This is a genomic window from Gordonia sp. UCD-TK1 (genome assembly GCF_001691435.1).
Taxonomy (GTDB): domain Bacteria; phylum Actinomycetota; class Actinomycetes; order Mycobacteriales; family Mycobacteriaceae; genus Gordonia; species Gordonia hongkongensis.
The window spans coordinates 1-57,671 of sequence record NZ_LZMP01000024.1 but is presented as its reverse complement, the minus strand read 5'-3'; the positions used below and the strand labels follow the sequence as shown (position 1 = coordinate 57,671).

The window sequence follows — 57,671 nt, the reverse complement described above, 5'->3', positions numbered from 1 at the left end:
ACTCCGTCGCGTCGAGATCCGGGGTGGCGCCGGAAGCGGCAAGACGTTCCTCGCCATCGAACAAGCTCGGCGTCTGGCGCGTGACGGACAACGTGTTGCGCTGGTTTGCTATTCACACGGACTCGCTTCGTATCTCGAGCGGCTCACCGCAACCTGGAGTCGCAAGGAACGACCCGCCTATGTGGGCGAGTTCCATGAACTGGGAATCACGTGGGGAGCCGCAAGCGGACCCGACGAGCAGGAGCGCACCAAGGCCGCGTCGGACTTCTGGGAGTACACGCTGCCGCAGCAGATGTACGAACTGGCCCAGGCGCTTTCGCCGGGCAGGCGATTCGACGCGATCGTGGTCGACGAAGCGCAGGACTTCGCCGACGAATGGTGGAAGCCGATGCTCGCCTGCCTGCGTGACGAGGACACCAGCGGGATCTTCGTGTTCAGCGACGAGGCCCAGCGTGTGTTCGCTCGGCAGGGGTCGCCGCCCGTCGACCTGGTGCCACTCGTCCTCGACCACAATCTGCGCAACACCAAACAGATCGCAGAGGCGTTCAAACCGCTCGTCGGACAACGGCTGAGGCTCAACGGTGGCGACGGGCCGTCGGTCCGGTTCATCGCCTGCACGGCTGAGGAAGCACTCGGTGTGGCCGACGATCAGATCGACCCGCTGCTCGAGGACGGATGGCGCCCGGAAGACATCGCGCTGCTGACGACCGGCAGCCGACACGAGGAACAGAAGGCGCGCCAGTCGCAGGGAAACCGGGAGTACTGGTCGTCGTTCTGGGATGCCGAACAGGTCTTCTACGGTCACGTGCTGGGTTTCAAAGGTCTGGAACGGCGCGTCATCGTGCTTGCGCTCAACGAGGAGAAGTCGTGGGAGCGGTCACGCGAGCGGCTCTACGTCGGGCTGTCTCGGGCGCGTGATCAGTTGATCGTTTGCGGAGACCCGCAATTCGTTTTGGAGGTCGGCGGTCCCGAGGTGGCCCGGCGTCTCGTTCCATCAGGGGACGGAACGCGTAGATCTCGCTGATGTGTTGCCGCGCGCGAGCCGGACGGACGCCGAGACTTCACCTGCGCTTCACCAGCCATTGGAAGTGCTACGCCACGCTGGCGCCCATGGCCCGACCTCATCGAGCAGACCGTCCCACGTCCAGGCGCACGATTCTGCGGACTGCCGCTACGGGGGCGCTCCTCGTCCCGGTCGGGTCCGCGCTGGCAGCCTGCGGGTCGTCGAATCCTGGTTCGGCGACGCCCGAGTCTGGTCAGAAACCGGCCGGTCCTCACCCACGGGGTGGCCACCGGCGAGGTGACCAGCGGAGGGGCGCTGGTGTGGGCGCGGTCGGACCGGCCGGCGACCATGATCGTCGAGACCGCATCGAGCGAGTCCTTCGGCGCTGCACGGAAATTCCGCGGACCGCAGGTGACGCCCGCCGGCGACGGGACCGGCCGACTGCGGGTGGCCGGCCTGGAGCCCGGCCAGACCGTGCACTATCGCGTCACCTTCGAAGGTGAGGACGGCGCGCTCTCCGAACCGGCGACCGGAATCTTCACGACAGCTCCGGTACGAGACGGCGACATCAGGTTCCAGTGGTCCGGCGACGTGGTCGGGCAGGGGTGGGGCATCAACCCCGATATGGGCGGGATGACCATCTTCGCCACCATGGCCGACCGTGATCCGCAGTTCTTCATCCACTCCGGTGACGCCATCTACGCCGACAACCCGGTCGAGGCGACTCAGGAACAGAACGACGGCAAGACCTATCGGAACATCACCAGTCCGGCGAAGGCGCAGGTGGCGCAGACCGTCGATCAGTTTCGTGGAAACTACGCGTACAACCTGACCGACGACCACTTCCGACGCTTCGTCGGATCAGTCCCGCAACTGGTGCAGTGGGACGACCACGAGGTCGTCAACAACTGGTTCCCCGGGGAGAGTCTCGAGGGGCAGGGCCGCGAGGGATACACCGAGATGAGCGTCGACGTGTTGGCGCGCAACGGACGTCAGGCCTGGCAGGAATGGCAACCCGTCGAGATCGGTGCCTCGGATCGTCTGTACCGCAGGGTGTCATACGGTCCACTGCTCGACGTCTTCATCCTCGACATGCGCAGCCACAAGGACCCGAACCCCGATGCGTGGTCGGGGGACAACGTCGACGGCTTGCTCGGTCCGGAACAGACCCAGTGGCTCATCGACGGACTGCGGGGTTCGACGGCGACCTGGAAGATCGTCGCCAATGACCTGCCGCTGAGCATCGTCGTGGCGGACAAGAACACGACACCGCCGGACGGTCCGAAGGCAATGGAAGCGGTGGCCCAGGGTGATGCCGGCGATCCGCTTGGTCGTGAGATCGCGTTCTCCCGCATCCTGTCTCAGACGAAGAACGTCCGGAACGTGGTGTTCCTGACCGCCGATGTCCACTACACCGCCGCGATCTCCTACGAGCCTGACCGCGCCGGCTTCAAGGATTTTGCGCCGTTCTGGGAGTTCGTCGCCGGACCGTTGCACGCCGGTGCGTTCCCGGAGAGCCCGTTGGACAGCACATTCGGTGCCGAGTACCAATTCGTCCATGCACCTACCGGGTCGAATGTGTCACCGGCGGAGGGGTTTCAACACTTCGGCGAGGTGACGATCGACGGCAGGACCAAAGTGTTGAGCGTGGATCTGGTCGACGCGTCGGGCAAGACCCTGTACCGAAAGGACCTCGAGCCGGCGTCGTGACGACCCGTTGACAGAGTGCGGGATTCGTCCCGGAATCCGGTACCTTTCCCGCACTTTGCGGAAGCGCTCACTCGCTCAGCGGCCGCAGGAACTCTCCGGTCACCTCGACAGCGGGTGCGGACGACCCGCCTCCGACGACGAGCGTCGCGAACGCGAGGTCCCCGACGATGCCGGCGAACCAGCCGTGCGGGTTCTTGTTGTCGCCGTACTCCGCCGTGCCGGTCTTTCCGCCGAGACCGGGGATGTCGCGGAGTGCGGTGGCCGTGCCGCGAGTGACCGTGTCGCGCATCATGCTTCGGAGTGCACGAGTGACGTCGCCCGGGATCTGTTGCGGTTCCACGTCTCCCGTCGTGTCCCTTCCGCGAACCAGGCCGGGGGTCACGGTCTCACCGCGCGCGAGGCTCGCCTCGGCCAGGGCGAGACCGAAGGGGCTGACGGTCACCGTACCCTGACCGATGCCGTTCTCGACCCGCAACGCTGGTGAATCGGCGCGGGGCACCGACCCGGTGACGGTCGTCAGGCCCGGAACGGTGTAGTCCGCGCCGATGCCGAACCGTCGTGCCATGGCGGTGAGCGCGTCGTCGGGCAGCCTGTTCGCGAGGGCGCCCATCGTCGTGTTGCACGAGCGCGCGAAAGCTGTTGAAAGTGCCACGGTCCCGAGGTCGAAGTCGTCCTCGTTCGGGATCGTCCGACCTTCGATCGTGGTGCGGCCAGGACAGCGGACCTGTGACGTCGGTTGCACGGCTCCGGCGTCCAGTGCGGCTGCGGTCGTGATGGTCTTGAACGTCGAACCCGGAGGGTAGAGCCCGGACAGCGAGACCGATCCCGACCTGTCGGCGGCATCGTTCTGCGCGACGGCGACGATGCCTCCGGTCGACGGTTCGATGGCCACGACCATGGCAGGGCGTCGTTCGCCGTCGACGGCGAGTTGTGCTCGGGTCTGGACATCGCGATCGAGGGTCGTGTGTACCGGTGGCGTGACACCGGGTTGCGCTGAGTCGACGAGATGAGTGGGTGTGCCGTCGGCGCCGACGATCTGGACGGACCACCCCGCCGTGGCGTCGATGTGCTCGCGCCAGATCTCCTCGAGTCCCGACATCGCCGGCGAATGCAGTGCTCTGGTGGCGCTGAGCAGCGCGCCTTGCTCGCTGAGCGCGACACCCGGAATCGACTCCACCGAGCGCCGGACGCGCCGGAGATCGGACTCGCGGAGCCGGATCACCGTGTGCTGCGGCGCATTGTTGCCTGCGAAGGCCGCGCGGATACCGGCGGCGGTCATACCGGGTTCGACGGGTCGGAGGGCGCGGGCGAGCATCTCCGCCGAATCGAGTTGCGTGCGTTGCAACGCGACCAGGGTGACGGCCTGCCAGGTCATGAGCGGCCGATCGTTGGTGTCGAGGACCGGCGTCCGGTAGGCGCGATCGTCGCTGTACGAGAACGATTCCCCGGCACGGAGTTGCCGGTGCAGGACGGAGGGCTGCCACCTTATCTTCCAGTGGGAATCCGACTCGGCGAGAACGACAGAGGTCTGATACTCGACGCTCCGATCGCGGATCTGCCAGCGATGGTCGAGTGTGCCGCTGACCTCCTTGTCGTCGACCAGGTCGGCCGCGACCGAGAGCTTGGGCGTGCGGCCCATGCCATCGAACATGGCGGTGATCGCCGCGCCTGCCGCGGTCGGATCGTCGGTGAGCGCCGCGGCTCTGGTGGCATCGCCCTCCTGCAGCGCGGCCGCGAACGACCGTAGCGCGTCCTCAGGTGATTCTGAGGACAGGAAGCAACCCGACATCGTGCCCACGATCGCCATACATGCACTCACCAGTGCCCACCATCGACGCATGACCCGAGCCAACCCATCGGGACGCCGTGATGCCAAGTTTCGGCACGCGATCGGCCGATAGCGGTTCGCTATCGTCGCTGTTCCTGGTCCGGTTTCCGGTCAGTCGTCCGGTCTTCGGAGTTCGGTGACGATCACGCGGGCCACCTCTCCGATGGCGCGGTCGACCTCGGGTAGTGCCATCTCAGATCTCGCGCTCATCGTGAACACCGCGACCGCGATCGGCACTTCGCCGGGGAACTCGATGACGCCGATCTCGTTGCGAACGGCGACGAGCGTGCCCGTCTTACCCGCGACGCTCACCCGGCGGAACGGAAAGCCCGAAGCGAGGCGCGAGGTGAAGACCTGTTTCCTCATCGTCTGGCGAATGAACTCGCACGACGTCGCGGACGCTGCGCGATCGGTCCATATCGCGTCCAGCAGCGTCGTGCAGTCGCGCGGTGTCGCGGCACTGGAGTAGGCGGCGTCGTAGGCGCTGACCGAGGCGTCGAAGTCGGGATCGGCCAGGGCGGCGAACGCTTCGGCGACGGTGCTCGTGCCGGTCTCCCGCTGCAGACGTGCGTGCGATTCGGCGACACCACCGACGATGCGGGTGTGCGTGAGGCCGAGGTCGACCAGGTCGTCGTGGATCTGCGGCAGTCCGATGTGGGCGAGTATGACGTCGGCGGCGACGTTGTCCGAGACGGTCATCATCGAGGTGGCGAGGTCGCGCCAGGAAATGGTGACCGGGTCCGAGAACAGTGCGAGCCCGGTCGGGCCCTGAGCCCACCGAGTGGGATCGACCGAGATCGACGCCGTGAGATCGATGTCGCCGCGATCTGCCATGCGGCACAGGGAGACCAACACCGCGAGTTTGTAGACCGACGCGAGGACGACCGGGGTGTCGGCGTCGTGGCAGTACTCGACCGGCGTCGGCCCGATCGTCCGTACATGCACGCATCCCGAACAGCCGGCGTCGGCGAAGGTCTCGTGGACAGCGCGGTCGAGCTCGGTGCGGACCGACTCGGGCAGGGGCGCCGACGAGCTCACGTCGCCTTGCCGATCCGGTAGAGGGCGGCGGTGACGACCTCCGCCACCTCGCTGAGGCCGGGTTCGCGGTAGACGACGCGAAGGCGCAGCGCGGTGGCGTCCGGTCCGACGGTGAGACAGCGGACGGCATCGACCGCGGCGAGGACACCGCGATCGACGGTCAGCGCGAAGGCGTGCCCGGCAGCTACTGCGGCCAGTACCTGGTCGGCGGACGTCACCGGATTCAGCTGGGGGTCGAGGCCGGACTCTCGGAGCCGGTCGATCAGCTGGTCGTGCGCAGGCGGGTTGAACGACCGTGGTGTGTGGCAGAAGTGCAACCCCGCGAGTTGACGCAGGCGCGGCCGGTCGGCATCTGCTGTCGGATGCGAAGCGGGCACCACGACGGAACGCTTGAGGACGACAATCGGGCCGGTGGTCAAAGAGCCGGTGACACACGGCGCTTCGACGACCGCAAGGTCGAGTGACCCGGCCGACACCTGTTCGACGAGATTTACCGTCGAGGAGCTGACCGTGTCCTGTCCGGACGCGACCCCGGCGATGCGGCGTGCCAGCGTGGCCGTGATCGTCGGGCCGACCAGTGATGGGGTACCCCAACGCAATACCTCGGTCCACTCGTGGAGCCGACGGGCCTCGCCGACGAATCTCGAAGCGTCGTCGACGAGTAGACGTGCGCGCGGAAGCAGTTCGCGTCCGGCATCGGTGAGTTCGGCGCCGCGAGTGGTGCGTCGGATGAGCTGGAGTCCCAGCTGCTTCTCCAGGCGACGCAGACCCTGCGACACCGGCGGTTGTGTCATCTCCAGGCGGGCCGCGGCCTCGCCGAAGTGGCCCTCCTCGGCCACGGCGACGAAGAACCGCAAGTGCCTGATCAGATCCACGGGTTCCAGGATGGCATGGTTGCACCCGGGAAGGCTTCAGCTGGGAAGTGACCACACACAGCGCCTGACGTTGGGGCAGTATGCGTCGCATACCGGACCCAAATGCCCCAACTCGACGCGTGACCGTGCACGATCCTGCACAAGTCCGCAGTGGTCGACGTTTCGCTGACAGATCCGTTCCTGATCATCTGTCAGCGCAAGAACACCGCCGCCGAGTCGGCGAGGTCGAGCAGCGGTTGCGGAAAGATGCCGAGGGCCACGGTCGCGAGGGTGCACAGGGCGATACCGGTCGTCGTCAGCACACTGGGTTTGACCACGTGCGGGGCGCCGGAGGCGGGGACGTCGTCGAAGAACATGGCGACGATGATGCGGACGTAGACATAGGCGGCGATCGCGCTGCTGATGACGCCGACGACCACGAGCACGCCGCCGCCGGAGCCGGCGGCTGCGGCGAAGACATCGAACTTGGCGATGAAACCGCTGGTCAGGGGGATGCCCGCGAACGAGAGCAGGTAGACCGCGAACATGGCGCCCACCAACGGGTATCGGCGTCCCAACCCCGACCATTGGGTGAGGTCGGTGGCCTCCCGGCCGGACAGGTGCGGGTTCCGTGGGGCGGGTGTCGTGCCGTGGATGGCGGCGCTGCGAGCGGAGGACCCGGCGGCGGAGTCGGGTTCGCGGATCACCGCGACGGTCGCGAAGGCGCCCAGAGTGGTGAACGCGTAGGCGGCGAGGTAGAAGAGCGTGGCGCCGAGACCGGCCTCGTCGAAGGCGATCAGGCCGAGCAGGATGAACCCGGCGTGTGCGATGGACGAGTACGCGAGCATCCGTTTCACGTCGTTCTGGGTCACCGCCATCACCGAGGCGATGACCATCGAGGCGATCGCCACCGCCCACAACGCGGGTTCCCACTGCTCGCGGAGCCCCTCGAAGCCGACGTAGAACACGCGCAGCAGCGCCCCGAAGGCGGCGACCTTGGTCGCTGCGGCCATGAACGCGGTGACCGGCGTCGGCGCGCCCTGGTAGACATCGGGAATCCACGAATGGAACGGCACTGCACCCACTTTGAAGAGCAGGCCCACGGCGAGCAGTGCCAGCCCGATGAGGGCCAGCGTGGTGTCGCCACCGCTGTCGGCAGTCGCGGAGATCGACGCACCGATCGTCGAGAGGTTGAGCGAACCGGTGGCGCCGTAGACGAATGCCGAACCGAACAGGAAGAACGCCGACGAGAACGCGCCCAGCAGGAAGTACTTCAGCGAGGCCTCCTGCGAGATGAGGCGCCGTCGCCGCGCAAGTCCACACAGTAGGTACAACGGGAGCGAGAACACCTCCAGCGCCACGAACATCGTGAGCAGGTCGCCGCATGCCGGGAACAGCATCATCCCACCCACCGCGAGCAGTGCCAGGGGAAAGACCTCGGTGGTGACCGCGCCGGCGCGGGTGGCCTCGAACTCGGCGTCGGTGTTGGGCACCGACGCCCCGGACGGGGTGAACATGTCGGCGTCGACGCCACCGCCGGCCGGGCCGCCGTTGGTGATGCCGTTGCCGGTCGACGGTCCATCCGGTCCGCCGACCCCGGCGAGCTTGCGCATCGTCACCGGCGCCACGACCCGCTCGAGGCGACGCTCGGCCATGAACCCGACCGCGACGATCGCGATGATCAGCAGCAGCCCTTGCAGATACAGGGTCGGGCGGTCGATCACGACCGCGCCGGACATCGCGAACTCGCCGTTCGCGCCATCGTGCGTCTGCGCGATCGTCACCGTGACCAGCGCGGCGAGGCCGATGATCAGTGCGCCCAGTGAGAGCGACAGTTGCAGTGGGTATCGCAGTCGGATGGGCGCGAAGGCTTCGACGAGCACCCCGATGACGCCGGCGCCGAACACGATGAGCATCGGCGACAGTGACGCGTATTCGACGCTGGGGGTGGCGATGGCGGCGAGCGTCATCGGACCGTCGGTGAGGGTTGTCGGGTTCATCAGTTGCCCTCCGCATCCGGTTCGGCCACCGCTGGTTCGGGCGCCTCGACGCCGACTGTGGTGAGAGTTGCCTGCACTGCGGGATCGATCAGGTCGATCATCGGCTTCGGGTACACCCCCAGCGCGATGAGCAGCGCGAGCAACGGGGCGACGACCACCAGTTCACGTCCCGCCAGGTCGCGCATCGACGATCCTCGGACATCAGGTGCGTTCGGTGGCCCGCCCATCATGCGCTGATAGGTCCACAGGATGTAGATCGCCGAGAGGACGAGCGCCGAACAGGCGACCACTGCGGCGACCGGATAGCGGGTGAATGTGCCGATGAGGACCAGGAACTCGCTGATGAACGGTGCGAGACCGGGGAGGGAGAGAGTGGCGAGTCCGGCGACGAGGAAGGTGCCCGCGAGGACCGGCGCGACCTTCTGTACCCCGCCGTAATCGGCGATCAAGGTGCTCCCGCGCCGGGACACCAGGAACCCGGCGATGAGGAACAGTGCGGCGGTCGAGATCCCGTGGTTGACCATGTAGAGGGCGGAGCCGGTCTGGCCCTGATCGGTCATCACGAAGATGCCGAGGATGATGAAGCCGAAGTGGGAGATCGACGTATAGGCGATCAGCCGCATCACGTCGGTCTGGCCGATCGCCAGCACCGCGCCGTAGACGATGCTGACCACCGCCAGCCCACAGACGAGCGGCGCGAAGTACTGTGACGCGTCCGGGAACAGCTGCATGCAGAATCGCAGCATCGCGAAGGTCCCGACCTTGTCCATCACGGCCATCATCAGTACCGCCGAGGCCGGAGTCGCCGCGACCGCGGCGTCGGGCAGCCACGAATGCAGCGGCCACAGCGGCGCCTTGACCGCGAACGCGAACAGGAAGCCGAGGAAGAGCAGCTTGGCCAGTCCGGTCGAGTCGTCGATCTGTCCGCTCGCGACAGCGGCGGCGATGTCCGGCAGTGCGAAGGTTCCGCCACCGTCCGCGCCGACGCCGTTCTGGGCGGTCACCACGTAGAGTCCGATCACCGCGGCCAGCAGAACGAGGCCACCGAAGAGGTTGTACAGCAGAAACTTCACCGCGGCCGCCGACCGGTTGGGTCCGGTGCCGAACCCGCCGATCAGGAAGTACATCGGGATGAGCATCGCCTCGAAGAAGATGTAGAACAGCAGCACGTCGAGCGCGACGAAGCTCATCAGCACCATCGCCTCGGTCGCGAGGAACAGCGCCAGATAGATGTGCGGGCCCTTCTGTGCGCGGCCGCCCGAATTGTCCAGCGAGCCCGACGATTCGACGTCGCGCCAGCCGGCGACGAGCAGAAGTGGCAGGAGCGCGGCGGTCAGCAGTATCAAGACCAGCCCGATGCCGTCGAGCCCCAATCCGTACCGCGTACCCAACGCCGGTATCCAGCTGACGTCCTCCACGAACTGGTACCGCTCGCCGTCCGGATCGAAACCGATCGCGAGACCGATCGACAGGGCGAGAACGGCCACGGACACCACGAGCGCGAACCACTTCGCCGCGGTCACCCGATGTGCCGGGACTGCGAGGACGAGCGCGGCGCCGACCGCGGGCGCGACCCAGAGGACGGTCAGCCAGGGGATGCTCACAGGACGTTCACCGCCATCACCAGGGCGACGATCACGGTGGTGCCGGCGAACATCGACAGGGCATAGGACCGGACATATCCGTTCTGCCACCCGCGTATTCGTCGCGACGCGCCGGTCACAGCATCACCGACGCCGCTGGTGAGCGCGTCGACGCCGTCGGACTCGACTGCGACGAGGCCGGCGGTGACCCGCTGACCCGGCCGCATCAGCAGCTCTTCGTTGACGGCGTCGCCGTACAGATCGCGTCGGGCGGCGACAGTGAGCACGGACACGTCCTCGGGTGCGGTCACCGGCACCGGCCGAGTCGCGTATCGACGATAGGCGACAGCCACGCCGACGGCGACCACGAGCAGGATGATCGCCGTCATGGCCCACACCGGGACGAGATGGTGCTCGGTGTGTTCTCCGACAACGGGTTCGAGCCACGTCTCCAGCGATCCGCCGATGGCCAGAAGGCCGCCCGAGGCAACGGAGCCGAGCGCGATCAGGATCATCGGGCCGGTCATGACACGCGGCGACTCGTGCGGGTGAGGTGCCGGCGCGTGCGTGCCGTCGTGCCAACGCTTGTTGCCGAAGAAGGTGAGCAACATGACCCGGGTCATGTAGAACGCGGTGATCCCGGCGCCGAGAAGTGCGGCGCCACCGAGGATCAGACCTTTCGCTCCACCCGCTCCGAACGCGGCCTCGATGATGTGATCCTTCGAGTAGAAGCCCGCGAACGGCGGCACACCGATGATCGCGAGATACCCGACACCGAAGGTGACGAACGTGATCGGCATGAGGGTGCGCAATCCGCCGTAGCGGCGCATGTCGGTCTCGTCGTTCATCCCGTGCATCACCGATCCCGCACCGAGGAACAGCCCCGCCTTGAAGAAGCCGTGGGTGAGCAGGTGCATGATGGCGAACGCGTAACCCGCCGGACCGAGCCCGGCGGCCAGGACCATGTACCCGATCTGGCTCATCGTCGACGCGGCGAGCGCCTTCTTGATGTCGTCCTTCGCGCAACCGATGACGGCGCCGAACAGCAGGGTGACCGCGCCGACGACCACGACCCCGACCTGGGCGGCGGGGGCGAGGTCGAAGATCGGGCCCGAGCGCACGATGAGGTAGACGCCTGCGGTCACCATGGTCGCGGCGTGGATCAGCGCCGACACCGGCGTCGGGCCCTCCATCGCGTCGCCCAGCCACGACTGCAGCGGCACCTGCGCCGACTTGCCGCATGAGGCGAGAAGAAGCACGAAACCCAGTGCGGTGAGTGTCGTCTCGCCCGCCTGGGAGGCACCGTCGAACACCGCGGTGAAGGCCACTGAGCCAAAGGTGGCGAACATGATCATCAGGGCGACAGCGAGTCCGATGTCGCCGACCCGGTTGACGACGAATGCCTTCTTGGCCGCGGTGGCCGCCGACGGCTTGTGCTGCCAGAAACCGATCAGCAGGTACGACGCGAGTCCGACGCCTTCCCAGCCGAGGTAGAGACCCAGGTAGTTGTCGGCCAGGACCAGGACGAGCATGGCCGCGAGAAACAGGTTGAGGTAGGCGAAGAACCGGCGACGATCCGGATCGTGCTGCATGTAGCCGATCGAATAGACGTGGATGAGCGAGCCGACGCCGGTGATCAGCAGGACGAAGCACATCGACAGCTGGTCGAGGAGAAACCCGAAGTCGACCTGGAGCTCGCCCACCGGTACCCAACTGAACAGGACGTCCGACACGACGCGGTCGTCGGCAGATCGGGACACCATGCCGATGAACATGATCAGCGCCACCGCGAACGACGCGATCGCGAGGCCCGTCCCGAGCAAATGCCCCCACCGGTCCGTGGCGCGACCACCGAGAAGGAGGATCGCCGCACCCAGAAGCGGCAGAGCCGGTATCAGCCAGAGCAATGACGCAGTGAGTTCGGCGTTCACCAATCCTCCTCTACCTCTTCAGCAGATCCGCGTCGTCGACCGACGCCGAGCGGCGTGATCGGAAGATGGTCATGATGATCGCCAGCCCGACCACCACTTCCGCCGCGGCGACGACCATCGTGAAGAACGCGATGACCTGGCCGTCGAACGACTGGTTCATCCGGGCGAAGGTGACGAAGGCGAGGTTGGCCGCATTGAGCATGAGCTCGACGCACATGAACACGACGATCGCGTTGCGTCGCAGCAGTACTCCGGCCGCGCCGATGGTGAACAGCAGCGCTGCGAGGTAGAGGTAGTTCTCCGGGTTCACCGGTCGGTCCCCGGGTCGTCGGCCGGGCGGGTGCGGAGTGTCCGCGCGGCCAGGATGGCGTTGACCGACAGGTCCGACGGCGACCCGTCGGGCAGACGGGCCGGCACGTCGACCGCGTTGTGTCGCGCGTAGACCCCGGGTGTCGGCAGYGGGGTCAGGTTGACCCCACTGCGGAACCGCGCCTGCGACAGTTCTTTCTGGGTGAGTCGGGGGCCGAAACGCTCCCGGTGCGCGAGCACCATGGCGCCGAGCGTGGCGGCGATGAGGAGGGCCCCGGTGAGCTCGAACGCCCACAGGTAGCGGACGAAAATCAGCTCGGCGATGGCCTCCACACCGGCGTCGCTCTGCGCGGCCACGACGCCGGGGTTGGTGGCACCGGTGACGACACCGACGGTGGCGCTGCCGATCCCGGCGATCAACAGGATCCCGAAGCCGACACCGAGCAACACCGCGGACAGTCGCTGGCCGCGCAGGGTCTCCCGCAGTGAGTCCGACGAGTCGACGCCGATCAGCATGATGACGAACAGGAACAGCATCATCACCGCACCGGTGTACACGACCACCTGCACCACGCCCAGGAACAGCGCCCCCTGCGCGACGTAGAAGACGGCCAGCACGATCATCGTGGTGGCCAGGAAGATCGCCGAGTAGACGGCCTTGGTGGCGAAGACGACACCCAGCGCACCGGCAACCGCGACGGCCCCGAGAACCCAGAACTGGATCGCCTCACCGGTGGAGGTGCGCACCACCTCGTCGGCGAGCCACAGGGTGCCACCGGGAGTCATGACCGCGGCTCGCGTTTGGTCGGGACAGTCGGATCGGGCAGGGTCACGCGGCCGTCGGCGGTCACCTCGCCCCGGTAGTAGTTCTCCTCGGTGGAGCCCGGCGCCATCTCGTGCGGCGGCGCGTCGACGCCGGGTTGTAGCGGCGCCAGCAGACGGTCCTTCTCGTAGATGAGGTCGGCGCGATTGTCATCGGCGAGTTCGTAGTCGTTGGTCATCGTGAGCGCGCGCGTGGGGCACGCCTCGATGCAGAGCCCGCAACCGATGCACCGCAGATAGTTGATCTGGTAGACGCGCCCGTACCGTTCGCCGGGCGAGTAGCGCTCGTCGGGTGTGTTGTCGGCGCCCTCCACATAGATGGCGTCAGCCGGGCACGCCCACGCGCACAGCTCGCACCCGATGCACTTCTCGAGACCGTCGGGGTGCCGATTCAATTGATGGCGACCGTGATAGCGCGCTGCGGTCGGCCGTTTCTGCTCGGGGTACTGCTCGGTGATCGTGGGTTGGAACATGCCGCCGAAGGTGACGCGCAATCCGCTCACCGGTTTCAGGAAGTCAGGCATCGGTGGTCTCCCTCACGGTGCTGGGCATCGGCGGCACAGGGAATCCGCCGGCCATCGGGTCGAACTCGTCGGGTGCGGCGGACGGGTCTGCGGAGTCCTGCGTCGGGTCCGGGATGTCGGGGACCCGCATCAACCGCCACACCGCGTAGGCGATGAGCCCGGTGACGACGAGTCCGGCGCCGGCGGAGACCAGCGCGCGGGTGAGGTCGGCGTCCTCGCCGGCGAAGGCGGCGCGGATGATCGCGACGACCATCACCCAGGTGAGGGAGATGGGGATCAGGACCTTCCAGCCCAGGTTCATGAACTGGTCGTACCGCAGGCGCGGCAGACTGGTTCGCAGCCAGATGAACACGAACAGGAACGCCCACACCTTGAGCGTGAACCAGAGGACGGGCCACCAACCGGTGTTCGCCCAGTCGAACGTGCTCAGCGGCCACGGCGCCTGCCAACCGCCGAGGAACAGCGTGGTGGCGAGCGCGGAGACGGTGACCATGTTGATGTACTCGGCGAGCATGAACATGGCGAACTTCAACGACGAGTACTCGGTGTGGAACCCGCCGACCAGCTCACCCTCGGCCTCGGGCAGATCGAAAGGCGCGCGGTTGGTCTCGCCGACCATCGAGATGGCGTAGATGACGAACGAGGGCAGCAGCAGCAACACGTACCAGTGGTGTTCCTGGGCGGCAACGATTCCCGACGTCGACATGGTCGTGGCGTCGAGGAACACCGCGGCGAAGGTGAGTCCCATGGCGATCTCGTACGAGATGACCTGTGCCGTCGAGCGGAGTCCGCCGAGCAGCGGATAGGTCGAGCCCGACGACCAGCCGGCCAGCACGATCCCGTAGACACCCACCGACGTGACCGCCAGGACATACAGCACCCCGACGGGGAGATCGGTGAGCTGCAACGGAGTCTGGTGACCGAAGACCGACACCATCGGCCCGAACGGGATGACCGCGAAGGCCATCACCGCCGGGACGACCGCGATGATCGGTGCCAGCAGATAGATCACCTTGTCGACGCCGGTGGGGATGATCCCCTCCTTGAGTGCGAGTTTCACGCCGTCGGCAAGGCTCTGCAAGATTCCCTTGGGGCCGACCCGATTCGGCCCGAGGCGGGTCTGCATGCGTGCCATGATCTTTCGCTCGAGCAGGATGGCGATGAGCGGATTGAGCACAAGGAACACGAACACGGCCAGCGCCTTGGCGACGACGAGCCAGATCGGGTCCTGGCCGAAGTCGTCGAGGGTCGGGAAGTCGGTGGCGAGGTTCACGCGGCACCCCCTGCGGCGTCGGTGGCGTCGACCGGGGCCGGCGCGAGGGCCACGAGGTCACCCTCCTGCGCGCGAAGCGTGGCGTGGACGTGCGAGCCGGGAGAGAACAGCGGGAGCCAGACGACCCGATCCGGCATGTCGGTGATCTCCACCGGCAGAACGATGGCGCCGTCGGCGGTGCTGACGCGCAGGAGGTCGCCCGACCCGACACCGGCTTCGGCGGCGGTCGACGGCGCGAGCCGGGCCACCGGCGGGCGGGCGGTGCCGGCGAGGTGCGGTTCCCCGTCTTGCATCCGGCCGTCGTCGAGCAGCGTGTGCCACCCCGCCAGCACCGCCTGGCCGGCAGCCGGGTCGGGCTGGGGCCTGTCAGCGGCGTCGATGGGGGCCCGCCGGCCGGACCATGCGCCGATGCGTCGCAGGTCGATGTGGATGGTCGGGACGTCGGCGCACCGCAGGTCGACACCCATCTGCCGGGCGATCGCGTCAAGGATGCGGTGGTCGGACAGGTGGCCCGAGTCCGTCAGGGCGGTGGTGAAGCTCCGCGGGCGGCCCTCCCAGTCGACGAACGTGCCCTCCTTCTCCGCGACGGCAGCCACCGGGAAGACCACGTTCGCGCAGCGTGTGGCGGCGCTGCGGCGTTGCTCGAGGCTGACGACGAACGGTGCGGCGGTCAGCGCCTCGGTCGCCGCGACGGGGTCGGGGAGGTCGTCGACGTCGACGCCGCCGATCACCAGCGAGAGCCCGTGATAGCGCGCGGCGTCGATGATCCCGGCGGTGTCGCGTCCGGGCCGCGGGGCGAGATCGGTGCCCCAGATCTCCGACACCGCCGTACGGGCGTCCTCGTCGTCGAGTGGCCGGCCGCCGGGTAGCAGGCCCGGCAAGGCGCCCGCTTCGAGCGCGCCTCGTTCGCCGGCGCGGCGCGGAATCCAGGCCAGCCGGGCGCCGGTGCGGTCGGCCAGTGCCGCGACTGCGGCCAACGCGCCGGGCCGGGTGGCCAGCCGTTCACCGACGAGGATGACCGAGCCGGCGGGCCGCAGGTGCGCGGTCACCTCCTCCGATTGCAGCACCTGTGCCTCGCTGCCGGGAACGGACCGGAAGACCGCGGCGTCGAGTTTGGTGGCGCCGCGGCTCGCGAACGGGGCGACCGTCGCGACGCGCTGCCCGGCGGTGCGTACTGCCCGCCGGAGACGGAGGAAGACGATCGGGGACTCTTCCTCGGGTTCGAAACCGGCGAGCAGCACCGCGGGTGCGGCGGACAGGTCGTCGTAGGTGGTCGCGAGTCCGTGACCGGCGATACGCGCGGCGAGGAAGGCGGCCTCCTCGGTGCTGTGGCTTCGGGCGCGGAAGTCGATGTCGTTGGTGTGCAACACGGTTCGCGCGAAGCGGGAGTACGCGTAGGCGTCCTCCACGGTCAACCGGCCACCCGTGAGTACACCGACGTTGCCCGGTGAACGGGTCAATCCCTCGGCCGCCGCGCGCACGGCGTCGGCCCACGACACCTCACGGAGATCGCCGTGCCGGTCCCGGACGAGCGGGGCGGTGATCCGGTCGGGCGACGACGTGTAGGCGAACGCCCATCGCCCCTTGTCGCAGTTCCACTCCGAGTTGACCTCGGGATCGTCACCGGCCAGCCGGCGCAGCACCTTTCCACGGCGGTGATCGGTGCGCTGGGCGCATCCACTCGCACAGTGTTCGCACACGCTCGGCGTCGACACCAGGTCGAACGGCCGGGCGCGGAACCGGTACTGCGCCCCCGTCAGCGCACCGACGGGGCAGATCTGCACGGTGTTGCCGGAGAAGTAGGAGTCGAACGGTTCGTCGGCGTAGATGCTGACCTGTTGTAGCGCACCGCGATCCGCGAGCTCGATGAGCGGATCACCCGCGACCTGTGTGGAGAACCGGGTGCAGCGGGCACACAACACACATCGCTCCCGGTCGAGCAGGACCTCCGACGACAACGGGACCGGCTTGGTGAAGGTCCGCTTGACGCCGTCGAACCGCGACTCGGAACGGCCGGCCGACATCGCCTGGTTCTGCAGCGGGCACTCACCGCCCTTGTCGCATACCGGGCAGTCCAGCGGGTGGTTGATCAGGAGGAGTTCCATCACCCCGCGTTGCGCTCCCGCCGCGATCTCCGAGCTGAGCTGCGTCCGCACCACCATCCCCTCGGTGGCCACCGTCGTGCATGATGCGAGCGGTTTGCGCTGCCCCTCGACCTCGACGAGACACTGCCGGCAGGCACCGACCGGTTCGAGGAGCGGATGGTCGCAGAAGCGCGGGATCATGATGCCGATCTGTTCGGCCGCGCGGATCACCAACGTGCCCTTGGGTACCCGGACGGCGCGACCGTCGATGGTGATGCCGACCAGGTTGTCGGTCGCGGCCGCCGGGTCGCTCCCGTGGGTGAGTGTCATCGGACGCCTCCTGCCCAGACGGTCGAGCGTGAATGGTCGAACGGGCACCCGTGGTCGAGGTGGGCGAGGTACTCGTCGCGGAAGTACTTCAGCGACGACACGATCGGGCTGCCCGCTCCGTCCCCGAGCGCGCAGAACGACTTCCCGACGATGCTGTTGGTGACATCGGCGAGGGTGTCGAGGTCCGCGGCGGTTCCGCCCTCGTGCTCCAGCCGGTGCAGCAGTTGCACCAGCCAGTACGTGCCCTCGCGGCACGGGGTGCATTTGCCGCAGGACTCGTGTTCGTAGAACTCCGTCCACCGCAGGACCGCGCCGACGACACAGGTCGTCTCGTCGAAGATCTGCAGGGCCTTGGTGCCCAGCATCGAACCGGCCGCGCCGACGCCCTCGTAGTCGAGCGGGACGTCGAGGTGCTCCGGCGTCAGGAGTGGTGTCGACGACCCGCCCGGTGTCCAGAACTTCAGCTCGTGCCCGGCGCGCACCCCGCCCGCCCGGTCGAGTAGTTGCCGTAACGAAACCCCAAGTGGCGCTTCGTATTGTCCGGGACGCGTCACATGACCCGACAGCGAGTAGAGGGTGAACCCGGGTGACTTCTCGGTGCCCATGGACCGGAACCAGTCGACGCCGTTGCGGATGATCGCCGGGACGCTCGCGATCGACTCCACGTTGTTCACGACCGTCGGACTCGCGTACAGTCCGGCAACCGCCGGGAAGGGCGGGCGCAGACGCGGTTGTCCCCGCCGGCCCTCGAGCGAATCGAGCAGGGCGGTTTCCTCGCCGCAGATGTAGGCGCCCGCGCCGGCGTGGACGACCAGTTCGAGATCGAAGCCGGATCCCAGGATGTCCGTGCCGAGGTAGCCTGCGGCGTAGGCCTCGTCGACGGCGGTGCGCAGTCGACGGAGAACCGAGGCGACTTCGCCGCGCACGTAGATGAACGCGTGGTGCGCGCGGATGGCATACGCCGCGATGATCACGCCTTCGACGAGCGTGTGGGGCGACGCGAGCATCAGCGGCATGTCCTTGCACGTGCCCGGCTCGGATTCGTCGGCGTTGACCACGAGATAGTGCGGGACCGACGGGTCGGTCTGCGTGGAATCCTGCTGGGGAATGAACGACCACTTCATCCCGACCGGGAAGCCCGCGCCGCCTCGGCCACGGAGACCGGAGGCCTTGACCGTCTCGATGATGTCGTCGGGGGGAGTGGTCAGTGCGGTCGACAACGCTCGATAACCGTTGTGGCGCAGATAGTTGTCCAGGGTCCAGGATTGCGGCTCGGCCCAGTGGCGGGAGAGGATCGGGGTCTCGGGGGGTTCTGGTTCGGGGGTGGGTTGTGGTGGCTGGGAGGTGGTTTCGACTCGGCTCCTCGCTCCGCTCGGTGCCGGCTCAACCAGCGGAGGACGGGCCCCGGCGAGGTCGCGTTCGGTCTCGCGGAACGATCGCACGGGGCCGGTACCGCGAGCCGGGGTGACCTCGACACCGGCGCGAAGGTCCTCGATGAGCTCGATGGTCGACTCCGGGGTCTGGTCGTCGAAGAACTCCCAGTTGACCATCACCACCGGCGCGAAGTCGCAGGCCGCATTGCATTCGACGTGTTCGACGGTGATGCGGTGGTCGGCCGTCGTGTCCCCGGGTTCCACGCCCAGGTGCTCGCAGACCGAACGGAGGATCTCGTCGCCACCCAGGGTCGCGCACAGAGTGTTCGTGCAGACCCCGACGAGGTACTCGCCGGTGGGTGTGCGCCGGTACATGGAGTAGAAGGTGGCGACCGAGGCCACCTGTGCGGGGGTCAGATCCAGCTGTGCGGCACAGAATTCGATGCCGGCACGTGTGAGTCGGCCGTCGTGGGACTGCACCAGGTGCAGCAGCGGCAGCAGCGCCGACCGCGCCTGCGGATAGCGCGCGATGATCGGAAGCGCTTCTGCGGTCAGCTGTTCGATGACCTCGTCGGGGTAACCGGCCGGGCCGTCGAAGGTGATCGGTGGGACGGGTGCTCCGTGCGCCGGCGCCGACCCCTCCGGCGGGGGTGCGGTGCTCAGGTCCACGAACACGGGATCGGTCATCGGTCCACGCCTCCCATCACGGGGTCGATGCTGGCCACCGCCGTGATGACGTCGGCCACCATCCCCCCTTCGCACATCGCCGCGACGGCCTGCAGATTCGTGAACGACGGGTCGCGGAAGTGGACGCGGTACGGCCGAGTGCCGCCGTCGCTGACCATGTGCACGCCGAGCTCGCCCCGCGGTGATTCGACGGCGACGTAGCACTGGCCGGCCGGGACGCGCATCCCCTCGGTGACGAGTTTGAAGTGGTGGATGAGGGCTTCCATGGAGGTGCCCATGATCCGGGCGATGTGCTCGGGCGAGTTGCCCAGTCCGTCCGGTCCGAGCGCGAGGTCGGCCGGCCAGGCGAGCTTGCGGTCGGCGACCATCACCGGCCCCGGCCGGAGCCGTTCCAGGCACTGCTCCACGATGCGGATCGACTCGCGCATCTCGCGCACGCGGATCAGGTAGCGGCCGTAGGAGTCGCAGGTGTCCTCGGTGATGACGTCGAACTCGTAGTTCTCGTAGCCGCAGTACGGCTCGGCGCGGCGCAGGTCGTGGGGGTAGCCGGTGGACCGCAGCACCGGACCGGTGATCCCGAGTGCCATGCAACCGGTGAGGTCGAGATAACCGACGCCCTGGGTCCGCGCCTTCCAGATGTAGTTGTCGTTCAGCAGGTCTCCGAGTTCGTCCAGGCGGCCGGGGAGCTGTCGGATGACCTCGGCGACCCGGTCGATGCCATCCTCCGGCAGGTCCTGTGCGACACCTCCGGGGCGGATGTAGGCGTGGTTCATCCGCAGGCCGGTGATGAGTTCGAAGAGGTCGAGAATCATCTCCCGCTCGCGGAAACCGAGGAACATCGCCGTCACGGCACCGAGTTCCATTCCGCCGGTGGCCAGCGCGACGAGATGGCTGGAGATGCGGTTGAGCTCCATCAGCATCACCCGGATGACGGTGGCGCGTTCCGGGATGTCGTCGGTGATACCGAGGAGCTTCTCCACGCCGAGACAGTAGGCGGTCTCGTTGAAGAACGGTGACAAGTAGTCCATCCGGGTGACGAACGTGACGCCCTGCGTCCAGTTGCGGTACTCGAGGTTTTTCTCGATCCCGGTGTGCAGGTAGCCGATTCCGCAGCGGGCCTCGGTGACGGTCTCGCCTTCGATCTCGAGGATCAGGCGCAGGACGCCGTGCGTCGACGGGTGTTGCGGACCCATGTTGACGACGATGCGTTCGTCTCCCGGTTGCTGCTCGGCGCGGGTACGGACGTCGGACACGATCGAGTCCCAGTCCTGTCCCGACACGGTGTAGGTGTGCGTATGGGTGTCGGTCATCAGTTGTACGACCTCCTCCGGTCCGGCGGGTCGACGCGGGTTCCCTTGTATTCCACCGGGACTCCGCCGAGCGGGTAGTCCTTGCGCTGGGGGTGGCCCTCCCAGTCGTCGGGCATCTCGATCCGGGTCAGTGAGCGATGGCCGTCGAAGACGATGCCGAAGAAGTCGTAGGTCTCGCGTTCGTGCCAGTCATTGGTGGGGTAGATGTCGCAGATGCTCGGGATGTGCGGGTCGGCATCGGGCGCCGCGACCTCGAGACGGACGCGACGCCCGTGGGTCAGGGAGGCCAGCGGATAGATGGCATGGAGTTCGCGGCCCGGGTCGCCGGGATAGTGGACCCCGCTCACGCCGAGGCAGAGTTCGAATCGCAACGCGGGCGCGTTGCGCAGAGTCAGTGCGACGGCGGGAAGGTGCTGTCGTACAACGTGGATGGTCATCTCGCCCCGGAAGACCACGACCTTCTCGATCGCGTCGTCGTAGCCGTCGCCCATCTCGTGGAGCAGACAGTCGGCGATTTCGTCGAAATACCCGCCGTAGGGTCGGGACGTACTGGGCGGCAGCGTGACCGGCCGGACCAGGCCGCCGTACCCCGACGTGTCGCCGGTTCCGGGCGGACCGAACAACCCGTGTCGGACGCCGATCTGCTCCGCGTCGTGCGGTGGGGGTGCCGGGTTCTCGGGGTCCTGATGGCCTGCGGGCGTGGTCATCGGAGCAACCCCTTCAGCTCGATCGTCGGGGTGGCCTGGAGGGCGGCACGTTCGGCCGCCCAGATGGCCTCCTCGCGATTGACACCGAGCGGCATCTCCTGGATCTTCTCGTGCAGCTTCAGGATGGCGTGCAGCAACATCTCCGGGCGTGGCGGGCAGCCCGGCAGGTAGATGTCGACAGGGACCACGTGATCGACGCCCTGGACGATCGCGTAGTTGTTGAACATCCCGCCCGACGACGCGCAGACCCCCATGGCGAGAACCCATTTGGGTTCCGGCATCTGGTCGTAGATCTGACGGAGGACGGGGGCCATCTTCTGGCTGACGCGGCCGGCGACGATCATGAGATCGGCCTGTCGCGGCGACGCCCGGAACGCCTCCATGCCGAACCGGGCGAGGTCGTACCGTCCCGAGGTGGTGGCCATCATCTCGATGGCGCAGCAGGCCAGCCCGAAAGTCGCCGGCCAGAGCGAGCCCTTGCGCATGAACCCGGCCAGATCCTCGACGGTACTCAGCAGGAATCCGCTGGGGAGTCGTTCCTCGAGTCCCATGGGTGACCTCCTTGCCGTATCGGATCGGTGAAAAGTGCTCAGTCCCAACTCAGTCCGCCACGGCGCCACTCGTAGGCGTACGCGACGGAGACGTTGACGATGAAAAGGAGCATGGCCATGAGGCCGAACCACCCGAGTGAGTCGAAGGCGACCGCCCACGGGTAGAGGAACACGATCTCGATGTCGAAGATGATGAAGAGCATCGCGGTGAGGTAGTACTTGACCGGTACGCGCTGGATCGAGCCGGTGGCCACCGTGCCGCCGGCGGTGCGTCGCGTCGGGTAGAGCAGACTCTGTTCGACCGGCTCGATGCCGCACTCGTAGGGCTCGAGTTTGGCGCGGTTGTACCGTTTCGGACCGATCGCGATGCCGATGAAGACGCTGAAAACGGCAAACGCCACGCCGATTGCCCCGAGGACCATGATCGGGACGTAGGCGTTCAAAGCGCGGACCCCTCCTCGCTTGTGGCGACCGGAAGGCATCTGTTCGGTGCGGGCCGGCCCGGGTGTTCGTCCTATCCGTGCCGTCGGCCGATCTGGTCCGGCAGTACGAATGTGAGCTGCAACACAAGCCTAGTGTGAGTGTGTGGCGCGAGTCACTGTTTTCTAGAGTTCGGCGTTTCCGATCATGCCGACGAACGCACGCGGAAGAGTGATCGGATCGACGGGCAGGACGGCCACGGCGTCCGCGCGGGACCAGTCCGCGAGCCACCGGTCGTCGGCACGCCCGAGCAGGACGAGCACGGGTGGACAGGGATCGAGTTCGTCTTTCATCTGCTTGGCCAGGCCCATGCCACCGGCCGGGGTGGCTTCCCCGTCGGCGATCACGGCGTCGACGACACCGGCGTCGAGCTGCGCGAACACCATTGGGGCGGTGGCGACCTCGATGTAGCTGACCGGTGGGATGTCCGGGTCGGGCCGGGTTCCGATCGCGCCGATGACCTGCGCGCGGGTCTGCGCGTCGTCGGAATAGACCAGCACCCGCAGGGCCCGCGCAGACTGGGAGTCGGTCACGGTTGGCATGCTACAACCCGGCACCCTCGCCGAGCCCTGGAACATGCGCGCGTCTGCACATCGGCGTCACGAGCGTGCGCCGCGCTCAGTGCTCGGTGGAGAACCCCGTGCGACGCCGGTGCACCTCGAGCGCGAACGTGACGAGCTGATCGATCAGGTCCGGGTAGGGCACGCCGGTCGCCTCCCACAGCTTGGGGTACATCGATCCCGGGGTGAACCCCGGGATGGTGTTGACCTCGTTGAGCAGCCAGCCACGGCCGGACTCCTCGTAGAAGAAGTCGACGCGGGCCATGCCGGTGCAGCGCATCGCGGTGAACGTCCTCGCCGCGAGCTCGCGGACCTCGGCGGCCGCCGCGTCGGACACCGCAGCGGGGATGACCAGCTGGGCGGCGCCGGTGACGTACTTGTCCTCGTAGTCGTAGAACTCGCTCCCGGGTTTGATCTCGCCCGGCACCGAGGTCTCGGGCGCCGTGTCACCGAGAACGGCGACCTCGATCTCGCGCCCGGTGACGGCCTCCTCGATGATGACCACGTTGTCGTATCGGAGCGCGAGATTCACCGCCGCGTCGAGTTCGGCCTCGTCGTGCGCCTTGGTGATGCCCACCGACGAGCCGAGGTTCGCCGGCTTGACGAACACCGGGAGCCCCAGCGCGTCGATCGCGCGGGCGGTGATCGTCTCCGGGTCGTCGACACCGTCGCGGAACTCGACCCAGCGGCACTGCGGGATGCCTGCCTGCTCGGCGACGATCTTGGCCATCGCCTTGTCCATGCATACCGCGGACGACAACACACCCGCGCCCACATACGGCAGCTTGAACAGCTCGAGCATCCCCTGGATGGTGCCGTCCTCACCGTGCGGTCCATGGAGAAGGGGAAGGACGACCGTGATGGCCTCGTCCGCGTGACCACGCAGTTCGGTCAGCGGGTCGACGGCGGTTCCGGCGACCTCGAGGGTGTCGGGGAGTGGCGTGCCGTCGGCGATGGCGGCGATCGCCTTGTCGTTGCGCAACCACGTGCCGTCCTTGGCGATGCCGATGGGGACCAGGTCGTATTTGGCCCGGTCGGCCGCGGCCAGGACATGAGCCGCTGTGACCCGCGACACATCGTGCTCGGCGGAGACGCCACCGTAGAGAACCACCAGACGCAACAGCCGAGAAGACATGCCTGTCACGATACGGCCCCGTGCAATCGGGTTCTCGGCGTGTGCTGGGGACTCGGCTAGCGTGAGACCGTGCATTTCAGAGCAAGCGAGGTCGCGGAGGCCGTGGGCGGGGAGCTGCTGGGCCCCGACGTGCAGATCGACGGGGCGAGCATCGACTCGCGGAGTGTTCGGCCGGGCCAGCTGTTCGTGCCGATCGTCGCCGAGCGCGACGGCCACGATTTCATCAAGTCCGCACTCGACGGCGGGGCCACCGCCTACCTCTCCTCGAGGGTCGACCCGGTCGGCGGGACCGCCATCCGCGTCGCCGACACCGCGCTCGCCCTCGCCGACCTCGGTCGAGCGGTCCGCGCCCGGGTCCCCGATCGCGTGGTGGGCATCACCGGCTCGGTAGGCAAGACCTCGACCAAGGATCTGCTCGCGGGTGTGCTGCGCACCACCTACCGCACCGCGGCGAGCGAGAAGTCGTTCAACAACGAGCTCGGGCTGCCGATCACCCTCGCCGCGGCCGCCGACGACGTGGAGGCGGTGGTCCTCGAGATGGGCGCCCGCGGCGTCGGGCACATCGACCTGCTGTGTTCCATCGCGAAACCGACGGTCGGCGTGATCACCCGCGTCGAGGGCGTGCACCTGGAGCTGTTCGGTGACATCGAGTCCGTCGCGCGCGCGAAGGGTGAACTGGTGGAATCGCTCCCGGCCGACGGGATCGCGGTGCTCAATGCCGACCATCGGTACGTCGCGGCGATGGCGGATCGCACCTCGGCGCGTGTCCTGCGCTACGGGCTGTCGCCGGACGCCGATGTGTACGCGTCCGACATCGTCCTGGACGACGAGTTGCGCGCGACGTTCCGGCTGCACACACCGTGGGGTTCGACGGAGGTCCGACTGGGCGCCCGCGGCGAGCACCAGGTCCCCAACGCGCTGGCGGCGGCGGCTGCCGCCGGCGGGCTAGGGGTGCCGGTCGAGTCGATGGCGGACGGGTTCCTCGCCGCCGAATTGTCCGGTCTACGAATGGAACTCGCCACCTCGTCGCGAGGCGTCACGGTCCTCAACGATGCCTACAACGCCAACCCGACGTCGATGTCGGCTGCGCTGCGGTCGCTGGCGACACTCCCCGCGTCGCGTCGGGTGGCGGTTCTCGGCACCATGGCCGAACTCGGCGCCGACTCGCCAGACCAGCACCGTGCGATCGCACTGGAGGCCAGGGATCTGGGCATCGAGGTCATCGCGGTCGCCGAGGCCGACTACGGTGACACCGCTCGGCACGTTTCCGACGTCGACGGCGTGTCGGCCGAACTCGGCGACCTCGACGACGGGACCGCAGTGCTGGTCAAGGGGAGTCGGGTCGCGGCGCTCGAGCGCGTGGCGGAGGCGCTGCTGGACTGAGGGGGGTTTCGACAAGCTCAACCGGCGGGGGAGAGCTCAACCGGCGGGCATCAGTGGTGGAAGTGTGACCCGTCGCCCTCGCGTGGCATCGGGCTCTCCAGGCGGTTGAGGAAGTCGACCTCGGTCCGGATGTCGGCGATGAGTGCACGGGCGAGGTCGTGACTCAGCCCGGCGCGCACGACGATTCGCTGCACGGTCAGGTCGGCGAGGTCGTCGGCCATCGGGTATGCGGGAACGAGCCAGCCCTTCATGCGCAGGCGGTCGGACAGGTCGTAGAGGTTCCAGTTCTCGCTGTGCCCGGCCTTCAGTTTCCAGGCGAAGACCGGGATCGTGTCGCCCTTGCTGACCAATTCGAGGCCGTCGATCTGGGCGATCTGTCCGGAAAGCCATTGCGCCACATTGAGAGAACCCTGCTGGACCTGGGTGAAGCCGTCGCGGCCGAGCCGCAGGAACACGTAGTACTGCAGCAGGACCTGTGCGCCGGGACGGGAGAAGTTGAGTGCCAGGGTCGGCATGTCGCCGCCGAGGTAGGAGCAGTGGAACACCATGCTCTCGGGCAGTGCGTCGGTGTCGCGCCACACGATCCAGCCGACACCTGGATAGACCAGTCCGTACTTGTGGCCCGAGGTGTTGATCGAGACGACACGGTCGACACGGAAGTCCCATTCGAGGTCCGGCTGACAGAAGGGGGCGATCATCGCACCCGACGCGCCGTCGATGTGGATCTTCACGTCGAGTCCGGTGTCGGCCTGGATCTCGTCGAGCTTGGCCGCGATCGCGGTGACCGGCTCGTACATGCCGGTGTAGGTCTGTCCCATGATGGCGACGACCCCGATCGTGTTCTCGTCCACGTACTTCTCGAGCTCGTGACCGTCGAGGACGAGGTGGTCGGGGCTGATCGGTACCCATTTGGGCTCGACCTCGAAGTAGTTGCAGAACTTCTCCCAGCACACCTGGACCGCCGTCGACAGCACGATGTTGGGATTCTCGGTTGACTTGCCCTCGGCGCGGCGCCGGGTCTGCCAGTGCCGTTTGAGCGCGAGCCCACCGAGCATGCAGGCCTCCGACGAGCCGATCGTCGAGGTACCGATCGCGTTGTCGACGTCCGGGTTGTGCCACAGGTCGGCGAGGATGCGCCAGCACCGGTCCTCGATCGCGGCCGTCTGCGGGTACTCGTCCTTGTCGATCATGTTCTTGTCGAAGGTCTCCGAGTACAACTTCTTGGCCTCGTCGTCCATCCACGTCGACACGAAGGTCGCGAGGTTCAGGCGGGCGTTCCCGTCGAGCATCGCCTCGTCGTGCACGATCTGATAGGCGGTGTCGGGCAACAACATCGAGTCACCCAGTGCGAACTTGGGGAGGTCGGTCGCCTCGCCTTCGCGGTTGAAGACGGTGCGCAGGGTCATCGCATCGCCTATGTTGGTGGTGGCGCGGGCGCCACCGCTCTTGTTGTGGACGCCCGGGTCGGTGGTCATGGACACCGAACCTATCCGACCCGGACGACCGGCGGGTGGCGATCTTTCACCCTCGTCCCGCGTTTGCGTGGATCACCTCCCGCAGGTAGACGGCCAGGCCGGGGGCCTGCGCGTCGTAGTGCTCGGTGAACCGCGGGTCCGCGACGTACATGTCGGCAAGGCACACCTGCATGGCGTGATCACAGTCGTAGAAGCGCCCGATCTGTGCGCGGTGCTCTTCGGCGAGCGAGTTCGCCTCGGCGGTGCCAGGAGTCACCCCGCGACGCATCGCGTCCGCGAGCCGCCGTTCCAGGTCGTCGGTCTCCTTTTTGATGCGCTGCCAGTCCTCCTTGGAGAACTGTTCGGTCCGCTTCTGGCTCTGCTTCCAGGCGTCGGTGTTCCCCCAGCGTTCCTCGGCCTCGGCGGCGTACTCCTCGCCTGGCCATTGGTCGCCGAAGATCTCGGCCTGCTCGGCCGCCGACAGGGCGATGCCTTCCTCCTTTGCGTTCATCATCTCCTCCAGTGAGGCGACCATCCGGAGCAGGCGATCGATCCGTTCGGTCAGCAACTCGCGCTGCGTCTCGAGGTGACCCATGGGGTCCACGTCCGGATCGTCGAGCAGGGTCGCAATCTGCTCGAGGGAAAAGCCCAGCTCGCGGTAGGTGAGTACCTGGTGGAGACGTTCGACGTCGGTGTCGTCGTAGACGCGGTACCCGGCCGGTGTCCGGCCGGATGGCACCACCAGGCCGATCTGGTCGTAGTGATGCAGCGTGCGGATGCTGACGCCGACCATGCCGGCGACGACACCGACGGTCAGCTCCCGGGTGTCCACCTTGGAAGTGTGCTTTTCCTCGCTCACATCGACAACCCTGCTGCCTGACGTCGCGTGAGGGTCAAGTGTGCGGAGCGATCGGTGCCTTCGGCGTCACAGAAACTTGACATGTGTATCAGATTGGAAACTGGGGTACGTGTGCACCGATCTCGGGCCGTCGGCCCGGTAGTGTTGGTATCACCTGCAACACCAGTAACACGCGTACCACGATCTGGAGTCACCGCATGTCCGTGCCGTATGGCCGCAGCCCCCGCCGAGGCCTCGGCATCCGAACCCTGCTGACGGCGGCGGCCACCATCCTCGCTCTCCTCGCCGGACTCGTCACGGCCGGCGGGGCCCAGGCAGCGGACGGATACGCATACGTGAATCTCGGTGACAGCTACAGCGCAGGCGCATCGGTGTTCCCCCAGGCGACGAGCGCGGCGACCTTCTGCTCGAACTCGGCGATCAACTACTCCAGCCTCGTTGCCAAACGACGCGGGACCGAGGTCGTCGATGTCAGTTGCGCGGGCGCGACGACCGAAGACCTCACCAAGTCGCAGTATCGGTGGCAGGGACCGCAGATCAGCGCGATCGGACCGGCCACCCGCTTGATCACCCTCACGATCGGCGCGAACAACAACGGACTGTTCAGCAATTCGACCTCGGCCTGCCAGCGGGCGTGGATGGCCGCGCCGTTGTCAGCGACCCCATGTCGCGACGAGTTCGGTACCTCGTTGGTCGACGAGATCAAATCCTCGACCTACCCCGACCTCGTGAACGCCCTGCGCCTCGTCGGCCGCGAAGCGCCGCGCGCACGCGTCGTCCTCGTCGGATATCCGCAGATCTTCCCGGCCACGGGTTCGGCGCTCTGCTCGGCGTCGTTGCTCACCACGCCCGGGGACACCGCGTACCTGCATCGTGTCTTCAAAGCCCTCAACGCCGCCATGCGCCGCGCCGCCGCAGCCACCCGCGTGACCTTCGTCGACATGACCAAGGTCTCCGCGGGCCACGACGCCTGCGCGGGCGAACGGCGATGGGTCGAGCCGACGCTGGGTGCGGTCAGCTTCCCCGCGATGCACGCCAACGCGCGCGGTCAAAAGGCGATGGCCGAGCAGGTCGAAGCCGCACTGCGCTGAGGGGCCGCTGCGCGGGCTGCTCGCCGTGTGGAGGCACCGCCCACTGGACGGTAGGGGGGTACGGGACTCATTCGGTCGTACATCAGGCTCAGCGACGATGAACTGCGCGAAATCAACATGATGGGTTCTGCCCGGGACATCGCCGACTTCGTCAGCAGCCTCCGTGAAGCCGACCCGACCATCTCCACCGACATCGACAAGGCGTATCAGGCACTCGAGCTGATGTTCGACCGATAGGCGATGCCGGTGAACCCGGTCCGAGGGCAAGGAATGGTGCCCGGCAACATCGACCTCGGCGAAGGTATCCCGAACTACATGAGTCCCGAGTACGTGGTGGCCACCCGGGACATCCTCGCGCACATCACCTTCGACACGTTGCTCGATGACACCACCGCGACAGAACTCGCTCGCCAGGAGGTGTGGCCGATGATGCGCCATTGGGACGATGGGGCTGTCGGATATCTGCGCCCCAAAGAAGAACTACGGTGCAAAGCCGATGACCGCGGTGCCCTTCTGGCAGGCCGCAAGGACGCCTTCGAGCTGAGACGGCGCGCAGGTCCAGCCGGCCACCGACTGCTGTTGACCGGTGGTGATCTTCGGTCCGTACTGGGTGGCGATGGTCCGCGCCGAATCGCAGGACACGTCGCCGGCGAGGATCATGACACGCAACGCGCCATCGGGGCCCGGGATGGTGCCGCAAGTGGTGTCGGAATCGTCGGACGCGGTCACACTCGACGTCGTCGTCGACACCGGCTTGCGACCGGGGACCACCGGCGGCGAGGTGGCGGGCTGTTCGGCGGACGGTGATCCCGACTCCACGGCGCCGGCCTGAGAGGTCGACGACGCGGTGGTCACGTCCTCTTCCGCGCCGCAGGCCACGAGCGTCGACATCGCCGCCGCGAGTCCCAGGGTCGCCGCCGCGACCCTGATCGGTCGGCGAGAGCGGCTCCTGGTGGGACCGGTGGGACGAGTTCTGCGCGACATGGTTCACTACGGTAGCGAATGCGGTGTCGTCGACCGCACAGGTAGCCGGTGCCGGCCGTCGGTTTGGGATGGGCGCGCCCGACCTGCGAAGATGCTGCACGTGAGCAGTACCGGAACCGAAGTCGCCGACCCCACCTACACCGTCGGCACCACCCTCGCCGGCACCCGTGGGCGCACGGGGACGATCACCACACCGCATGGTCAGATCCACACCCCCGCGTTCATCCCCGTCGGTACCAAAGCGACCGTGAAGACGGTCCTCCCGGAATCGGTCTCCGCCCTCGGCGCCCAGGCCGTGCTCGCCAACGCCTACCACCTGTATCTGCAGCCGGGGCCGGAGATCATCGACGCGGCCGGCGGGCTCGGCGCGTTCATGAACTGGCGAGGGCCCACGTACACCGACAGCGGCGGCTTCCAGGTGATGTCACTGGGTGCGGGGTTCAAGAAGGTCATCTCGATGGAGGCCACCGGCACCCCCGACGACGACCTCACCGCCAACGGCAAAGAACGGCTCTCGCGGGTCGACGACGACGGGGTGACCTTCAAGTCGCACCTCGACGGTTCGGCGCATCGCTTCACGCCGGAGGTGTCGATGCAGATCCAGCACCAGCTGGGCGCCGACATCATCTTCGCCTTCGACGAGCTGACCACCCTGATGAACACTCGCGAGTACCAGGTGAACTCGCTCGAGCGCACCCGGTTGTGGGCGATTCGCTGTCTCGCCGAACACAATCGGTTGAGCGTCGAGCGCGCACACCGGCCACAACAGTCGCTCTGGGGGGTCATCCAGGGCGCCCAGTACGAGGATCTGCGGCGCAAGGCCGCTCGCGACCTCGTCGCGTTGAGCGAGGCGGACCGCGCTGCCGGCGGAAAGGGCTTCGGCGGGTACGGCATCGGCGGAGCACTCGAGAAGGACAACCTCGGCACCATCGTCGGTTGGGTCAACGACGAACTCCCGGAGGGCTCCCCGAAGCACCTCTTGGGGATCAGTGAACCCGACGACATCTTCACCGCCATCGAGAACGGCGTCGACACCTTCGACTGCGTGTCGCCGACCCGGGTCGCCCGCAACGGTGCGATCTACTCACTCGACGGCCGGTACAACGTCACGAATGCCAAGTATCGCAGTGACTTCCGGCCGCTCGACCCCGAGGTCGAGAACTACACGTCGCAGTACAGCCGGGCCTACCTGCATCATCTGTTCAAGGCGAAGGAAGGCCTCGGCCCCACGCTGGCGACGCTGCACAACGTGTCCTTCATCGTCACGCTCGTCGACCGGGCCCGCCAGGCCATCGAGAACGGCACATACACCGAGTACCGCGACGAGTTCCTCCGGCGTTACTACGGAGGTCCCCGGTAGGCGTGACCATTGCTCAGAACGGTGGCGGGTTGGCGTCGTTCCAGCGCTTCTCGGCGCGTTGGTGGCGTCGGAAGTCGTTGTCGCGCTGGGTGTTGAGTCTGTCTCGGGCGGGGTGATCGGGTGACCGTCTGGGGAAGAGCTTGTTGAACAGGTCGCGTCCGCTGAAGGCGTTGCCGACGAACATGTGCCCGGTGGGTGTGGTGAACCAGGCGGTCTGGAGTTCGTCTTGGTGGTCCTGCCAGCTGGTGAAGGTCTTGATGCGGTGATGGAACCGGCACAGCGGTTTGAGGTTGCGCGCATCGGTCGGGCCACCGCGACGCGGGTCGGCGTGGTCGAAGGGTTCGGTGTGGTCGAGATCGATCTGCCAGACCGGGGCGTTGCAGCCGGGGAAGGTGCAGCACAGTTCGCCGGCGCGCACCAGCGCCTGCAGCTTCTTCGAGGGGGTGTATCGCGTTGTCGAACTGTCCGCGTCGGGAGGCGGTGAACCGTCGGGTGCGTCGGGTGCGGGATGGATGTAGGTGCGGCGGGCTTCGGCGAGGAGTGTTCGGGCGGTGTCGGCGTCGATGATGCCGTGGCGGTCGAGGAAGGCGGGGTCGTCGTCGAGGCCGATCAGGGTCGACAGGTTCACCACGACGTGGAAAGTCGCGCGCGGCGCGGGTGAGTCCGACGCCGAGGCGGCCGGCTCGGCCGGGTCATCGACATCGACGTCGGCTGACGGGTCGACGTCGGTGTCCGTATCCACCATCGCAGCAGCTGGTGCAGGCGGCTCGACAGTCTCCACTGTCGCTGCGTCGAAATCTGGTGCCGTGTCGGGTTCGGTTGCGGTGGTGGCGCAGTCGTCGCATAAGCACGTGATTACGGCCTCACCCCGCGCGAGCGCTTTCAGAGCGTCGACTCGGCGGTTGGCCAACTTTCGAGGGTCACCGGCGTGGACCGCGGTGGCCATCGCCGTCAGGCGGGCGTCGAACTCGGCGGCATCAGCATTGGGCAGCGTGCCGGAGATCCGGGACTGCCCGGGTGTGAAGCGGTCGGGGGTGATGGTCACCTTGCGATCACCCTTGACGCGTTCCTTGCGTCGGCGGATCGCGTCGGGTGCCCACTTGGTGACGATGGAATCGACCATGGCGGTGAACCGGGCCGTCGACATCGGTGCACGGGCGAAGATCGCCTCGGCCAGATGTACGTCCACGGTCTGCATCTCTTCGTCGTCGGTGATGAGGTCGGTGCGCTTGAGGGCGATGAGGAAGCGGCGCTTGTCGATTCGACCGCACGCGAGTGCGTGTCCGGTGAAGGAGAGTCGGTAACGCAGGGCGTCGCCGGCCTCGATCAGGTCTTTCGCCTCAGCCGGCGTCACCGTCAGAGTGGCGCCGACTTCGGCGATGGCCTGTTCGAGACCGTTCGGCCCGAACTGCTCGTACGGGTTCTCGCCCGCGGCGACCCGTGCGGACAGGTTCTCGAAGGCTTCGATCGAGTCGAGTTCGCCGCTGTGCGTTTCGGTGCGCCGCTGTGCGTAGTCCATCTCGCGTTCGTCGTGAATGAGGCTGGCAACGACCATCATTCGATGCGCGGACGCCGCCGCCAGGCCGGCGCAGTGGTTCAGGACCTCGATGAGTTCAGAGGCGGAGAGTTCATGGTCGGGACGAAAGCGCGGCTCGACGGACTCCTGTGAAGGGTCCACCGATGTGGATCCGGCCCCCGCCCCCGATGACATGCCTCCAGTGTACTCGAACATGCGTTCGAGTCAAGGGATGATTTTCCCGATCGTTGATTTCTCTGGCAATCGAATCACGCCACACCGACAGGAGCTGCGGGTTGCGACGGTGGCCTCGACGGGCGCGGCGTCCTCGCTTCGCTCGGTCGACGCTGCTCGACCAGCAGAAAATGGCGGCGCTGCTCGACCAGCAGAAAATGGCGGCGGTGCTCGACCAGCGGGACACTGCGGCGGTGCTCGACCAACAGAGGGCGGCGCACCACAACGAGCGACGGCGGACGGGCGTCAGCGCGAGTCCTCGGCAACCATCCGTTCGCGGATACCACCGGCGACCCCGGTGCTGTTCGGGTTCGGGTCGTGGATCGCACCCGCGTGCGGCTCGACCGGCGTCCCCTTCTCGGTCTCGGACTTCGCCGTCGCCGCCGAGAACCGCTCGGTGATCCCGGGCATGAGATGGTGAGAAGCGTTGGCGGCCTTGGCCTTGTAGCCGACCGGTTGGTCCAGCTTCGGGTCGGTGCAGGCTGCCACGATCGCGTCGACCACGATCTGCGGATCGTCCATCGCGGACATCCGCGGTTCGTGGCCGGTGTAGTTGGCGGCGTGGACCCACCACGGGGTGTCCACGGCCCACGGCATGATGGTGCCGACCTTGATGGCGTCGTCGCCGGCCATGCGCAGCTCCTCGCTGATCGAGTGTCCGAGGCTCCGAACCGCCGCTTTCGTTGCGGCGTAGGTGTTCTGGAGTGCGATGGGTACCTCGCTGTCGACCGAGCCCACGTTGACGAGTGTGCCGCGACCCTGCGACCGGAAGACGCGCAGCGCCGCATGCGCGCCGTAGATCAGGCCCTTCAGGTTCACGTCGACGAGGCGAGCGTGGTCCTCGATCGGGATGTCCCAGAAGTACCCGACCGCGCCGACGCCGACGTTGTTCACCCACACGTCGATCGACCCGAACCGTTCGAGCGCGGCGGACGCGAGATGGGCGACGGCACGCGGATCGCTGACATCGGTGGGCACCGCCAGCGCCGATCCGCCCTTGCCGGTGATCTCTGCGACGACCTCGTCGAGCACCGCGGTTCGACGCGCCGCGACCACCACGTTCGCGCCCAGTTCTCCGAGTCGCACCGCGGCTCCGCGTCCGAATCCGCTCGACGCGCCGGCGATGACGACGGTGGAGCCGTTGATTTCCTTGTTGTCTGTCATGGTGATCGCCTACCCGAGGGGGAGTTCACCAAACCGAGAGGAGGCGCGCTCAGCCCGCGGCGCGGGACTGCCGGAAGGACTCGATCGCGGCGAGATCGTACGAGTTCGCCGCGGTCCCGATGCCCTGGGCGACGTGCGCGGCCACCGCGCAACCGAGTTCGGCGGAGTCGGCGAGACCGAGCCCGCGCAGGCGGCCGGTCAAGAACCCGGCGGAGAACGAGTCGCCGCAACCAGTGGTGTCCACGACGTCCACCTCGAACGCCGGCACCGTGACCACATCGTCGCCGGTCACGACCAGCGCGCCGTCGGCGCCGCGGGTGAGCGCCACGCAACCGACACCGCGGTCCAGGAGCGCCCGTGCGCCGTCGGTGAGGTCGTCGGTTCCGGTCAGTCCCCGGGTCTGCTCGTCGTTGGGCAGCAGGTAGTCGAGGTGGGGAAGTGCGTCGGCGATCCACTCGAGAAGGCCGGGGTCGCCACCCGACAGCAGATCGGCCGACGTCGTGATCCCGCGGTCGCGCGCCCGGCCGAGGAGCTCGGCGGCGACCGCGCCGCCGAGGAACTCCGGGCCGCCGAGGTGCAGGTGGTCGAGCCCGGTCAGCGCGTCTGCACCCAGGTCGTCGAGCGTGAACTGCGCATTCGCCCCGATGCAGTGCCACGCGGGACGGTCCCCGTTGGGTCGCACGGGTATGACCGATGACGACGTCTGGACCCCGGGCTTCGGAACCAGGCCGCCGGTGTCGACGCCTTCGGCGTCCAGCAGTGCGGTCAGCGAACGCCCGATCGTGTCGTCGCCGATCGCTCCGTGGGTCCGGACCGTGGCGCCCAGCCGACTGAGGACGAGCGCGGTTCCGCCCGCGGTACCGGCGGCGGAGAAACCGATGGACTGGACGAGCGCGCCGTCGGACCCTGCCGGGATGGACTCGATCCCGACGACGTGGATGTCCAGCACATGGACGCCCACGGTTGCGATCGTCGGCGGTTCGAGCAGCGGTGAGGGTGTCACGTCCGGTTCTCCTTGGGTGTCCCGTAGTCCAGCCGGATCGCCTGGGCGACAGTGGACTGCTGTTGGTCCTCGGTGAGTTCGCGAGGCCGGCCCATGCTGCTGGTCCGGTGATAGAGGGTCGCGAGCCACTCCAACAGCAGGGCGTTCTCCACCGCGTGGGCCAGGCTGGAGCCGCGTGCCACCGAACCGTGGTTCGCCATCAGCGCGACCTGGGTGTCGACCAGCGCGTCGGCGACGATGCCGGCGAGCTCCGGGCTCCCGAACGTGGTGTACGGCGCGACCGGGATGGCACCGCCGAGGCCGAGTTGTTGGTAGTGCAGCACCGGCAACGAGGTCAGTCCGCTGACGCAGGCGACCGCGGTCCCGAAGGGTGCGTGGGTGTGGACGATCGCCTGTGTGCCGGTTTCCTCGTAGACGCGGAGGTGCAGGTCCAGCTCGGACGACGGCGCGATCGGCCCGTCGACGACGTCGCCGGCAAGGGACACCACCGTCACGTCGGTCGCGGCACAGTTCGCGAGTACAACCCCGGTTCCGGTGATCGCGACGTGATCGCCCGCACGCGCCGACACGTTGCCGGAGGTGCCGATCAGGAGACCTTCGGCCGCCAGCCGTCGAGCGGCCGCGGCGACCTCGTCGCGTATCGACGGGTCGCTCATCGGCCGAATGTGTCGGTCCGCACTCCGCGGAGAAGGATCGCCGGGCATGTCGCGGAACTCGGAGCGCATTCGGTACGTTGGGACCACATACCGGACATTTACGCACATGCCTTTGCTCCCGGCACCCGGTATGAAACACCCGAGCACCAGCGAGAGAGACGATGAGACGCGGAAAGCGCCGAAAACGCCGACGACACCAGTCGGCCCCCTGTTGCGAATTGCATGACCCGGGTCTTCCGCCCGGCCCCGACACCGGGACGGTCTCATGCTGACCCTCCTCGGAATCGGACTCGGAATCCTGGTGGTCTTCCTGATCACCGCCCTCACCGGTTACTTCGTGGCCCAGGAATTCGGCTACATGGCGGTCGACCGGTCCCGCCTCAAAGCCCGTGCCGAGACCGGTGACGCCGCCGCGAAACGCGCGCTCGCGGTCACCCGCCGCACGTCCTTCATGCTCTCCGGCGCCCAGCTGGGCATCACTGTCACCGGCCTTCTCGTCGGCTACGTGGCCGAACCCCTGATCGGTTCCGGCGTCGGCGAGCTGCTCGGCGGCGTGGGTATCCCGGTGGGCGTGGGTGTCGCGATCGGCACGATCATCGCGATCATCTTCTCCACCGTCGTGCAGATGGTCTTCGGTGAGCTGTTCCCCAAGAACCTCGCCATCGCCCGGCCCGAGCCGGTCGCACGGTGGCTCGCCCGTTCGACGACGATCTACCTGGCCGTATTCGGTTGGCTCATCGCATTGTTCGACAAGTCGTCGAACCTGCTGCTGCGAGCGCTGCGCATCGAGCCCGTGCACGACGTCGAGCATTCGGCGTCGGTGCGCGACCTCGAGCACATCGTCGCCGAGTCCCGCGACGCGGGTGACCTGCCCGACGAGCTGTCCGTCCTGCTCGACCGTGTGCTCGAATTCCCCACGCGCACCGCAGAACACGCGATGATCCCGCGACCGAACACCGATCATGTCGACGCCGATCTGGCGGCGGGTGAGGTGCTGACACTGATGAGCACCGGCCACACGCGGTACCCCGTGCTGGCCGGCGGTGACGACGAGGTACGCGGGGTAATCCACCTCCAGGACCTCCTGGAGTGGAGCTACGCGCTGAAAAAGCAACCGCCGCAGGCTGATTCGTCGGCCACCGCGGTCGACCTGTGTCGTCCCGCGGTGGTGGTGCCCTCGACGCTTCCGCTGCCCGAGGTGTTGGAGACCCTCGCGGACGCGCATGACGAGATGGCGGTGGTCATCGACGAATACGGCGGCTTCGCCGGGGTCGTGACCGCCGAGGACATCGCCGAGGAACTGGTCGGCGAGATCGACGACGAACACGACTCCGAGGCGACCGTCGCGATCGAGGAGAGTCCCGAGGGATGGCGCGTGCGGGGTGACGCACACGTCGACGAGGTCTCCCGGACGGTCGGCTGGGATCTTCCCGAAGGCGACTACGAGACGATGGCCGGACTGGTGATCGCCGAATTCGTCGGACTCCCGGAGGTCGGGGACACGGTGACGATCGAGATCGATCCCGATCCGTCGACCCTGCTCGAAGACGACGAGGCGCCACCCCGCACCGTGCGGGCCACGGTGCTCGAAGTCGACAAGCGCGTCCCCGCTCTGCTGTCGATGAGCGTGGCACACAACGACAACAACCCGGGCGAGAAGAGCCCGGACGACAAGAACCGGGGCGAGATCAAGAACCCGGCCGAGAACGGAGAGGAGAGCGACAATGGATAACCCGTGGGTCGTCGCGGCCGTCACCGTGGGCCTGATCGCGTCCAGCGCCTTCTTCGTCGCGGTCGAGTTCGCCCTCATCGCCGCGCGTCGGCACCGGCTCGAAGACGCGGCCGCGACCAGCGGCAGCGCCCGCGCAGCACTGCGCAGCGCATCGGAACTGTCGGTGCTGCTCGCCGGATCGCAGCTCGGCATCACGGTGTGCACGCTCGCATTGGGTTCGGTCACGAAACCCGCTGTGCACTACTGGCTCACGCCGCTGTTCGCCGGGTGGGGCCTGCCGTACTGGTCGGCCGACGTGATCGGCTTCGTCCTCGCCCTCGTCATCGTGACGTTCCTGCACCTCGTCGTCGGTGAGATGGCGCCGAAGTCGTGGGCCATCGCCCACCCCGAGAAGTCGGCGATCATGCTCGCGATCCCGATGCGCGCCTTCATGTGGGTGACCCGTCCGTTCATCGTCCAGCTCAACCACCTCGCCAACTGGTGCCTCAAGCGCGTCGGCGTCGAACCGGTGGACCAGGTCGCGACCGGGCAGGACAGCGACGCCCTCCGACACCTGGTGGAGCACTCGGCCACCGTGGGCACACTCGACGAGCGGTACCACGCCCACCTGACGAGTGCCCTGGAACTGGAGTCGTTGACCGTCGGCGACGTCGTGACCCCCAACGACCATCTGGCCGTAGTCGGTCCGGCCGCGGACGCCGATGAGATCCAGACGGCCGGCCGGACCTCGGGCCACCTGCGGCTGCTGGTGCGCGACGATGCGTCCGGGGCGCCGGTCCGCGGTGTCGTGCACGTGCGCGACAGCCTGACCGCGTCGCCCGGCACCACGGCGGCCGATCTCATGCGCCCGGTCCTGAGCGTCGAGTCGGCGCAGCCGGTGTACGAGACGCTCACCGCCATGCGGGAACAGCGCGCCCACCTCGCGCTMGTCACCGATGGGGGCCGCGCGGTCGGACTCATCACCATCAACGACGTGCTCCAGCGGTTGCTGGCGACCACGGCGTAGGAGGCGGTCGGGGCGCAGTATGGGCCGCTAGGCCCACTCGTCGGCCGTCAGGAACCACGGTTCGGCCGGCAGCGCAGCGGGGTCGAACCGCTCCGCCAGTTGCTCCGCGCGCACGGGCTCGTCCCGGCCGCCGAGCCCCAGTGAATGGGCGATGCGGGACAACACGGTCGACGTCTCCACCCCCGCGGCGGTGAGATCGGCCAGGGTCACCGCCCCGTCCCGCTTGCTGAGCCGGATTCCGTTGGCGTTGAGCACCATCGGGACATGCGCGTAAACCGGTGGGGTGGACCCGAGCAGCGTTGCCAGGTAGGCCTGCCGGGGCGCCGACGACAGCAGATCGTCCCCGCGGACGACCTGGTCGACGCCCTGCGCGGCATCGTCGACGACGACGGCCAGGTTGTAGGCCGGGGTGCCGTCGTTGCGCAGGAGCACGAAGTCGTCGACCGCGCCCATGTAGGGGCCGTGCAGCAGGTCGTCGACGCCGTACTCCCGGACGTCGGCCCGCAGCCGGATCGCGGGTGGCCGAGTGGCACGGCGTTCGTCGCGCTCGGCGTCGGTGAGGTCGCGGCACGTGCCGGGGTAGGCGCCCTGCGGCGCATGGGGTGCGGACGGTGCGTCGAGGATCTCCCGGCGCGTGCAGAAACACTCGAAGGTGCGGTCGGCGTAGCGCAGGTCGTCGAGGACGGCACGGTATGCCTCGAGCCGGTCGGTCTGGTGGACGACGGGCGGATCCCAGTCGAGGCCCAGGGCCGCGAGATCGGACAACTGCCGGGAGTCCGCGCCCTCGACGGCCCGGTCGAGATCCTCCATCCGGATCAGGAATTGCCTGCCGGTGGTCCGCGCGAAGAGCCAGGCGAGCAGGGCGGTCCGCAGATTGCCGACGTGAAGGTCCCCGGAGGGGGAGGGCGCGTACCGGCCCGCTCGCTGCGTCGACACCGCGTCGAGATTACCGGTAGGCGATGAGAATCCGCGCCGCCGCCGGTCTGCCTGTAACGGCCCGGACGGCGACACGCCGGGTATGCGGCGACGCGTAGGCGTTGCGGTCCCGTCGACGAGTGAGGAACGATGAGTTTCATGGATCTCCCGGTCATGCCGCCTGTTGCGCCGATGCTGGCCAAGGCGGTGACCAGCGTGCCGCCGCAACCGGACGGTTCGGTGGCGTGGTCGTACGAACCCAAGTGGGATGGTTTTCGCGCGTTGGTCTTCCGCGACGGCGACGAGGTGACGATCGGTTCGCGAGGCGGCAAGGACCTGGCCCGGTACTTTCCCGAGATCGTCGCGGCGGTGAAGGAAGAACTGCCCGACAAGGTGGTCCTCGACGGCGAGATCGGGGTGCCGGCACTGATCGGCGACACGCATCGGCTCGACTGGGATTCGCTCGCGCAGCGCATCCATCCGGCGGAATCGCGCGTCACCATGCTCGCGGAGAAGACACCGGCGATCTTCATCGGATTCGACGCGCTGGCGCTGGAGTCGACGAGCGTGATGAGCGAACCCTTCGAGGTTCGCCGGGAAGCGCTGCTGCGGGCCGTGGGGCCGGGCGGGCGGGACCGTCGCGTGCATGTCAGCCGGGTGACGAGCGACCCGGCGGTCGCCGAGGACTGGTTCTCCGCCTTCGAGGGTGCCGGGCTCGACGGCGTCGTCGCCAAGCGACTGGACGGCGTGTACGTCGAGAACAAGCGGGAGATGCTGAAGATCAAGCACAAGCGCACGGCGGACTGTGTGATCTTCGGGTATCGAATCCACAAGTCGGGCACCGGAATCGGGTCGATGCTGCTCGGGCTGTACGGCGACGACGGCGAACTGCGGATGGTCGGCGGGGCCGGGGCCTTCTCCGACGCCAAACGGATCGAGTTGCAGCAGATGTTCGAGCCGATGCGGCTGGACCCGGAGAAGGCGTCGCCGGGCGAGCCGACGCGGTGGCGTTCGGAGAAGTCGGGGGAGTGGATCCCGATCCGTCCGGAGCTGGTCGCGGAGTTCGCCTATGACCAGATGGAGAACCATCGCTTCCGACACACGGTGAAATTCCTTCGCTGGCGGCCCGATCGAGAACCGGAGAGCTGCGGCTACGACCAGCTCGACGTCCCGCTGACCTACGACCTGCACGACGTCCTCGAAGGAGAATGACCATGGCATCTCGTTCGCCCGCCGAGGAGCTCGACGTCGACGGGGTCGCCGTCCGGATGAGCAACCCGGACAAGATCTACTTCCCCGAACTCGGCGAGAACGGCGGTCGCAAGCGCGATCTCGTCGGGTACTACCGCACCCTCGCACTCGGTGACACGGGTGGCAGGGTCGACGACAGCGGCGACGGACCGCTGATGCGCGCCACCCGCGACCGTCCGACCTTTCTGCAGCGCTTTCCCGACGGCGTCGAGGGCGAGGAGATCTACCAGAAGCACATCGCGAAGAAACGGCCGGGGCATGTCCAGTCCACCCCGATCGTGTTCCCCTCCAAGCGAACCGGCGACGCGATCCGGCCCACGGTGCCGGCCGATCTCGTGTGGGGCGCGAACCTGGGCACCGTCACCTTCCACACCTGGCCGACCCTCCACCCCGACAACGACCATCCCGATCAGCTTCGCATCGACCTCGATCCGCAACCCGGCACGACCTTCGAGGATGTGCGGCGTGTCGCGCTCGAGGGGCTGAAGCCGCTACTCGACGAACTCGGGTTCACCGGTTTCGTGAAGACCTCGGGCGGTCGGGGAGTACACGTGTACGTGCCCATCGAGCCGCTGTGGGACTTCATCGCGACCCGACGCTGCGTCATCGCGATCGCCCGCGAACTCGAACGCCGCGACCCGGACGCGGTCACCACATCGTGGTGGAAAGAAGAACGCGGAGAACGGATCTTCATCGACTACAACCAGAACGCCCGCGACCGCACCATGGCATCCCCGTACTCCGTTCGACGCAGCGCCCGCGCCCGGGTGTCGACCCCGGTCACGTGGGACGAACTCGCTGACGTCGATCCGGACGACTGCACCATCGCGACCGTCCCGAAGCTACTCGAGGACCGCGGCGACCCATGGGCCGACATCGCCGGCCACCGGCGCGGCGTCGAGAAACTGCTGGAGATGGTGCAGGCCGACGACGCAAACGGACTGGGCGACATGCCTTATCCGCCCAGCTATCCCAAGATGCCGGGCGAGCCGCCGCGCGTACAGCCGAGCAAGAAGGTCGCCGAGCACTGGGATGAGAAGGGCAACCGACGCTCCGACGGCTGATGCCCGGGTTCCGTATGGGTCAGCGGCGCAACGCCTCCGCGGCCCAGGTCGCGAAGCTCTGCCAGCCCACATCAGGGAACCGGCGGTGCAGCGTCGGGATGTCGACCTCGTACCCGCGGTCGCCGAGGAACGTGAACATCGCCCGCATGTCCTCGGACTCGATACGTTCGGGGTCGTAGGACTCCGCCGTGACGGTTGTGCCGAGAACGTCGCTGATGATGCGCGCCATCTCCTCGGGCGTCGGCTGATCGGACGCGAGGTCGATGCGCTGGCCGACGTGGACGTCGGGCGCGGCGAACAGGGTGGCGACGAGTCGGCCGAGGTCGCGCCGCGAGAGTTGTTGCAGCGGCTTGTCCGCGGGCATCGCGATCGGCATCACGCCCGCCGCGAGGGCGTCGGCTCCGCCGAGTAGGTTGTCGAAGAAGTAGGCCGGGCCGACGATCGTGTGCGGGATCTCGGTGGCCGCCAGCATCTGTTCGACCTCGAACTTGGAATCGAAATGCGCCACGCCGGTCTGGCGATCGGCCGAGGCCACCGAGGAGAACACGAGGTAGGGGATCGATGCGGACGTGGCGGCTTCGATCAGCGCACGACCCTGACCGATCTCGGCCTCGACGCCGGATTCGAACGGGGTGGTGAGCGCGAACACGCCCGCGGACCCGGTGAATGCCTCGGTGAGACCCGACCCGCTCACGATGTCGCCGACGGCGAGTTCGACGCCTCGGTCGGCCAGGCGTGCCGCCTTGCTCGACACCGCGTCCCGCACAACGGCGCGGACCGGGAAACCGGCCTCGAGCAGCGCGTCGAGCACGGCGCCGCCCTGCCCTCCGGTGGCTCCGACGACAACGACAGGAGAGGAATCGGCCATGTCGTCGACCCTAGCGGTCACACTCGACGGCCGGACGGTTTGGGTGAGTGCGCCGTCGGCGGCTATCATCTCGACGTTGGAGGATTCGCCTAGTGGCCTATGGCGCTCGCCTGGAACGCGGGTTGGGTTAACAGCCCTCAGGGGTTCGAATCCCCTATCCTCCGCCACCGAAGGTCCGCTGTGACACCCGTCTTTCCGGGTGACACCGCGGACCTTCGTCGTATCCCCGAGCGTGCGGGCCGAGTGCGATCGAGCCGCGCGGACCGGTTCGAGGACCCCGGCTCCGGCCGCCGGAACCCCTCGCTACACTGGACGACGGATCCCGCGCGGCGTGCATCCTGTGAACTCCCCCAGGGCCGGAAGGCAGCAAGGGTCAACGGGCTCTCTCGGGTGCGCGGGGTCCCCTATTTTCCCGATACGAAGTTTCAGGTCAGGGGCGTCGGCCACCCGCACCGGCGTCGAGCCGCGAGAGGGCCAACGTTGAACTTTCACTCGATGAGTGCCGACCAACTCCGGAACACCCAGACGGAACTGACCAAGCAATACGAGGCGCTGCGCGCGCTGGGTCTCAAGCTCGACCTCACCCGCGGCAAGCCGGCCCCCGAGCAGCTCGATCTCTCGAACGGTCTCCTGTCGCTGCCCGGTGACGAGTATCGAGACGGCGCGGGCACCGACACCCGCAACTACGGCGGACTCAACGGACTGCCCGAGTTGCGCGGCATCTTCGGGGAACTCCTCGCCGTCGACCCCGACAACCTCATCGCGCTCGGCAACTCGAGCCTCGAGATCATGCACGACCTCACGGTCTTCGGGCTGTTGCACGGCACCGCCGACTCCGACGACCCGTGGGGACGTCAGACGATCAAGTTCCTGTGCCCGTCGCCCGGTTATGACCGCCACTTCGCGATCACCGAGAGCTTCGGCATCGAGATGATCCCGGTGCCGATGCTGCCCGACGGCCCCGACGTGAGGGTGTGCGCCGAACTCGTCGCCGCCGACCCGAGCATCAAGGGCATGTGGGCGGTGCCCACCTACTCGAACCCAACCGGCGTAACCTTCTCCGAGGAGGTCACCCGCGGGCTGCTCGAGATGTCCGCGGCGCCGGACTTCCGGATCTACTGGGACAACGCCTACGTCGTCCACACGCTGGTGGAGACCCCGCCGACGCCGCTGCCGATCCTGGAGATGGCGGCGCAGGCCGGGCACCCGAACCGCGTGTACGTCCTCGGCTCGACGTCGAAGATCACCTTCGCCGGCGCCGGCGTCTCGTTCTTCGGGTCGTCGCCGGAGAACCTGGCCTGGTTCAGCAAGTACCTGTCGCTGAAGACCATCGGACCCGACAAGGTCAATCAGCTGCGTCACCTCAAGTTCTTCGGCGACGCCGACGGTGTGCGGGCGCACATGGCCCGCCACCGGGAGATCCTCGCCCCGAAGTTCAAGCTCGTGCTCGACATCCTCAAGGACCGGCTCACGGAGTCGAAGGTGGCGTCGTGGTCGGAGCCGGAAGGCGGCTACTTCATCAGCCTCGACGTCGTCGACGGCGCGGCCCGACGCACCATCGAGCTGGCCAAAGAAGCCGGTATCGCGCTCACCGCCGCCGGATCGGCGTTCCCGTACAAGACCGATCCGCACGATCAGAACATCCGACTCGCACCGACGTTCCCGAACACCGACGACCTGCGGGCTGCGATGGACGGGGTGTCCACGTGCGTGCTGCTGGCCGCGGCGGAGACCCTGCTCGCCCGCTCCAGCTGACCCGACACGCCGATCCCGGCGTTAGATTGCTCTCATTCTCCGGCGAGTGCGCTGGCGTGCGCGCCACTTTGTGACAGGCTTTCAAATCGTGAATCTGCCCAGGCCGGTTCTTCTCGCAACCGGTTTCGCCGTCGTGGGGGTCATCGCACTGGCACTCCAGGATGTCGTCGTACCCCTGGGCGCCCAATTCTGGGGTTTGCTGCACAACCAGATCGATCTCTCGGTGTATCAGGCGGGTGCCCGGGCGGTCGCCAACGGCGTCAGTCTCTACGACGTCAAGATGATCGGCGACCTGGACTACACCTACTCGCCGTTCTCCGCCTTGCTGTTCAGTCCGCTGGCCTGGATGTCCTTCGACGTCGCCCGCATGTTGTGGTCGGCGGGCATCGTCGTGGCGCTCTATCTGGTGATCATGCTGAGCTTCCGCAGCCTCGGCCGGCCGGTGACCTGGCCGTTGCGCGTGATCGCGGCGTCGCTGGTGGCGGTGGCGATGTTGTTCGAGCCGGTTCGTACGACGATCTGGTACGGGCAGATCAATGTGTTCCTGATGCTCGTGATCGTGGCCGATCTGGCGCGTCCGGACGGTGGACGCCTCAAGGGGTTCTGGACCGGAGTCGCCGCGGGAATCAAGCTGACGCCCCTCATTTTCGCCGGTTACTTCCTCGTGCAACGGAACTGGCGCGCCCTCGCCGGGGTCGTGGGCGGCTTCGCCACCACCATGCTCATCGGGTTCGCCGCCTTGCCCGGGGACTCGTGGTCGTACTGGACGGGCAAACTGTTCGAGTCCGACCGGGTCGGTTCGGCTCAGTTGCGCGGTAACCAGTCCCTGCGCGGCATGCTGGCCAACCACCTCGACACCGACAATCCGCCGACGCTGCTCTGGCTCGCCCTGGTGCTGGCAGGGCTGGCGGTCGGCTTCGCGGTGGCGACGTACGCCCATCGCAAAGGCCAGGAACTCCTCGCCGTCAGCATCGTCGGGATGACCGCCTGCGTGGTGTCGCCGATGTCATGGGGCCACCACTGGGTGTGGTTCATCCCGATCCTGGTCATCGGAATCCACCTGGTCCTCGACACCCGGCAGCCGCGGTCGCCGCGGGTGTGGGCCGGGGTGGGCGCGGCGGCACTGGTGCTTCTCGCGTTCTCGTGGCCGACGCATGTACCGGCGCTGATCCCGGACGGTTATTACACGGGGCTGTACGTCAAGACCCGCATCACGTGGCTCAACTGGTTCACGGTCAGCCCCTATCTGTGGGCCTACCTCGGCGTGCTCGTCGCGACGGTCGTCGGCCTGCGGATGGTCGGCAGCCGCGGATACTCCACGCCGACGCCCGCCGACCCGATCATCCCGCCCGGCGTCGCGGCTGCGGTGATCGCCGAGGGCGGGCTGCCGACCGGCGATGCCGGCGGCGCCGCCAGTGAGGGCCTACGACGGCCGGACACGGGTGGCGAGGAGTCCGGACCGCGCGACTCGCGAGGCACGTCCGGGCACCCTCCGCGCCCTACGGAAGGCACCCGCGGGATGGCCGATGACCTGGTCGGAACCGATGGCGAACCCGTCACCGAGACACCCGATCAGGGGCCCGCTGCACCAGTGTGAGGCACACTCATCGACTGTCACGGGTCGCCGGTAGTCTCGACGCGTGGCTCTGTATCGCACCTATCGCCCGGCTACCTTCGCCGACGTCGTGGGGCAGGAGCACGTCACCGATCCGTTGAGCCGTGCCCTGGATTCCGGTCGCATCAATCACGCGTATCTCTTCTCCGGTCCCCGCGGTTGTGGCAAGACGTCGTCGGCGCGGATCCTGGCTCGTTCGCTGAACTGTGTGCAGGGCCCCACCTCCACGCCGTGCGGAACGTGTGTCTCCTGTGTGGCGCTCGCGCCGGGCGGCCCGGGCAACCTCGATGTCATCGAGCTCGACGCCGCGAGTCACGGCGGTGTCGACGACACCCGCGAGCTGCGCGACCGCGCCTTCTATGCGCCCGCCGAGTCGCGCTACCGCGTGTTCATCGTCGACGAGGCGCACATGGTGACGAACGCGGGATTCAACGCGCTCCTCAAGATCGTCGAGGAGCCGCCGGAGCATCTGATCTTCGTGTTCGCGACCACCGAACCCGAGAAGGTGCTGCCGACCATCCGGTCGCGCACCCACCACTACCCGTTCCGGCTGCTCGCGCCGCCGGTCATGCGCGGGCTCTTGGAGACGATCTGTCAGCGCGAGGGCGTGACCGTCGCGTCCGAGGTGTACCCGCTCGTCATCCGTGCAGGTGGCGGTTCGCCTCGTGACTCGCTGTCGATCCTCGATCAGCTGCTGGCCGGCGCCGACGACCAGGGTGTCGCCTACGAACGCGCACTGGCGCTGCTCGGCGTCACCGACGTGGCGCTGATCGACACCGCGGTCGACGCTCTTGCCGACGCCGACGGTTCGGCATTGTTCGGCACGGTGGAGAAGGTGGTCGACGCCGGGCACGACCCTCGACGGTTCGCCGTCGACCTGCTCGAACGTCTGCGCGATCTGATTCTGCTGCAGGCTGTTCCCGACGCCGCGGACCGTGGACTCGTCGAGGCGCCGGGTGACCAGCTTGCCCGCATGCGCGCCCAGATCGAGACCCTCGGGCCCGCGTCGCTGACCAGGTTCGCCGAGATCGTGCACAACGCGCTCGGGGAGATGCGCGGCACGACGTCGCCGCGACTCCTGCTCGAGGTGATGTGCGCGCGGATGCTGCTGCCCGCGGTCTCCGCCGACGACGCAGCTCTGTTGCAGCGACTCGAACGACTCGAGTCGGGAATCGGCACGACGTCGATCCCGGTACCCGCGAAACCGGCTGAGCCGGAACCGGAACCGAAGTTCGTGCGACCCTCGCAGCGCAAGGCGATGGAAGAGGCCAGGGCTGCCGAGGCGTCCGAGCGCGCGGCCGCGGAAGCCGTCGAGGCCGACGCCGCGCAACCCGACACCGGCCGGGTGCCGGAACCGGTGGTCCCGGAATCGGTGGTGTCTGAGCCGGTTGCGCCGGAGATGGTGGTGGAGACTCCTGCGCCGCAGCCCGTCGTTGCTGAAGCGGTCGCGGTAGGTGCGGCGCCCGAGGCGGTTGATCCCGACTCGGCCGACGTCGCAACGGGTTCGGGGGTCGAGGCCGAGGCCGTGCTGCCCGCGGAGGAGCCCGGCGACGACGAGTCGATGTTCGACGAACTGATCGCCGACCAACCGAGTGCCGAGGCGGCAGAGGTCGAACCGGCGCCGGCCGCTGACGCCTCATCGGACGACGAGGCGGCGGCCCTGATCGAGGTGCCCGCCCCGCCGACGCCGACTCAGCCGCCGGCACGGGCCGACCGGACCCCGTCCGCACCCGAACCGCCGTCGCGCCATCGGGACGCGTCCTCGCCCGAACCGGAACCGATTGCCGAACCGGCGTCGAACGCGCCGTACGACGACATCCCGCTGCCCGATGAGCCCGTCGACGAGGACGACGTCCCGCCACCCGACGCGATGCCGGTCCGAGCCCGTCGGCCCGAGCCCGAGCCGGTGCCCGAACCGGAGCCCGAGCCCGCGGCGACCGCCGGGCTCGACGCCGACTCGGTTCGCAAGCGGTATCAGGACATCCGAGCCGCGGTGCGGGAACGGTCGAAGAGTCTCGAGCCGATGCTGTCGGCGGCGGTCATCGCCGACGTCGACGGCACGACCGTCGTGCTCTCGCATCCGGTCGAGGTGCTGGTCGGGCGGTTGTCCGCGCCGCACGCCGTGACGATCATCCGCGAGGCGCTCACCGAGGTCTTCGGCACCGAACTCGACGTGCGTACCGTGCACCAGGCGCCGGGCGCCGCCGCACCCTCCGCCACGTCGACCACGCCGCCGTCGAAGCAAGCTGCCAAGGCGCGGCAGTCGTACTCACGTCCGAGCCGCGCGCGTGACCAGTCGGCGACGCCGGTGCCCGCCCCGGAGCCGGTCGCCGAACCGGAGGAGCCCGAGCCGCCACGTGCCGACGAGGACATCCCGCACGACGAACGCGCGGAGATGGTGGCCGATGCACGCACCGGCAGCCCCGAGCAGCGGCTCGACCCCGACCAGGTGGCGCTGGAACTGCTCAAATCGGAGCTGGGGGCACGGCCGCTCGAGTGACCGGGTGCGCTCGGGAAGCTTTGTCTGAAAACCGCCCCGCGCAACAGGTTCGACGACGATATGCCGCGTGTCCGATTTCTGAGGGCGGTTTTCAGAGGCGGGTCGGGCTCAGGCGTCCCACCACGGCCGGAGTGGCACCTGATGGCCGCCGTCCTCGTCGAGTTTGGTGGCGAGCACGTGGTGGAGCTGGATGATGTTGCGGTCGAACCCGATTCGGCAACCGGCCATGTAGAGGCCCCACAGCCGCGCGGTGCCCTCGCCGACCTCGGCCACCGCTTCGTCCCAGTGCTCGACGAGGTTGATGTTCCAGTCGCGCAGCGTCATCGCGTAGTGCTCGCGGAAGTTCTCCTCGTGGATGACCTCCATGCCGCCGATGTCCTGCAGCTTGGAGATGATCTTGCCGGAGCCGGTGAGCTCGCCGTCGGGGAAGACGTAGCGGTCGATGAACGATCCCGCCTTGCTGCGGCTCGCGTTGTCGGGGCGCGTGATGCAGTGGTTCAGCAGCATGCCGCCGGGACGGAGCTTGTCGCGCATGAACCCGAAGTAGGACGGGTAGTTGTGGACACCGATGTGCTCGGTGAGCCCGATGGACGACACCGCGTCGAAGCCGCTTTCGGTGACGTCGCGGTAGTCGCTGTGCCGGACCTCGGCGAACTCGCCGAGCCCTTCGTCGGCGATCGCCTTCTGGGCCCACTGCGCCTGCTCGGCGGACAGCGTCGCCCCGATCGCGTGTACGCCGCGTCGGGCGGCATAGCGGACCATTCCGCCCCAACCGCAACCGATGTCGAGGAGGCGGTCGCCGGGCTTGAGGCGGAGCTTCTCGAAGATGAGGCGGTACTTGTTCTCCTGCGCGGCTTCGAGCGATGCGGCGCGTTCCGGGTAGACGGCGCAGGTGTACGTCATCGACGGTCCGAGTACCCACTCGTAGAAGGTGTTCGAGACGTCGTAGTGGTAGTGGATGACCTCGGCGTCACGAGACTTGCTGTGCCGCAGTCCTTCCGCAAATCGACGCCAGCGCGGCACGGCCTCCTGCGGCGGCGGTGCGATCGGCTTGAAGTGATCGATGCCCAGCGACCGCCCGATGTGGGCGAGCGACAGGGGGGAGGGGCGGTGGAACTGCAGGTTGCTGGCCAGTGCCTTCAGCGCGGGGTAGGGATCACCGGGGTGCGCGCCGATGAGTTCGAGATCGCCTGCGATGTAGGCGCGCGCGAGTCCGAGATCGCCGGGTGCGGTCACCAGATACGTCGTACCGCGCGGGGTCTTCAGGTCGAGGCCGTACTGGGCGTCGACGGGTCCGGCGCTGCTGCCGTCGTAGGCGGTGATCCGGATCGACAGGTTTCCGCCGAGGAGTGTTTCGAAGATCTCGGCAAGGGTCATCTTGCCGGCGTGTGAGTCCACACTCGACGCCGAACTCTCCTTGAACGTGGTCATTGGCGTTTCACCGCTTTCGAGTAGAGGTCCAGCAGACGACCCCGCGGGTCGTACCGCTTCTTGAGGAGCCGATAACTCTCTCCGCCGTAGAGTTCGTCGAACTCCTCCGGCGTGTAGAAACTCTCTGAATACAGCGACTTGTGGCCGTCGAGTTCGGCGACCTTGCGTTCGATGATCTTGTTGGTGTGCCCGGGATCGCCCGGGGTGACCGGCACGGCGGACCAGAAGCCGACGTTGACGTACGTGCGTTGCGGGGCAAGGGGATACAGCGGCCAGGGGCGTACCGGGTCGGCGCCGGGAAGGGCGGGTTCCCGGAGCCGGAGCGGGCACAGCCAGATCGGTTCGATGGGAATCGCGGAGAGGAACCACTCGACGTAGTCGGCGGTCCGGTCGATGGGGACCTCGATGTCCTGCACGACCCGTTCACCCGCCGGTAGTCCCTTGCGGGCGTTCAACCGGTCGCCGATGTCGAATCGCTGGTCGAGCCCGATCAGCTTCCAGTAGAAACTGCTGCGAAGGTACCGCTTCGGCCACCAGCGCCGGATTCGCGGATTCTGTGCGCCGAAGGCGCGCGAGCACCAGAACCAGTCGGTGTCCCAGCGCCAGAGGTAGTCGTGGATCGTCAACCGGTCGGTCGTCTTCTGTTGGATGGACCGATAGAAGATGTCCATCCCGGTGTAATCGCTGACCGGTCCGTCCTCGTCGGTCTGGCGGCCGAGCGTCAGATAGGACTCGTTGGCGGAGAACACGACTCCGTCGAGGTAGTCGACGGGTTCGCCGTCGTGCGACTTCGTGGTGACGATCGTGTCCATCGCGGACTGGAGCTCGACGATGCTCGTGAACCGAAGATGGCGCAGCGCGACATACGGCTTCACCGGCTCCAGCTCGATGCGTAACCGCACCGAATAGCCGAGCGTGCCATATGAATTAGGGAAACCGAAGAAGAGGTCGGCGTGTTCGTTGGTCGGCGTCGCGGTCAGGATCTCGCCGTCGCCGGTGAGGATGTCGATCTCGAGAACAGACTCATGGGGCAGGCCGGAGCGGAAGGACGTGCTCTCGATGCCGAGTCCGGTGACCGCGCCGCCGAGGGTGATCGTCTTGAGCTGTGGGACGACCAGCGGTGCGAGGCCGTACGGCAGAGTGGCCGCGACGAGGTTCTCGTAGGTACACATCCCGGCGACGTCGGCGGTGCGAGCCTCGGGATTCACCGAGATGACCCGATCGAGTCCGGAGACGTCCAGTCCCGGATGCGGATTGGCGGCGCGCTTACGAAAGAGGTTGGATGTCTTCTTCGCAAGACGCACGGTTGCCTGGGGCGGGATGGCACGATAGCTGGCCAGAAGGTCGGCAACCCCCTGGTCGAATGCCTCTCCCCCCATCTCGAGCCCGTTGGTCACCCGGTTAGCCTAGGACTTGATCAGTTCGCCCGCCAATCGTTTCGTAACTGAGGAGTGTCCAATCGTGGGTCAGGTTTCCGCATCGCAGTCGCTCGACATCGCCGCCGCCCCGGACGCCGTGGTCGGAGCTCTCGCCGACTATGAGGTCGTGCGGCCGGCCATCCTCCCGGAGCAGTACCGCGACTACAAGGTGATCAGCGGCGGCAAGGGCGACGGCACCATCGTGCACTGGATTCTGCAGGCCACGTCGAAGCGGCAGCGCGACGTGCAGGCGACCGTCAGCGTCAACCCGGACACCGTCACCGAGCGCGACGCCAACTCGACGATGGTGACCACCTACTCCGTCGCGGCATCGGGCAGCGGTTCGCGCGTCACGACCACCACCACGTGGCAGGGAGCCGGCGGCATCGGTGGGTTCTTCGAGAAGACATTTGCGCCGAAGGGTCTCAACCGGATTCAGGCCGAGGTGCTCGGCAACCTGAAGAAGCGCCTCGAGAGCTGACGGCTCGGCATCTCCGACCGCGGCGCTCGATGACCTGCTCACCCGACAGCATGCGATGACCGGCGCGGGATCGACCGATCCCGTCCGGCGCCGCCGTGGCCGGGCAAGGCCGTCGCCCTTGCCCATCCGCGACGGCGTCGACGCCACGCGCGTGGTGTTGCGTTCAGGGCCGGAGCTGACCGTCGGTCAGGCGCTGCTGGCCGCGCCCGCGCTGGCGGGGCTGACCGCCGACGATCTGGGTCGACGCGCCGCCGCGGGCGAGATCGTCGATGCCGACGGCCGACCCGCGGATCTGGCCGCGCCGTCGAGCCGCAATGTCTCGCTGTACCTCTACCGCGACCTCGACGACGAGATCGCGGTCCCGTTCGACCTGCCGGTGATCCACCGTGACGAGAACATCGTCGTGGTGGACAAACCGCATTTCCTCGCCACGATGCCGCGGGGTCGTCACGTGACCGAGACCGCGCTGGTGCGGCTGCGTCGAGAACTGGGCTCCGACACCGTCTCACCGGCGCACCGCCTGGACCGCCTCACCGCCGGGGTGCTGCTGTTCACGCTGCGGCCCGAGGTGCGCGCGGCCTATCAGGACCTGTTCGCGTCCCGGACCGCCCGCAAGGAGTACCTCGCGCTCGCGCCGGCCGACGAGGCGCTGGCGTCGACCGTGACCGTGCGGGACCGGATCGAGAAGACCGCGGGCGACCTACGCGCCCTCGTGGTGGACGGGCCGGTCAACGCCATCAGCGACATCACGCTGACCGAGGTCGTCGGCGGCCTCGGCGTCTATCGGCTGGTGCCACACACCGGCCGCACCCATCAGCTCCGGTTGCACATGGCGTCGCTCGGGGTGCCCATCGTCGACGACCCGCTCTACCCCGACGTGCGGCCGGGACTCGCCGCTCTTCCGGATCACGGGGACTTCACCCGGCCGCTACGCCTGGTCGCCCGAGTGCTGGAGTTCACCGATCCGCTGACCGGAGTGGAGCGCCGGTTCGAGAGCCGACGGCCGGTGTCGGGGTCGGGGTAGGGCCACGATCTACCCTGGCGCCATGACCATCCGCGCGTCCTACGAACGGCATCCCGACCTGGGCTGCGAGGCCGTGGTCTTCATCGACGACGAGTCACTGGCCTGTTTCCAGATCCAGCGCGATCTGGTCGGCGGGCCGCGCGCCGACGAATACTGCGTCACCACGGGAGCCAGTGCGCCCGTCTACGGCGGGATCACGCAGTGGCGTCGCGTCGACGACCGGTTCGAGTTCGCGCTCACGGCGCGCGCGGGTCGGCTGTTCGGCGACGAGGTCCTGTCCTTCGAGGTGGCCGCCATCGAGGAGTCGACCGTCGACGACATCGCCGCGCATGTCGATCGGTTGCTGCGCTGACGCTGCGACTACCCTGGGCCGGGTGACGCAACCATTCGATCCCAGCGCGTTGTTCGGCGGCGGTCAGGGCGGGGAGAACCCGATGGCCGGACTGCTGGCCCAGGCGCAGCAGATGCAGGAGAAGCTCCTGTCGGCGCAGAACGAGATCGCGGCGGCGGAGGTGGTCGGCAGTGCGGGCAACGGGCTCGTCACCGTGACCGGCAACGGCACGGGTGAGGTGACCGCCGTGTCGATCGATCCGAAGGTCGTCGATCCCGACGACGTGGAGACCCTGCAGGACCTGTTGCTCGGTGCGTTGGCCGACCTGTCGGAGAAGCGCGAGCAGCTGGCCAGCGAGAAGATGGGCCCGCTCGCCGGTGGTCTCGGCGGCGGCCTCCCCGGATTGGGCGGCTGAGTACGCCCACCCGCGTACGACGCCGAACGACGAGTAGGAATCCCGGACACCGTGGACGCAGATCAGCATGTATGAGGGACCGATCCAGGACCTGATCGACGAGCTGGCCAAACAGCCGGGCCTCGGTCCGAAGGGCGCCCAGCGCATCGCGTTCCACCTGCTGGCCGGGGAGAAGTCCGACATCGATCGCCTCGTCGCCGCGCTGGGACGGGTCCGCGACGACGTCGTCTTCTGCGCGGAGTGCGGGAACGTCTCGGCCAATCGCCTGTGCCGGATCTGTTCCGACGCCCGCCGCGACGCCAGCAAGATCTGTGTCGTCGAGGAGCCGAAAGACGTGCACGCGATCGAACGGACCAAGGAGTTCACCGGGCGCTACCACGTACTCGGTGGTGCTCTCGACCCGTTGTCCGGGATAGGCCCGGATCAGTTGCGTATCCGTGAACTGCTGCGTCGGCTGGCCAATCAGGAAGACGGCGTCGACGTCTCCGAGGTGATTGTCGCGACCGACCCGAACACCGAGGGCGAGGCGACCGCGACCTACCTCCAGCGCATGCTGAAGGACTTCCCCGGCCTGTCGGTCACCCGGCTCGCGTCGGGGCTGCCGATGGGCGGCGACCTCGAGTTCGCCGACGAACTCACGCTGGGTCGTGCACTGTCGGGTCGTCGCATCCTGGCGTGAGGTCGGTGGCCGTCGTACCCGGCAAACCGGACGGCTAGGGTCATGTGGTGATCTCGCGTAGTGGGTGGCGTCGTCGTGTCCGGGGTGTTGCAGCAGGCCTGACGGTGGTGGTCGCGGCCGGCCTGGTGGGTGCCGTACAAGGTGTGCAGCCGCCCGAAGCATCCGCTGCGCCCTCGCTCGACTGGCAGGCATGCCCCGCGGTGCACGGCGTACCGGCGACGGTCCGGTGTGCGACGGTCGAAGTTCCGCTCGACCACTCCGAGCCGAACGGCGAGACCATCGAGATCGGCGTGAGCCGTATGCAGGCGCACGACCAATCCCGGCGTCGCGGTGTCGTGATGGGCAACCCGGGAGGCCCGGGCGGCGACGGCATCGCGATGTTCAGTCAGCTGCGCCCGCCGGCGGCCATGCTCGACGAATGGGATCTGGTGGCCGTGCAGCCGCGTGGTCTGGTGTCGGGCACGCCGCTGCGCTGCGATCCGATCACCGGCGACGAGCCGGAACTGATGACGGCGCTGGGCAAGCTGAATCGCGATCGCTGCGAGGCGCGTACGCCGGGCCTCGGGGCGACGCTCACCACCGAAAACACCGCCCGTGACATGGAGGTCGTCCGGCGGCTGCTCGGCGAACCGAAGGTCAGCCTCTACGGCATCTCGTACGGCACCCTGCTGATGTCGACGTACGCAACACTGTTCCCGCAGCGCGTCGACCGGATGGTCCTCGACTCCGGTTTCGACCCGGGCGTGGTGTGGAACAGTCTTCTCTCCGTGCAGACACCCGGCTACAAGGCGCGGGTTCACGAGATGATGGCGTGGATCGCGCGCCACGACCGGATCTACCATCTCGGCACGACGCCACTCGCCGTGTACCGGAAGTGGAGCGACCGGGTCAGTGCCGAGGCCGGTGTGCCGCCATCGCTGCTGGCACCTCCCGCGCAGGTCGGGGACGTGCCGCCGGGCCTGCGGGCGGTCGCGCAGCAGTACATCGCGGGAACCGATCTGACCGCCGACGCGCGTGCCAGGTTCGAGAACCTGGTGTTCACCCTGCTCCGGCCCGGGTCGCTCCAGCTGACGTCGCAGCTACTGGTGCTCACCCGCGCGCTCGCGCCTGATCGCAACTCCTGGCCGACAGTCGCGCTGATGACCGCGAACCCCGGCCGGAAGCTGCCCACCCCGGGCCCCGCCGCGATCGAGGCCGCCCAGGTCTCGCAGGACATGCAGGCCGCGGTCCTGTGCAACGAGAACCAGGTCCCCGCGCAGCCGTCGCTCGGCTTCCAGGCGTTCATCGCGAACTACGTGACCGGGGATCCGTTCGAGGCACCAGGTCTCGCCTACGAGTCCGGCCTCGCGTGTGCCGGAGCACCGGCGCTCGCGCGGCCGGTCGAGATCCGCAACCGCGGGCTGGCGGTGGCGCCCCTGCAGATCCAGAGCGTCGGCGACCCGCAGACCCCGTATCGCGGGTCGCTGAAGATGCGTGAACTCATGCGCAGCCACCTCATCACGGTCGGTGGTGGCGACCACGCGCAGCTCGGTCGCGCCAACAAGCCGCTCGACGACGCCATCGTCGAGTACCTCCGCACCGGCCGGACCTCGGTGCAGCGCGTCCCCGAAGCACCGATCACGGCTCCGCTCACCCGGTTGCCCTCGGCGTTCGTGTCCGGGGCGGCCGGTCGGTGACCCATCCTGATCTGGTGAGCCCGCAGACCCGTGCCCGTGTGACCGAACTGGCCGCTCGCCTCGACGCCGGGATCGTCGCGATCGACGGACCGTCCGGAGCGGGCAAGTCGACGATCGCCGATCTCCTGGTCGCGGACCTGCGCGCTCGGGGAGTCGGTGTGACTCTGGTCCGCACCGACGACTTCGCGACATGGGACGATCCCGTCGCGTGGTGGCCGGAGCTGGAAATCGATGTGCTGCACCCGTTCACGCGACGACGCGACTACCGGTACCGGCCCCGCGTGTGGCAGGACGGCGTCCCGGCCCCCGGGCCCCGCGTGTGGATCGAGTGGCAGCCGCTGCTGATCATCGAAGGGGTGTCCTCGGCGCGGCGCCGGATCGCCGACCGCCTGTCCCACGCGCTGTGGCTCGACGGCGGGACCCCGAGCGAACGGCTCGAGCGGACGGTCGCCCGCGACGGTGAGGACGCGCGAGGTCATCTTCAGGCGTGGCAGGAGTTCGAGCGCGGCTGGTTCGGCGTGGATCGCACGCGAGAACGGTGCGTCGTACTGGACTGAGCGGTCTCGGACCGACGGTCCCGTCGGCCGGCGGGGATGCCGACCGGACGCCGCGGTYAGTGTCGAGGGATGGCCACCCGACGACGCTTCCGTGATCTGGCGGAGCTCGACGCGCAGCTGATCGAGTGCCGTGCATGCCCGCGCCTCGTCGAATGGCGGGAGTTGGTCGCGCAGGAGAAGCGACGCGCGTACGCCGACGAGGAGTACTGGGGGAGGCCGGTGGCCGGTATCGGTCCGGCGGATGCGCGACTGCTGATCGTCGGCCTCGCCCCCGCGGCGCACGGTGGGAATCGGACCGGGCGCATGTTCACGGGTGACCGCAGCGGCGATGTCCTGTTCTCGGCGCTGTATCGCGCCGGCCTTGCGAGCCAGCCGCTCTCGGTCGCGATCGGCGACGGGTTGGAGCTGTTCGACACGCGGATCACCGCACCGGTCCACTGCGCACCACCGCAGAACAAGCCGACGGTCGAAGAGCGCGACACCTGTTCGTACTGGCTGCACGCCGAACTCGAGTTGCTCGCGCCGACGGTCCGTTCGGTGATGACACTCGGTGGATTCGGTTGGCAGTCAACGCTTCGTACCTTCGCTACGCTCGGCTGGACGGTCCCGAAGCCGATGCCGAAGTTCGGTCACGGTGTCTCCACCACCCTCGTCCGCGACGGTGCTGAACTCGAGGTCTTCGGCTGCTACCACGTGAGCCAGCAGAACACCTTCACCGGACGGCTCACCGTGGAGATGGTCGTCGACGTACTCACGGCGGCGGCGCGGTCGGCGGGGATCGAGAGGGGCCACCGCCCTGCTCCCTGAGGTGCGAGCGAAGCGAGCCAGGTCCTATAGCTTGTCAAGTGCTCCGAGGTCGGTGGTGAGGTCGCGGAACACTTCGCGGGCGATGTAGCGCTTGAGGCAGCGGAGGATGTCTTTCTTCGTTTTGTGTTCGGCGGAACGTCGCTCGACGTAGGCGCGGGTGGGGGCGTGGGATTTCATGCGTCCGACCGCGATCATGTGCAGAGCACTGTTGGCTTGCCGGTCCCCGCCCCGGTTGAGTCGGTGACGGCTGGTTTTGCCTGAGGATGCCGGTAACGGGGCGGCGCCGACGAGTTTGGCGAACCGTGCCTCGGTGCCCATCCGCTCGACGTTGTCACCGGCGGTGATCACCA

49 protein-coding genes, 1 tRNA gene, 1 other RNA gene and 2 pseudogenes (1 of these 53 running past the window's edge) are annotated in these 57,671 nt (G+C 67.8%); 23 read left to right on the top strand and 30 right to left on the bottom strand.

Annotation, left to right across the window (positions count from 1 at the left end):
- Window positions 1-1,024, top strand: partial view of a nuclease-related domain-containing DEAD/DEAH box helicase gene (locus A9310_RS14170; protein WP_065631180.1) — the 3' portion only. It extends 656 nt beyond the left edge of the window; the window shows 1,024 of its 1,680 coding nt (coding positions 657-1,680); the start codon falls outside the window, past its left edge; it ends in the stop codon at window positions 1,022-1,024.
- Window positions 1,025-1,110: 86 nt separating this feature from the next.
- Window positions 1,111-2,713: pseudogene (locus A9310_RS14165) on the top strand (alkaline phosphatase).
- Between the two features lie 67 nt (window positions 2,714-2,780).
- On the opposite strand, the gene A9310_RS14160 reads toward A9310_RS14165, so the two are convergent.
- The 18 genes from A9310_RS14160 to A9310_RS14075 all read right to left on the bottom strand — a co-directional run bounded on the left by A9310_RS14160 (window position 2,781) and on the right by A9310_RS14075 (window position 24,092).
- Complete coding sequence (locus tag A9310_RS14160; RefSeq protein WP_065631179.1) at window positions 2,781-4,553, bottom strand: penicillin-binding transpeptidase domain-containing protein; 1,773 nt, start codon at window positions 4,551-4,553, stop codon at window positions 2,781-2,783.
- A 99-nt stretch (window positions 4,554-4,652) separates the two neighbouring features.
- Window positions 4,653-5,579 carry a serine hydrolase gene (locus A9310_RS14155; protein ID WP_065631178.1) on the bottom strand — a complete coding sequence of 309 codons (927 nt, stop codon included), beginning with the start codon at window positions 5,577-5,579 and terminating at the stop codon, window positions 4,653-4,655.
- Window positions 5,576-6,454 (bottom strand): LysR family transcriptional regulator, encoded by an 879-nt coding sequence (locus tag A9310_RS14150; RefSeq protein WP_065631177.1) that lies wholly within the window; start codon window positions 6,452-6,454, stop codon window positions 5,576-5,578. Before A9310_RS14150 ends, A9310_RS14155 begins: the two co-directional genes overlap by 4 nt.
- 191 nt (window positions 6,455-6,645) lie before the next feature.
- Complete coding sequence (nuoN, locus tag A9310_RS14145; protein WP_065631176.1) at window positions 6,646-8,433, bottom strand: NADH-quinone oxidoreductase subunit NuoN; 1,788 nt, start codon at window positions 8,431-8,433, stop codon at window positions 6,646-6,648.
- Window positions 8,433-10,037, bottom strand: a complete 1,605-nt coding sequence (locus tag A9310_RS14140) for an NADH-quinone oxidoreductase subunit M (protein ID WP_065631175.1) — start codon at window positions 10,035-10,037, stop codon at window positions 8,433-8,435. Before A9310_RS14140 ends, nuoN begins: the two co-directional genes overlap by 1 nt.
- On the bottom strand, window positions 10,034-11,947 hold the full coding sequence (gene nuoL / locus A9310_RS14135) for an NADH-quinone oxidoreductase subunit L (RefSeq protein WP_065631174.1): 1,914 nt from the start codon (window positions 11,945-11,947) through the stop codon (window positions 10,034-10,036). The genes A9310_RS14140 and nuoL overlap by 4 nt, the downstream gene beginning before the upstream one ends.
- Before the next feature lie 10 nt (window positions 11,948-11,957).
- Window positions 11,958-12,257, bottom strand: a complete 300-nt coding sequence (gene nuoK, locus A9310_RS14130; protein ID WP_058251017.1) for an NADH-quinone oxidoreductase subunit NuoK — start codon at window positions 12,255-12,257, stop codon at window positions 11,958-11,960.
- Window positions 12,254-13,042 (bottom strand): NADH-quinone oxidoreductase subunit J, encoded by a 789-nt coding sequence (locus A9310_RS14125; RefSeq protein ID WP_065631173.1) that lies wholly within the window; start codon window positions 13,040-13,042, stop codon window positions 12,254-12,256. The genes nuoK and A9310_RS14125 overlap by 4 nt, the downstream gene beginning before the upstream one ends.
- Window positions 13,039-13,602 (bottom strand): NADH-quinone oxidoreductase subunit NuoI, encoded by a 564-nt coding sequence (nuoI, locus tag A9310_RS14120; RefSeq protein ID WP_065631172.1) that lies wholly within the window; start codon window positions 13,600-13,602, stop codon window positions 13,039-13,041. The genes A9310_RS14125 and nuoI overlap by 4 nt, the downstream gene beginning before the upstream one ends.
- Window positions 13,595-14,875: an NADH-quinone oxidoreductase subunit NuoH gene (gene nuoH, locus A9310_RS14115; RefSeq protein ID WP_065631171.1), complete on the bottom strand. Its 1,281-nt coding sequence runs from the start codon at window positions 14,873-14,875 to the stop codon at window positions 13,595-13,597. Before nuoH ends, nuoI begins: the two co-directional genes overlap by 8 nt.
- Window positions 14,872-17,289, bottom strand: a complete 2,418-nt coding sequence (locus A9310_RS14110) for an NADH-quinone oxidoreductase subunit G (RefSeq protein WP_065631170.1) — start codon at window positions 17,287-17,289, stop codon at window positions 14,872-14,874. Before A9310_RS14110 ends, nuoH begins: the two co-directional genes overlap by 4 nt.
- Window positions 17,286-19,349 (bottom strand): NADH-quinone oxidoreductase subunit NuoF, encoded by a 2,064-nt coding sequence (gene nuoF, locus A9310_RS25225; protein WP_083207382.1) that lies wholly within the window; start codon window positions 19,347-19,349, stop codon window positions 17,286-17,288. The genes A9310_RS14110 and nuoF overlap by 4 nt, the downstream gene beginning before the upstream one ends.
- Window positions 19,346-20,659 (bottom strand): NADH dehydrogenase (quinone) subunit D, encoded by a 1,314-nt coding sequence (gene nuoD, locus A9310_RS14100; RefSeq protein ID WP_065631169.1) that lies wholly within the window; start codon window positions 20,657-20,659, stop codon window positions 19,346-19,348. Before nuoD ends, nuoF begins: the two co-directional genes overlap by 4 nt.
- Window positions 20,659-21,366 carry an NADH-quinone oxidoreductase subunit C gene (locus A9310_RS14095; protein ID WP_065631168.1) on the bottom strand — a complete coding sequence of 236 codons (708 nt, stop codon included), beginning with the start codon at window positions 21,364-21,366 and terminating at the stop codon, window positions 20,659-20,661. Before A9310_RS14095 ends, nuoD begins: the two co-directional genes overlap by 1 nt.
- Window positions 21,363-21,917 carry an NADH-quinone oxidoreductase subunit B family protein gene (locus A9310_RS14090; protein WP_004021558.1) on the bottom strand — a complete coding sequence of 185 codons (555 nt, stop codon included), beginning with the start codon at window positions 21,915-21,917 and terminating at the stop codon, window positions 21,363-21,365. The genes A9310_RS14095 and A9310_RS14090 overlap by 4 nt, the downstream gene beginning before the upstream one ends.
- A 38-nt stretch (window positions 21,918-21,955) precedes the next feature.
- Complete coding sequence (locus A9310_RS14085; RefSeq protein ID WP_004021559.1) at window positions 21,956-22,360, bottom strand: NADH-quinone oxidoreductase subunit A; 405 nt, start codon at window positions 22,358-22,360, stop codon at window positions 21,956-21,958.
- A 162-nt stretch (window positions 22,361-22,522) separates the two neighbouring features.
- Window positions 22,523-22,930, bottom strand: a complete 408-nt coding sequence (locus A9310_RS14080; RefSeq protein ID WP_065631167.1) for a hypothetical protein — start codon at window positions 22,928-22,930, stop codon at window positions 22,523-22,525.
- 85 nt (window positions 22,931-23,015) lie between these two features.
- A complete protein-coding gene (locus A9310_RS14075) occupies window positions 23,016-24,092 on the bottom strand; it encodes a D-alanine--D-alanine ligase family protein (protein WP_065631166.1) in 1,077 nt (358 codons plus the stop codon).
- 69 nt (window positions 24,093-24,161) lie between these two features.
- Between A9310_RS14075 and murF the strand changes: the two genes are divergently transcribed.
- Complete coding sequence (gene murF / locus A9310_RS14070) at window positions 24,162-25,475, top strand: UDP-N-acetylmuramoyl-tripeptide--D-alanyl-D-alanine ligase (protein WP_065631165.1); 1,314 nt, start codon at window positions 24,162-24,164, stop codon at window positions 25,473-25,475.
- 50 nt (window positions 25,476-25,525) lie between these two features.
- On the opposite strand, the gene A9310_RS14065 is transcribed toward murF, so the two are convergent.
- Together A9310_RS14065 and A9310_RS14060 are read right to left on the bottom strand one after the other, a co-directional pair.
- Window positions 25,526-26,950: a glutamate decarboxylase gene (locus A9310_RS14065; protein ID WP_065631164.1), complete on the bottom strand. Its 1,425-nt coding sequence runs from the start codon at window positions 26,948-26,950 to the stop codon at window positions 25,526-25,528.
- A gap of 46 nt (window positions 26,951-26,996) precedes the next feature.
- A complete protein-coding gene (locus tag A9310_RS14060) occupies window positions 26,997-27,761 on the bottom strand; it encodes a MerR family transcriptional regulator (RefSeq protein WP_065631163.1) in 765 nt (254 codons plus the stop codon).
- A 224-nt stretch (window positions 27,762-27,985) separates the two neighbouring features.
- On the opposite strand from A9310_RS14060, the gene A9310_RS14055 reads away from it, so the two are divergent.
- Both A9310_RS14055 and A9310_RS26345 read left to right on the top strand, forming a co-directional pair.
- Entirely contained in the window at window positions 27,986-28,879 is an 894-nt protein-coding gene (locus A9310_RS14055; protein WP_065631162.1) for an SGNH/GDSL hydrolase family protein, read from the top strand.
- A 69-nt stretch (window positions 28,880-28,948) separates the two neighbouring features.
- Window positions 28,949-29,314, top strand: a pseudogene (locus tag A9310_RS26345) (DUF1877 family protein); the annotation flags it as partial.
- Between the two features lie 45 nt (window positions 29,315-29,359).
- On the opposite strand, the gene A9310_RS14050 reads toward A9310_RS26345, so the two are convergent.
- Window positions 29,360-29,863 (bottom strand): hypothetical protein, encoded by a 504-nt coding sequence (locus A9310_RS14050; RefSeq protein ID WP_175401139.1) that lies wholly within the window; start codon window positions 29,861-29,863, stop codon window positions 29,360-29,362.
- A gap of 91 nt (window positions 29,864-29,954) precedes the next feature.
- Here A9310_RS14050 and tgt point away from each other — a divergent pair, with 91 nt between their 5' ends.
- Entirely contained in the window at window positions 29,955-31,223 is a 1,269-nt protein-coding gene (tgt, locus tag A9310_RS14045; RefSeq protein WP_065631360.1) for a tRNA guanosine(34) transglycosylase Tgt, read from the top strand.
- A 13-nt stretch (window positions 31,224-31,236) separates the two neighbouring features.
- Here tgt and A9310_RS14040 read toward each other — a convergent pair whose 3' ends face one another.
- The 4 genes from A9310_RS14040 to A9310_RS14025 form a co-directional block, all read right to left on the bottom strand.
- A complete protein-coding gene (locus tag A9310_RS14040) occupies window positions 31,237-32,934 on the bottom strand; it encodes an HNH endonuclease signature motif containing protein (RefSeq protein WP_065631359.1) in 1,698 nt (565 codons plus the stop codon).
- A gap of 285 nt (window positions 32,935-33,219) precedes the next feature.
- Window positions 33,220-34,137 (bottom strand): SDR family oxidoreductase, encoded by a 918-nt coding sequence (locus A9310_RS14035; protein ID WP_065631160.1) that lies wholly within the window; start codon window positions 34,135-34,137, stop codon window positions 33,220-33,222.
- A gap of 49 nt (window positions 34,138-34,186) precedes the next feature.
- Window positions 34,187-35,140, bottom strand: a complete 954-nt coding sequence (locus tag A9310_RS14030; protein ID WP_065631159.1) for a carbohydrate kinase family protein — start codon at window positions 35,138-35,140, stop codon at window positions 34,187-34,189.
- Window positions 35,137-35,796 carry a class II aldolase/adducin family protein gene (locus A9310_RS14025; protein ID WP_065631158.1) on the bottom strand — a complete coding sequence of 220 codons (660 nt, stop codon included), beginning with the start codon at window positions 35,794-35,796 and terminating at the stop codon, window positions 35,137-35,139. Before A9310_RS14025 ends, A9310_RS14030 begins: the two co-directional genes overlap by 4 nt.
- A gap of 265 nt (window positions 35,797-36,061) precedes the next feature.
- On the opposite strand from A9310_RS14025, the gene A9310_RS14020 reads away from it, so the two are divergent.
- Window positions 36,062-37,528 carry a hemolysin family protein gene (locus tag A9310_RS14020; RefSeq protein ID WP_065631157.1) on the top strand — a complete coding sequence of 489 codons (1,467 nt, stop codon included), beginning with the start codon at window positions 36,062-36,064 and terminating at the stop codon, window positions 37,526-37,528.
- Window positions 37,521-38,534 carry a hemolysin family protein gene (locus A9310_RS14015; protein WP_065631156.1) on the top strand — a complete coding sequence of 338 codons (1,014 nt, stop codon included), beginning with the start codon at window positions 37,521-37,523 and terminating at the stop codon, window positions 38,532-38,534. Before A9310_RS14020 ends, A9310_RS14015 begins: the two co-directional genes overlap by 8 nt.
- 27 nt (window positions 38,535-38,561) lie before the next feature.
- Here A9310_RS14015 and gluQRS read toward each other — a convergent pair whose 3' ends face one another.
- Window positions 38,562-39,470 carry a tRNA glutamyl-Q(34) synthetase GluQRS gene (gene gluQRS, locus A9310_RS14010; protein ID WP_065631155.1) on the bottom strand — a complete coding sequence of 303 codons (909 nt, stop codon included), beginning with the start codon at window positions 39,468-39,470 and terminating at the stop codon, window positions 38,562-38,564.
- 138 nt (window positions 39,471-39,608) lie between these two features.
- On the opposite strand from gluQRS, the gene A9310_RS14005 reads away from it, so the two are divergent.
- Together A9310_RS14005 and A9310_RS14000 are read left to right on the top strand one after the other, a co-directional pair.
- Window positions 39,609-40,661, top strand: a complete 1,053-nt coding sequence (locus A9310_RS14005) for an ATP-dependent DNA ligase (RefSeq protein ID WP_065631358.1) — start codon at window positions 39,609-39,611, stop codon at window positions 40,659-40,661.
- A 2-nt stretch (window positions 40,662-40,663) separates the two neighbouring features.
- Window positions 40,664-41,764 carry a DNA polymerase domain-containing protein gene (locus A9310_RS14000; protein WP_065631154.1) on the top strand — a complete coding sequence of 367 codons (1,101 nt, stop codon included), beginning with the start codon at window positions 40,664-40,666 and terminating at the stop codon, window positions 41,762-41,764.
- A gap of 19 nt (window positions 41,765-41,783) precedes the next feature.
- On the opposite strand, the gene A9310_RS13995 is transcribed toward A9310_RS14000, so the two are convergent.
- Window positions 41,784-42,632 carry an NmrA/HSCARG family protein gene (locus tag A9310_RS13995; protein ID WP_065631153.1) on the bottom strand — a complete coding sequence of 283 codons (849 nt, stop codon included), beginning with the start codon at window positions 42,630-42,632 and terminating at the stop codon, window positions 41,784-41,786.
- Window positions 42,633-42,710: 78 nt separating this feature from the next.
- Here A9310_RS13995 and A9310_RS13990 point away from each other — a divergent pair.
- From A9310_RS13990 to A9310_RS13970, 5 genes are all read left to right on the top strand, one after another.
- Window positions 42,711-42,799 (top strand) — tRNA-Ser (locus tag A9310_RS13990).
- A 147-nt stretch (window positions 42,800-42,946) separates the two neighbouring features.
- Window positions 42,947-43,041: signal recognition particle sRNA small type (ffs, locus tag A9310_RS13985), an RNA gene on the top strand.
- A 71-nt stretch (window positions 43,042-43,112) separates the two neighbouring features.
- Window positions 43,113-44,387 (top strand): aminotransferase class I/II-fold pyridoxal phosphate-dependent enzyme, encoded by a 1,275-nt coding sequence (locus A9310_RS13980; protein WP_065631152.1) that lies wholly within the window; start codon window positions 43,113-43,115, stop codon window positions 44,385-44,387.
- 88 nt (window positions 44,388-44,475) lie between these two features.
- Window positions 44,476-45,984: a glycosyltransferase 87 family protein gene (locus tag A9310_RS13975; protein ID WP_065631151.1), complete on the top strand. Its 1,509-nt coding sequence runs from the start codon at window positions 44,476-44,478 to the stop codon at window positions 45,982-45,984.
- Between the two features lie 43 nt (window positions 45,985-46,027).
- Window positions 46,028-48,502, top strand: coding sequence for a DNA polymerase III subunit gamma and tau (locus tag A9310_RS13970; RefSeq protein ID WP_065631150.1), 2,475 nt, complete (start codon window positions 46,028-46,030; stop codon window positions 48,500-48,502).
- Window positions 48,503-48,610: 108 nt separating this feature from the next.
- On the opposite strand, the gene A9310_RS13965 is transcribed toward A9310_RS13970, so the two are convergent.
- Window positions 48,611-49,933 (bottom strand): class I SAM-dependent methyltransferase, encoded by a 1,323-nt coding sequence (locus A9310_RS13965; protein ID WP_065631149.1) that lies wholly within the window; start codon window positions 49,931-49,933, stop codon window positions 48,611-48,613.
- Window positions 49,930-51,312: an FAD-binding oxidoreductase gene (locus A9310_RS13960; protein ID WP_065631357.1), complete on the bottom strand. Its 1,383-nt coding sequence runs from the start codon at window positions 51,310-51,312 to the stop codon at window positions 49,930-49,932. Before A9310_RS13960 ends, A9310_RS13965 begins: the two co-directional genes overlap by 4 nt.
- Before the next feature lie 82 nt (window positions 51,313-51,394).
- Here A9310_RS13960 and A9310_RS13955 point away from each other — a divergent pair, with 82 nt between their 5' ends.
- The 8 genes from A9310_RS13955 (at window position 51,395) to A9310_RS13920 (ending at window position 57,321) form a co-directional block, all read left to right on the top strand.
- A complete protein-coding gene (locus A9310_RS13955; RefSeq protein ID WP_065631148.1) occupies window positions 51,395-51,832 on the top strand; it encodes an SRPBCC family protein in 438 nt (145 codons plus the stop codon).
- A 118-nt stretch (window positions 51,833-51,950) separates the two neighbouring features.
- On the top strand, window positions 51,951-52,856 hold the full coding sequence (locus tag A9310_RS13950; RefSeq protein WP_249356301.1) for a pseudouridine synthase: 906 nt from the start codon (window positions 51,951-51,953) through the stop codon (window positions 52,854-52,856).
- 22 nt (window positions 52,857-52,878) lie between these two features.
- Complete coding sequence (locus A9310_RS13945; protein ID WP_065631147.1) at window positions 52,879-53,208, top strand: hypothetical protein; 330 nt, start codon at window positions 52,879-52,881, stop codon at window positions 53,206-53,208.
- A gap of 22 nt (window positions 53,209-53,230) precedes the next feature.
- Window positions 53,231-53,602 (top strand): YbaB/EbfC family nucleoid-associated protein, encoded by a 372-nt coding sequence (locus A9310_RS13940; protein ID WP_033204544.1) that lies wholly within the window; start codon window positions 53,231-53,233, stop codon window positions 53,600-53,602.
- 67 nt (window positions 53,603-53,669) lie between these two features.
- Window positions 53,670-54,281: a recombination mediator RecR gene (gene recR, locus A9310_RS13935; RefSeq protein ID WP_058251045.1), complete on the top strand. Its 612-nt coding sequence runs from the start codon at window positions 53,670-53,672 to the stop codon at window positions 54,279-54,281.
- A gap of 44 nt (window positions 54,282-54,325) precedes the next feature.
- Window positions 54,326-55,957 carry an alpha/beta fold hydrolase gene (locus A9310_RS13930; protein ID WP_065631146.1) on the top strand — a complete coding sequence of 544 codons (1,632 nt, stop codon included), beginning with the start codon at window positions 54,326-54,328 and terminating at the stop codon, window positions 55,955-55,957.
- On the top strand, window positions 55,954-56,514 hold the full coding sequence (locus tag A9310_RS13925) for a uridine kinase (protein ID WP_065631145.1): 561 nt from the start codon (window positions 55,954-55,956) through the stop codon (window positions 56,512-56,514). Before A9310_RS13930 ends, A9310_RS13925 begins: the two co-directional genes overlap by 4 nt.
- A 69-nt stretch (window positions 56,515-56,583) precedes the next feature.
- The gene (locus A9310_RS13920; protein WP_065631144.1) at window positions 56,584-57,321 is read left to right on the top strand and encodes a uracil-DNA glycosylase; all 738 of its coding nucleotides are present in this window, start codon (window positions 56,584-56,586) and stop codon (window positions 57,319-57,321) included.
- Window positions 57,322-57,345: 24 nt separating this feature from the next.
- On the opposite strand, the gene A9310_RS13915 is transcribed toward A9310_RS13920, so the two are convergent.
- Window positions 57,346-57,671 (bottom strand): transposase (locus tag A9310_RS13915; protein ID WP_175401138.1); only part of this gene is annotated, 326 nt, incomplete at its 5' end.

Excerpts from the sequence above, each read along its gene's own strand:
- nuoI (WP_065631172.1), bottom strand. The coding sequence starts at position 13,602 with ATGCCTGACTTCCTGAAACCGGTGAGCGGATTGCGCGTCACCTTCGGC.
- A9310_RS14090 (WP_004021558.1), bottom strand. The coding sequence starts at position 21,917 with ATGGGACTCGAGGAACGACTCCCCAGCGGATTCCTGCTGAGTACCGTC.
- A9310_RS14160 (WP_065631179.1), bottom strand. The coding sequence starts at position 4,553 with ATGCGTCGATGGTGGGCACTGGTGAGTGCATGTATGGCGATCGTGGGC.
- A9310_RS14000 (WP_065631154.1), top strand. The coding sequence starts at position 40,664 with ATGGCATCTCGTTCGCCCGCCGAGGAGCTCGACGTCGACGGGGTCGCC.
- nuoD (WP_065631169.1), bottom strand. The coding sequence starts at position 20,659 with ATGACCGACACCCATACGCACACCTACACCGTGTCGGGACAGGACTGG.
- nuoF (WP_083207382.1), bottom strand. The coding sequence starts at position 19,349 with ATGACCGATCCCGTGTTCGTGGACCTGAGCACCGCACCCCCGCCGGAG.
- A9310_RS14110 (WP_065631170.1), bottom strand. The coding sequence starts at position 17,289 with ATGACACTCACCCACGGGAGCGACCCGGCGGCCGCGACCGACAACCTG.
- recR (WP_058251045.1), top strand. The coding sequence starts at position 53,670 with ATGTATGAGGGACCGATCCAGGACCTGATCGACGAGCTGGCCAAACAG.
- A9310_RS13995 (WP_065631153.1), bottom strand. The coding sequence starts at position 42,632 with ATGGCCGATTCCTCTCCTGTCGTTGTCGTCGGAGCCACCGGAGGGCAG.
- A9310_RS14075 (WP_065631166.1), bottom strand. The coding sequence starts at position 24,092 with ATGTCTTCTCGGCTGTTGCGTCTGGTGGTTCTCTACGGTGGCGTCTCC.
- A9310_RS13945 (WP_065631147.1), top strand. The coding sequence starts at position 52,879 with ATGACCATCCGCGCGTCCTACGAACGGCATCCCGACCTGGGCTGCGAG.
- A9310_RS14035 (WP_065631160.1), bottom strand. The coding sequence starts at position 34,137 with ATGACAGACAACAAGGAAATCAACGGCTCCACCGTCGTCATCGCCGGC.
- A9310_RS13920 (WP_065631144.1), top strand. The coding sequence starts at position 56,584 with ATGGCCACCCGACGACGCTTCCGTGATCTGGCGGAGCTCGACGCGCAG.
- A9310_RS14025 (WP_065631158.1), bottom strand. The coding sequence starts at position 35,796 with ATGAGCGACCCGTCGATACGCGACGAGGTCGCCGCGGCCGCTCGACGG.
- A9310_RS14065 (WP_065631164.1), bottom strand. The coding sequence starts at position 26,950 with ATGACCACCGACCCGGGCGTCCACAACAAGAGCGGTGGCGCCCGCGCC.
- nuoN (WP_065631176.1), bottom strand. The coding sequence starts at position 8,433 with ATGAACCCGACAACCCTCACCGACGGTCCGATGACGCTCGCCGCCATC.
- A9310_RS13965 (WP_065631149.1), bottom strand. The coding sequence starts at position 49,933 with ATGACCACGTTCAAGGAGAGTTCGGCGTCGAGTGTGGACTCACACGCC.
- A9310_RS14005 (WP_065631358.1), top strand. The coding sequence starts at position 39,609 with ATGGATCTCCCGGTCATGCCGCCTGTTGCGCCGATGCTGGCCAAGGCG.
- tgt (WP_065631360.1), top strand. The coding sequence starts at position 29,955 with ATGCTGCACGTGAGCAGTACCGGAACCGAAGTCGCCGACCCCACCTAC.
- A9310_RS14055 (WP_065631162.1), top strand. The coding sequence starts at position 27,986 with ATGTCCGTGCCGTATGGCCGCAGCCCCCGCCGAGGCCTCGGCATCCGA.
- A9310_RS14095 (WP_065631168.1), bottom strand. The coding sequence starts at position 21,366 with ATGACCACGCCCGCAGGCCATCAGGACCCCGAGAACCCGGCACCCCCA.
- A9310_RS14050 (WP_175401139.1), bottom strand. The coding sequence starts at position 29,863 with ATGTCGCGCAGAACTCGTCCCACCGGTCCCACCAGGAGCCGCTCTCGC.
- A9310_RS14020 (WP_065631157.1), top strand. The coding sequence starts at position 36,062 with ATGCTGACCCTCCTCGGAATCGGACTCGGAATCCTGGTGGTCTTCCTG.
- A9310_RS14040 (WP_065631359.1), bottom strand. The coding sequence starts at position 32,934 with ATGTCATCGGGGGCGGGGGCCGGATCCACATCGGTGGACCCTTCACAG.
- A9310_RS13960 (WP_065631357.1), bottom strand. The coding sequence starts at position 51,312 with ATGGGGGGAGAGGCATTCGACCAGGGGGTTGCCGACCTTCTGGCCAGC.